Origin of the sequence: Streptomyces sp. NPDC006193, assembly GCF_040613915.1 — a bacterium.
Classification (GTDB): Bacteria; Actinomycetota; Actinomycetes; order Streptomycetales; family Streptomycetaceae; genus Streptomyces.
In genome coordinates this window covers 113700-169836 of record NZ_JBEXTB010000008.1, presented here as the reverse complement: position 1 = coordinate 169836, position 56137 = coordinate 113700, and the positions used below count along the sequence as shown (strand labels likewise).

55 protein-coding genes (2 of these 55 only partly in view) are annotated in these 56137 nt (G+C 74.1%); 30 read left to right on the top strand and 25 right to left on the bottom strand.

Annotated features, from left to right (window positions below):
• Both ABZ261_RS11625 and ABZ261_RS11620 read left to right on the top strand, forming a co-directional pair.
• A protein-coding gene (locus ABZ261_RS11625; RefSeq protein ID WP_356857864.1) for a 1,4-alpha-glucan branching protein crosses the window boundary here: on the top strand, positions 1-361 show its 3' portion. 293 nt of this gene lie to the left of the window's left edge; the window shows 361 of its 654 coding nt (coding positions 294-654); its start codon lies beyond the left edge, outside the window; its stop codon occupies positions 359-361.
• Between the two features lie 85 nt (positions 362-446).
• Positions 447-1280 carry a lysozyme gene (locus tag ABZ261_RS11620; RefSeq protein WP_356857862.1) on the top strand — a complete coding sequence of 278 codons (834 nt, stop codon included), beginning with the start codon at positions 447-449 and terminating at the stop codon, positions 1278-1280.
• 254 nt (positions 1281-1534) lie between these two features.
• Here the strand turns inward: ABZ261_RS11620 and ABZ261_RS11615 are convergent, their stop codons facing one another.
• The 4 genes from ABZ261_RS11615 to ABZ261_RS11600 form a co-directional block, all read right to left on the bottom strand.
• Positions 1535-2641: an aromatic acid exporter family protein gene (locus ABZ261_RS11615; RefSeq protein WP_356857894.1), complete on the bottom strand. Its 1107-nt coding sequence runs from the start codon at positions 2639-2641 to the stop codon at positions 1535-1537.
• Positions 2642-2851: 210 nt separating this feature from the next.
• Positions 2852-4027 carry an AI-2E family transporter gene (locus ABZ261_RS11610; RefSeq protein WP_356857860.1) on the bottom strand — a complete coding sequence of 392 codons (1176 nt, stop codon included), beginning with the start codon at positions 4025-4027 and terminating at the stop codon, positions 2852-2854.
• A gap of 182 nt (positions 4028-4209) precedes the next feature.
• Positions 4210-4668: an ANTAR domain-containing protein gene (locus tag ABZ261_RS11605; RefSeq protein ID WP_356857858.1), complete on the bottom strand. Its 459-nt coding sequence runs from the start codon at positions 4666-4668 to the stop codon at positions 4210-4212.
• A gap of 201 nt (positions 4669-4869) precedes the next feature.
• Positions 4870-5361: a DUF1360 domain-containing protein gene (locus ABZ261_RS11600; protein WP_356857856.1), complete on the bottom strand. Its 492-nt coding sequence runs from the start codon at positions 5359-5361 to the stop codon at positions 4870-4872.
• Positions 5362-5580: 219 nt separating this feature from the next.
• On the opposite strand from ABZ261_RS11600, the gene ABZ261_RS11595 reads away from it, so the two are divergent.
• From ABZ261_RS11595 to hypE, 8 genes are all read left to right on the top strand, one after another.
• Entirely contained in the window at positions 5581-6108 is a 528-nt protein-coding gene (locus ABZ261_RS11595) for a hypothetical protein (protein WP_356857854.1), read from the top strand.
• Between the two features lie 165 nt (positions 6109-6273).
• Complete coding sequence (locus ABZ261_RS11590; protein ID WP_356857852.1) at positions 6274-7983, top strand: enoyl-CoA hydratase-related protein; 1710 nt, start codon at positions 6274-6276, stop codon at positions 7981-7983.
• The gene (locus ABZ261_RS11585; protein WP_356857850.1) at positions 7980-8558 is read left to right on the top strand and encodes a hydrogenase maturation protease; all 579 of its coding nucleotides are present in this window, start codon (positions 7980-7982) and stop codon (positions 8556-8558) included. Before ABZ261_RS11590 ends, ABZ261_RS11585 begins: the two co-directional genes overlap by 4 nt.
• Before the next feature lie 58 nt (positions 8559-8616).
• Positions 8617-9315, top strand: coding sequence for a hydrogenase nickel incorporation protein HypB (hypB, locus tag ABZ261_RS11580; RefSeq protein ID WP_356857848.1), 699 nt, complete (start codon positions 8617-8619; stop codon positions 9313-9315).
• Positions 9312-11666: a carbamoyltransferase HypF gene (gene hypF / locus ABZ261_RS11575; protein WP_356857846.1), complete on the top strand. Its 2355-nt coding sequence runs from the start codon at positions 9312-9314 to the stop codon at positions 11664-11666. The genes hypB and hypF overlap by 4 nt, the downstream gene beginning before the upstream one ends.
• 3 nt (positions 11667-11669) lie before the next feature.
• On the top strand, positions 11670-11960 hold the full coding sequence (locus ABZ261_RS11570) for a HypC/HybG/HupF family hydrogenase formation chaperone (protein ID WP_356857844.1): 291 nt from the start codon (positions 11670-11672) through the stop codon (positions 11958-11960).
• Positions 11957-13108 carry a hydrogenase formation protein HypD gene (hypD, locus tag ABZ261_RS11565; RefSeq protein WP_356857842.1) on the top strand — a complete coding sequence of 384 codons (1152 nt, stop codon included), beginning with the start codon at positions 11957-11959 and terminating at the stop codon, positions 13106-13108. The genes ABZ261_RS11570 and hypD overlap by 4 nt, the downstream gene beginning before the upstream one ends.
• A 94-nt stretch (positions 13109-13202) precedes the next feature.
• Positions 13203-14192, top strand: a complete 990-nt coding sequence (gene hypE, locus ABZ261_RS11560) for a hydrogenase expression/formation protein HypE (RefSeq protein WP_356857892.1) — start codon at positions 13203-13205, stop codon at positions 14190-14192.
• A gap of 51 nt (positions 14193-14243) precedes the next feature.
• Here hypE and hypA read toward each other — a convergent pair whose 3' ends face one another.
• The 8 genes from hypA to ABZ261_RS11520 all read right to left on the bottom strand — a co-directional run bounded on the left by hypA (position 14244) and on the right by ABZ261_RS11520 (position 20752).
• The gene (gene hypA, locus ABZ261_RS11555) at positions 14244-14585 is read right to left on the bottom strand and encodes a hydrogenase maturation nickel metallochaperone HypA (protein ID WP_356857840.1); all 342 of its coding nucleotides are present in this window, start codon (positions 14583-14585) and stop codon (positions 14244-14246) included.
• Between the two features lie 7 nt (positions 14586-14592).
• Positions 14593-14742, bottom strand: a complete 150-nt coding sequence (locus ABZ261_RS11550) for a hypothetical protein (RefSeq protein WP_356857838.1) — start codon at positions 14740-14742, stop codon at positions 14593-14595.
• Between the two features lie 61 nt (positions 14743-14803).
• Entirely contained in the window at positions 14804-15010 is a 207-nt protein-coding gene (locus ABZ261_RS11545) for a hypothetical protein (protein WP_356857836.1), read from the bottom strand.
• 21 nt (positions 15011-15031) lie between these two features.
• The gene (locus ABZ261_RS11540; protein WP_356857834.1) at positions 15032-15628 is read right to left on the bottom strand and encodes a DUF5947 family protein; all 597 of its coding nucleotides are present in this window, start codon (positions 15626-15628) and stop codon (positions 15032-15034) included.
• Positions 15625-16176, bottom strand: coding sequence for a NifU family protein (locus ABZ261_RS11535; RefSeq protein WP_356857832.1), 552 nt, complete (start codon positions 16174-16176; stop codon positions 15625-15627). The genes ABZ261_RS11540 and ABZ261_RS11535 overlap by 4 nt, the downstream gene beginning before the upstream one ends.
• Positions 16169-17962: a nickel-dependent hydrogenase large subunit gene (locus ABZ261_RS11530; RefSeq protein ID WP_356857830.1), complete on the bottom strand. Its 1794-nt coding sequence runs from the start codon at positions 17960-17962 to the stop codon at positions 16169-16171. Before ABZ261_RS11530 ends, ABZ261_RS11535 begins: the two co-directional genes overlap by 8 nt.
• A 79-nt stretch (positions 17963-18041) precedes the next feature.
• On the bottom strand, positions 18042-19130 hold the full coding sequence (locus ABZ261_RS11525; protein WP_356857828.1) for a hydrogenase expression protein HypE: 1089 nt from the start codon (positions 19128-19130) through the stop codon (positions 18042-18044).
• 125 nt (positions 19131-19255) lie between these two features.
• Positions 19256-20752, bottom strand: coding sequence for a hypothetical protein (locus ABZ261_RS11520; protein WP_356857827.1), 1497 nt, complete (start codon positions 20750-20752; stop codon positions 19256-19258).
• A gap of 575 nt (positions 20753-21327) precedes the next feature.
• On the opposite strand from ABZ261_RS11520, the gene ABZ261_RS11515 reads away from it, so the two are divergent.
• Positions 21328-22911, top strand: coding sequence for a hypothetical protein (locus ABZ261_RS11515; protein WP_356857825.1), 1584 nt, complete (start codon positions 21328-21330; stop codon positions 22909-22911).
• A 91-nt stretch (positions 22912-23002) separates the two neighbouring features.
• On the opposite strand, the gene ABZ261_RS11510 is transcribed toward ABZ261_RS11515, so the two are convergent.
• The 3 genes from ABZ261_RS11510 to ABZ261_RS11500 all read right to left on the bottom strand — a co-directional run bounded on the left by ABZ261_RS11510 (position 23003) and on the right by ABZ261_RS11500 (position 24811).
• Complete coding sequence (locus ABZ261_RS11510; RefSeq protein ID WP_356857823.1) at positions 23003-23416, bottom strand: SRPBCC family protein; 414 nt, start codon at positions 23414-23416, stop codon at positions 23003-23005.
• A 188-nt stretch (positions 23417-23604) separates the two neighbouring features.
• Complete coding sequence (locus ABZ261_RS11505) at positions 23605-23835, bottom strand: helix-turn-helix transcriptional regulator (RefSeq protein WP_356857821.1); 231 nt, start codon at positions 23833-23835, stop codon at positions 23605-23607.
• Positions 23836-24007: 172 nt separating this feature from the next.
• Positions 24008-24811 carry a serine hydrolase gene (locus tag ABZ261_RS11500; RefSeq protein ID WP_356857819.1) on the bottom strand — a complete coding sequence of 268 codons (804 nt, stop codon included), beginning with the start codon at positions 24809-24811 and terminating at the stop codon, positions 24008-24010.
• Positions 24812-25116: 305 nt separating this feature from the next.
• On the opposite strand from ABZ261_RS11500, the gene ABZ261_RS11495 reads away from it, so the two are divergent.
• Both ABZ261_RS11495 and ABZ261_RS11490 read left to right on the top strand, forming a co-directional pair.
• Positions 25117-25719, top strand: coding sequence for a hypothetical protein (locus ABZ261_RS11495; protein ID WP_356857817.1), 603 nt, complete (start codon positions 25117-25119; stop codon positions 25717-25719).
• 74 nt (positions 25720-25793) lie between these two features.
• Positions 25794-26858 carry a YihY/virulence factor BrkB family protein gene (locus ABZ261_RS11490; RefSeq protein ID WP_356857815.1) on the top strand — a complete coding sequence of 355 codons (1065 nt, stop codon included), beginning with the start codon at positions 25794-25796 and terminating at the stop codon, positions 26856-26858.
• An 18-nt stretch (positions 26859-26876) separates the two neighbouring features.
• Here ABZ261_RS11490 and ABZ261_RS11485 read toward each other — a convergent pair whose 3' ends face one another.
• Positions 26877-27680: an SDR family oxidoreductase gene (locus ABZ261_RS11485; RefSeq protein WP_356857813.1), complete on the bottom strand. Its 804-nt coding sequence runs from the start codon at positions 27678-27680 to the stop codon at positions 26877-26879.
• Positions 27681-28117: 437 nt separating this feature from the next.
• Here ABZ261_RS11485 and ABZ261_RS11480 point away from each other — a divergent pair, with 437 nt between their 5' ends.
• Both ABZ261_RS11480 and ABZ261_RS11475 read left to right on the top strand, forming a co-directional pair.
• On the top strand, positions 28118-29338 hold the full coding sequence (locus tag ABZ261_RS11480) for a CPBP family glutamic-type intramembrane protease (protein WP_356857811.1): 1221 nt from the start codon (positions 28118-28120) through the stop codon (positions 29336-29338).
• 285 nt (positions 29339-29623) lie between these two features.
• Complete coding sequence (locus ABZ261_RS11475; RefSeq protein WP_356857809.1) at positions 29624-30520, top strand: NAD(P)-dependent oxidoreductase; 897 nt, start codon at positions 29624-29626, stop codon at positions 30518-30520.
• A gap of 106 nt (positions 30521-30626) precedes the next feature.
• On the opposite strand, the gene ABZ261_RS11470 is transcribed toward ABZ261_RS11475, so the two are convergent.
• On the bottom strand, positions 30627-31604 hold the full coding sequence (locus ABZ261_RS11470; protein WP_356857890.1) for a zinc-binding dehydrogenase: 978 nt from the start codon (positions 31602-31604) through the stop codon (positions 30627-30629).
• Between the two features lie 163 nt (positions 31605-31767).
• Here ABZ261_RS11470 and ABZ261_RS11465 point away from each other — a divergent pair, with 163 nt between their 5' ends.
• Complete coding sequence (locus ABZ261_RS11465; protein ID WP_356857807.1) at positions 31768-32112, top strand: transcriptional regulator; 345 nt, start codon at positions 31768-31770, stop codon at positions 32110-32112.
• Between the two features lie 16 nt (positions 32113-32128).
• Here ABZ261_RS11465 and ABZ261_RS11460 read toward each other — a convergent pair whose 3' ends face one another.
• The 5 genes from ABZ261_RS11460 to ABZ261_RS11440 form a co-directional block, all read right to left on the bottom strand.
• Positions 32129-32785 (bottom strand): maleylpyruvate isomerase N-terminal domain-containing protein, encoded by a 657-nt coding sequence (locus ABZ261_RS11460; protein ID WP_356857805.1) that lies wholly within the window; start codon positions 32783-32785, stop codon positions 32129-32131.
• A gap of 154 nt (positions 32786-32939) precedes the next feature.
• Entirely contained in the window at positions 32940-33713 is a 774-nt protein-coding gene (locus tag ABZ261_RS11455; protein WP_356857803.1) for an alpha/beta fold hydrolase, read from the bottom strand.
• Complete coding sequence (locus tag ABZ261_RS11450) at positions 33710-34273, bottom strand: NAD(P)H-dependent oxidoreductase (protein ID WP_356857801.1); 564 nt, start codon at positions 34271-34273, stop codon at positions 33710-33712. Before ABZ261_RS11450 ends, ABZ261_RS11455 begins: the two co-directional genes overlap by 4 nt.
• A 13-nt stretch (positions 34274-34286) precedes the next feature.
• Complete coding sequence (locus tag ABZ261_RS11445; protein ID WP_356857799.1) at positions 34287-35678, bottom strand: ABC transporter permease; 1392 nt, start codon at positions 35676-35678, stop codon at positions 34287-34289.
• A 35-nt stretch (positions 35679-35713) separates the two neighbouring features.
• Positions 35714-35851 carry a hypothetical protein gene (locus ABZ261_RS11440; protein ID WP_356857797.1) on the bottom strand — a complete coding sequence of 46 codons (138 nt, stop codon included), beginning with the start codon at positions 35849-35851 and terminating at the stop codon, positions 35714-35716.
• A gap of 146 nt (positions 35852-35997) precedes the next feature.
• On the opposite strand from ABZ261_RS11440, the gene ABZ261_RS11435 reads away from it, so the two are divergent.
• Entirely contained in the window at positions 35998-36639 is a 642-nt protein-coding gene (locus ABZ261_RS11435) for a TetR/AcrR family transcriptional regulator (protein WP_356857795.1), read from the top strand.
• Here the strand turns inward: ABZ261_RS11435 and ABZ261_RS11430 are convergent.
• A complete protein-coding gene (locus ABZ261_RS11430; RefSeq protein WP_356857793.1) occupies positions 36599-37618 on the bottom strand; it encodes an acyl-CoA desaturase in 1020 nt (339 codons plus the stop codon). The genes ABZ261_RS11435 and ABZ261_RS11430 overlap by 41 nt on opposite strands.
• 38 nt (positions 37619-37656) lie before the next feature.
• Positions 37657-38133, bottom strand: coding sequence for an SRPBCC family protein (locus tag ABZ261_RS11425; RefSeq protein WP_356857791.1), 477 nt, complete (start codon positions 38131-38133; stop codon positions 37657-37659).
• 636 nt (positions 38134-38769) lie between these two features.
• Between ABZ261_RS11425 and ABZ261_RS11420 the strand changes: the two genes are divergently transcribed.
• The 13 genes from ABZ261_RS11420 to ABZ261_RS11360 all read left to right on the top strand — a co-directional run bounded on the left by ABZ261_RS11420 (position 38770) and on the right by ABZ261_RS11360 (position 55952).
• Positions 38770-39957 (top strand): pyridoxal phosphate-dependent aminotransferase family protein, encoded by a 1188-nt coding sequence (locus ABZ261_RS11420; RefSeq protein ID WP_356857789.1) that lies wholly within the window; start codon positions 38770-38772, stop codon positions 39955-39957.
• A gap of 429 nt (positions 39958-40386) precedes the next feature.
• Positions 40387-41163: an SDR family oxidoreductase gene (locus tag ABZ261_RS11415; protein WP_356857787.1), complete on the top strand. Its 777-nt coding sequence runs from the start codon at positions 40387-40389 to the stop codon at positions 41161-41163.
• Positions 41164-41207: 44 nt separating this feature from the next.
• A complete protein-coding gene (locus tag ABZ261_RS11410; protein ID WP_356857785.1) occupies positions 41208-44333 on the top strand; it encodes an amino acid adenylation domain-containing protein in 3126 nt (1041 codons plus the stop codon).
• Positions 44326-47073 (top strand): beta-ketoacyl synthase N-terminal-like domain-containing protein, encoded by a 2748-nt coding sequence (locus tag ABZ261_RS11405; RefSeq protein WP_356857783.1) that lies wholly within the window; start codon positions 44326-44328, stop codon positions 47071-47073. Before ABZ261_RS11410 ends, ABZ261_RS11405 begins: the two co-directional genes overlap by 8 nt.
• 5 nt (positions 47074-47078) lie before the next feature.
• Positions 47079-48704 carry an aldehyde dehydrogenase gene (locus ABZ261_RS11400; RefSeq protein ID WP_356857781.1) on the top strand — a complete coding sequence of 542 codons (1626 nt, stop codon included), beginning with the start codon at positions 47079-47081 and terminating at the stop codon, positions 48702-48704.
• Entirely contained in the window at positions 48701-49840 is a 1140-nt protein-coding gene (locus ABZ261_RS11395; RefSeq protein WP_356857779.1) for an acyl-CoA dehydrogenase family protein, read from the top strand. Before ABZ261_RS11400 ends, ABZ261_RS11395 begins: the two co-directional genes overlap by 4 nt.
• Positions 49840-51090, top strand: coding sequence for an aminotransferase class III-fold pyridoxal phosphate-dependent enzyme (locus tag ABZ261_RS11390; RefSeq protein WP_356857777.1), 1251 nt, complete (start codon positions 49840-49842; stop codon positions 51088-51090). The genes ABZ261_RS11395 and ABZ261_RS11390 overlap by 1 nt, the downstream gene beginning before the upstream one ends.
• A 31-nt stretch (positions 51091-51121) precedes the next feature.
• Positions 51122-51661: an SRPBCC family protein gene (locus tag ABZ261_RS11385; protein ID WP_356857775.1), complete on the top strand. Its 540-nt coding sequence runs from the start codon at positions 51122-51124 to the stop codon at positions 51659-51661.
• Positions 51661-52152, top strand: coding sequence for a hypothetical protein (locus ABZ261_RS11380; protein WP_356857773.1), 492 nt, complete (start codon positions 51661-51663; stop codon positions 52150-52152). The genes ABZ261_RS11385 and ABZ261_RS11380 overlap by 1 nt, the downstream gene beginning before the upstream one ends.
• Complete coding sequence (locus tag ABZ261_RS11375) at positions 52149-53141, top strand: DUF2156 domain-containing protein (protein WP_356857771.1); 993 nt, start codon at positions 52149-52151, stop codon at positions 53139-53141. Before ABZ261_RS11380 ends, ABZ261_RS11375 begins: the two co-directional genes overlap by 4 nt.
• Before the next feature lie 50 nt (positions 53142-53191).
• Positions 53192-54154, top strand: a complete 963-nt coding sequence (locus tag ABZ261_RS11370) for a VlmB-like protein (RefSeq protein WP_356857769.1) — start codon at positions 53192-53194, stop codon at positions 54152-54154.
• Positions 54154-55116, top strand: a complete 963-nt coding sequence (locus ABZ261_RS11365) for an alpha/beta fold hydrolase (RefSeq protein ID WP_356857767.1) — start codon at positions 54154-54156, stop codon at positions 55114-55116. The genes ABZ261_RS11370 and ABZ261_RS11365 overlap by 1 nt, the downstream gene beginning before the upstream one ends.
• A gap of 227 nt (positions 55117-55343) precedes the next feature.
• Entirely contained in the window at positions 55344-55952 is a 609-nt protein-coding gene (locus tag ABZ261_RS11360) for a TetR/AcrR family transcriptional regulator (protein WP_356857765.1), read from the top strand.
• A 127-nt stretch (positions 55953-56079) separates the two neighbouring features.
• Here ABZ261_RS11360 and helR read toward each other — a convergent pair whose 3' ends face one another.
• Positions 56080-56137: the 3' end of an RNA polymerase recycling motor ATPase HelR gene (gene helR / locus ABZ261_RS11355; protein WP_356857763.1), read on the bottom strand. It continues 2114 nt past the right edge of the window; 58 of the gene's 2172 nt are visible here — the last part of the coding sequence; its start codon lies off the right edge, out of view; it ends in the stop codon at positions 56080-56082.

Sequence of the window (56137 nt, the reverse complement as noted above, 5' to 3'; positions counted from 1 at the left end):
CTGGGCCTACGACGGCTGCCACGACCCGGTGCTGATCGCCGAGGCGCTGGCGCTGATCGAGGGCCGCACCCGGGCGCAGGCCCAGTCCGTCACCGGCGCCCCGGACCGCGAGGTCACCCGCTCCTGCACCGTCGCCCCCCTCGCCACCGGCGGCTTCACCCCGAAGCCGGCCGACGACGAGCGGGGCACGCGTCTTCCCCTGCCCGGCGGCACGACCCTCCGGGTGCACCGCGTGCTGCGCCCCGTCCCGCAGAACCCGCCGCTGCCGCCGCGGGGAGCGGCCGGGCACGTCGCGAGCGGATGGCCGGGACCGGACGGCGCCCGGCTGCGGGCCGTCCTCATGGTGCTCGACGCGGACTGACAGGCACCCGGACGGGTCAAACATCGCCCGCGGATGGCGTCGTGGGGCGGTGCCCGGGGTGCGGCGCGGCCCGACCCCGGGTCAGATGGAGTGCGTGCGAAGCCTGATACCTCTCTCCCGTGGCCGCCTGTGCCTCACCGGCACCCTGACCGGCCTCCTCCTGCTCCTGTCCAGCACCCCGGCCGTATCCGAGCCGGCCGAGGACACACCCGCGCGCGGCAGCGCCTACATGGGCATCGGCGTGCTCGCCCATGACGGCTCCGCCGGCACCCCGCCCCCCGCCGGCCGCGCCTCCCAGACCGAGGGCGTGGACGTCTCCAGCCACCAGGGCGACGTCGACTGGAAGACGCTGTGGGGCGCCGGCACCAAGTGGGCCTACACCAAGGCCTCCGAGGGGACGTCCTACACCAACCCCTACTTCACCCAGCAGTACAACGGCTCCTACGACATCGGCATGGTCCGCGGCGCCTACCACTTCGCCACCCCCGACACGGCCGGTGGCGCGGCCCAGGCCGACTACTTCGTGCAGCACGGCGGCGGCTGGTCCAAGGACGGCAAGACGCTGCCCGGCGCCCTCGACATCGAGTGGAACCCGTACGGCGACGACTGCTACGGCAAGTCCCCGAGCGCGATGGTCAGCTGGATCCGCGACTTCCTCAACCGCTACCGGACCCGCACCGGCCGCGACGCGGTCATCTACACGGCCACCAGCTGGTGGACCCAGTGCACCGGCGGCTACGCCGGCTTCGGCGGGACCAACCCGCTGTGGATCGCGCGCTACGCCACCACGGTCGGGCCGCTGCCCGCGGGCTGGTCCACCCACACCATGTGGCAGTACACCTCCACCGGCCCGACGGTCGGCGACCACGACCGCTTCAACGGCTCCCAGGACAAGCTGGTGGGCTTCGCCACCGGCTGAGCACCGCCGTCCCCGTCGATCCGAGTCCCGTCAGTCCCCGTCCACGTCGCCGCACAGCGCGTGCGTCGCGCCGAGCACGCGCGGCCGCACGACCGGCCGTCCGGTCCCCGGCGGCCGCTGCGGCGGCGTCCCGCACGCGGCGCACCACCCGAACACGGCGAACCCGGCCCGCTGCGACGCCGGGCTGTCCGCCTTCCTGGAACAGCCGTCGTGACCCGGTCGCGCACCGGGCCCGTCCGTCCGGCCGGACCCACCTACCTGCCGGGCACCGCCAGCTGGTCGGCCAGCCGGTGCGCCTGGGCGAGCAGCGCGCCGTAGGTGGCGAGCTGGTCGGGGTCGTCCGTCGTGGAACGGGCCAGGTCCCGGCGCAGGTCGGCGAGGGTGCCGCGGAGCCGCGTCACGGCCTCGGGGAGGTCGTCGTCGCGCTCGTCACCGAACCTGCTGCGGCTGTAGAGGCGCAGCGCGTGTGCGGTCTCGCACAGGAACTGCCCGTACCGGCGGGCCAGCGGGGGGTGCGGCCGGGGCGCCGAACGGTCCTCGTCGGCGGCCTCCAGCACCGTCCGGGTCACGCCCGCGGTGTGCACGGCCGCGTAGTCCAGGACCACGAGCGCGTCGTCGAGCCCCTTGCCGGGCAGCGGCACGGCGCCGGCGCGGCGGCGGCGCAGGTTGGCCCGCAGGCTCTCCCGGCTCCACTCGACCGCAGAGCGGGCCTGCTCCACCTGGCGCTGCAGTCCGAGCGCCCGCTGGTGCCAGGCGTCGGCCTCCTCGGCGTCCCAGCGGCCCTCGGCCAGCCCGTCGGCCACGTCCCGCAGGATGTCGTGAGCCTCCTCGGTCGCGTCCCGCAGCACGGCCCGGCCGTCGCGCAGGTACAGCGGCGGACGCACCAGCGCGTTCACGGTGATGCCGACCACCGCCCCGAACAGGGCCTCGCCGATCCGGGCCGCGGAGGTGGCGACGGTGACGGAGCCGTTGGTGAGGACGAACAGGGCGCCGGTGGCCGCGTAGATGCCCTGACTGCCCAGGCGCCGCCACTGGCCGAGCAGGATCGCCAGGGGTAGGACGAGCGCCATCGCGGCCATCGTGCTGTGCAGCACCAGGCCGACCGCGGTGGCCGCGACCGTGCCGGCGGCCACCGCCGCGAGCTGCTGCAGGCCGTGGGCGATCGACCGGTACACCGTCGACTCCACCAGCACCACCGCCACCCACGGCGCGACGAACGCCATCGGGGCGTGCAGCCACCAGCCCGACACCGCCCAGGCCAGCCACGCGGCCAGCGCCGCCTTCACCGCCTGAACGGCCAGGTCCCGCTCCCTTCCCGGGCCGGTGAAGGCCCGCCGTACCGTCTGCACCGCGGCCGACACGTCACGCCGCACACCCTGCCAGGTCACTCGTATCCCACGCACGGCAACTCGGGTGCCACCTGTCGCACCGCCCCATGCCTCCCGCGCGCACACGAGCGCATTCGGAGGGGTGCCGGGCGATCCCCCTTCACGCCGGCCGGTCGCCCCCGCCGGCGCCCCGGGTGCGTGACGGCGTCCGCTCCGGTGACGCCCCGACGGACGAGCCGGGTGTCAGGGCGGCGGCGCGCGCAGGGCGCGGAGCACCGACCAGGCGATCGAGACCAGCGGCACCGCCACCACCGCGCCGATCACCCCCGCGACGATGCTGCCCGCGATCACGGACACGGCGACGACCAGCGGATGCAGCTGAACCGCCCAGCCCATCACCAGCGGATGCAGCACATGCCCCTCCAGCTGGCCGATCACGACGATCAGCACGAGCACGGCCGCGGCCGTCAGCGGACCGCGCCCCGCCAGTGCGACGACCGTCGCGACCGCGAGCGCGACCGGCGACCCCACCAGCGGCACGAAGGCGGCGAAGAACTCCAGCAGGGCCAGCGGCAGCGCGAGCGGAACCCCCAGCACGAGCAGGGCGACGCCGACCAGCACGGCGTTGGTGGCGGCCACGATGATGATGCCGCGCGTGTACCCGGCGAAGGTGCGCCAGGCCGCGCGCCCCGCCCGGTCCCAGCCCGCACGGGCGCCGCTGGGCAGCAACTGGTCGCGTGCCCAGCCCCACAGGTGCTCGCCGGAATGGATGAAGAACACCGAGGCGAACAGGGCGAGCGCCCCGCCCGTGACCAGCTCCACCAGCCGGCCGAACTCGTCGACCACGCTGCTGAGCAGGGCCGACCGGTGCGCCGAGACATAGCGCGTCACCTGGTCCTGCAGATCGGAGAGCCTGCCGGGGCTCAGCCGGAACGGCGGCCGCTGCAGCCACTCCTCGATACGGTGGACACCGCCGCGGAAGTCGTCCACCAGCCGGTTCCACTCGCCTGCCACCGCGGTGCCCACCAGCCCGAGCAGGGCCAGCACCAGCAGCAGGCTGCCCACCAGCGCCACGGCCACGCTCAGCGGCCGCGGCAGGAGACGGGCGAGCAGATCGGTCGGCGGCCGCAGGACGGACGTCACGACCAGCGCGAGGAAGACGGCCACGGCGATGAGCTGGAAGCTGCCGAGGACGATGAAGACGCCGTAGACGGCGGCGCCCACCAGGATCAGCCGCCAGGCGTAGCCCGCGGCGGTCCACAGCCACGGCACCGTCCGCCCGGCCCGCGCCCGGCGCGTCCCGGGGCGGGGCGGCGCCGGCAGCCGCACGGAGTACGCCGGCCGGCTGCCCAGCGCCGTGCGCGCGACCCGCCGTCCGCCGCCCCGCGCGGTCACCCGCCGGCGCGCATCGCCCACCACCGCTGCCGCCTCCTTCGCGTCGCACCGGCTGACGGCCGGTCATCTCCACAGCACCGTAAGCACACGGCGGGGAAGGGGCGCGCCGAGCGCGGCATCCGCAGGGCCCTGCGCCGGACCTGCTCCGGCCGCGGAGGCGGGCGCACGGGACGGGCGCCCGACTCGGCGGGGGTGCGCGGCGTCCGTCAGCCCCGTGCCGTACCGGCTCGACCGGATCCGCTGCCGGAAGGCCGGGCGTCCGACGGTCCGTCAGCAGGAGTGCCGGCGCCGGACGCGGGCGCGCCCTCGCCGGCCGCCGGCTGCGGCTCGCCGCACCGGCGGTAGCGGAGGATCGCCTTTCCGAGTTCGAGGCGATGACGCTCGGGAAGCGTGCCGCCCTGGGCGTAGGCCAGGATGTGCTCGGCGACCGTCCGCAGCTTGGTGTTGGTGCGCTGGGAGACGTCCCGCAGCGCCCGCCACGCCTCTTCCGGGGCGATCCGCCCGAGGAGGACGACCGCGCCGATGGCCTGGTCGATCACGGCGTGCGAGGTCACCGCCCGCCGCAACTGCTGGTTCTCGTCGTGCAGGCGGTGGTATTCGGCCATCAGGTCGGTGGCGGACAGGAGCACCAGCGGCTGGTGCCGTGAGAGGGCGAAGAAGGCCATGGAGCACCTTTTCGGGGTGGGGGGCGTCACTGCTACGCCTGCCCCCCAGTGGGCGCTTGCACACGAATTGAACCAGCCGCGCGGAGCGCGGTCGTGCCGTGGTGGTCCGAGCGGGTGCGAGGCACCGCACCCGCTCGGCGGGCCGGCGCCTCGCCCCGCCGGGGCATGCTCACCTCGGTGTGGGCCGTGCGGTCCCCGCGCTCAGTCCTGCGTCGTCCGCTGGGTCCACGTCCAGGCGTACTGCAGCCAGTCCGCCACGGTCAGCGCGCCCAGCCCCCCGCACACCAGCCGGGTGAGCCGGGGCGACGCCGCGTACGAGCAGGCCAGGGCCCCGGCGGTCCAGCCGGCGGTGCAGAACGGGCAGGACAGCAGGTCGCCCACGGCCCGCCGCAGCCCGCTGCCCCGCGGCTCGTCCATGACCTCCGCGGCTTCGCCGTGACCGGTGCGGCGGGTGAACGGCGCCCGCAGAAAACTGGTGATCTTGTCCCGGGTCAGCAGCCTCGACGTCCGGTACGTGGCGACGCCGATCAGCGCGACGTCCCACGGCGGCACCTGCTCGGGCAGCCGGACTCCCCGGCGCCGGGCGACGGCCGCGAACGTGCCGGCACTCGCCGCGAACACGCAGGCGAGGGTGGCGTACCCCGCGAGCGGGACGTCGCCCTGGTCGTCGTAGCGCGCCGCGTCCGTCGTCATGTGACCTCCCGTGCCTTTCCAGCCGTGCCAGGCGGCCCGAGTTCCCCCCGGGGAGCGGGCGACACGTCGCCCGTCCCGCCGGACCGGCGGGCGGCCCGGCCGGGACATGACGTGGCCGAGGACACATATGACCTGGTTCGCACCCCCTCCCCGACCCGCCCGGCGCCGGGATACCTTGGCGTCGAGTTCCTGTTCCCGTGCACCTCGGACGGCCCGGCTGTGCTTGCTGATCTCTCCCCGCTGATAGCCGCGACGGCACGCTGGCTGACGGTCGCCTACCCGCCGTGCGGCGGCGCCCTGTCCGTCGCGCTGTGCGAGGCGCAGGCCCGGCAGGCCGTGACGGTCGCCGCCTGGCTGCGGTACCCCACCGAGATGGACGCCGCCCTGGTCGCCCTGGCGGGCCCCGGGGGCGCGGCCCGCCTCGACTGGCTCACCGGCGCCGAGCCGGCGGACGGCCACCCCGCCGAGGAGTGGGCGTGGCGCACCTGGGTGGACGAGGTCGTGGCCAGCTGGGCGGCCGCGCTGCTCACCGACGCCGAGCTGGCGGATCAGGCGGTCGCCGCGCTCGCCGGGAGCGAGCACACCGCCTCCCAGCCGGTGGAGTTCCGCCGCCTGCTCGCCCCCGACGCCCGCGACCGCCGTGCCGCGGCCCTCCTGCGCCACCCCGACCTGCTGGCCCCGGTCGCCGACCTGCATCTCGATCAGCTCCTCGACCGCCTTGCCCCGGGGGAGCGGCTCGCCGCCTGACGCCTGACGCCTGACGCCTGACGCCCGGCGCCGCGAGCAGCGGGGGCACGGCGACCGCCGCGGCCCGCTCCGCTCCGCCACCTGTACGAAGCGACCCCGCCGCCGCGGCGAAACGCCGCGGCGGTTCTTCCCGGCGCCCCCGGCGAGCGGCAAGCATGCCGTGTCATGAACATCCTGCTCGTCGCCAGCGCGTTCAACAGCCTCTCCCAGCGCCTGTACGCGGAACTGTCGGACCACGGGCACGGGGTGGACGTGGTGCTCGCCTCGCACGGCCCCGACCCGGTCCGGGCCGCCGTGCGCGAGCGGCGGCCGGACCTGATCGTCGCGCCGATGCTCCGGACGGCCCTGCCCGAGGACCTCTGGCGCGAGCACACCTGCCTGATCGTGCACCCCGGCCCACCGGGCGACCGCGGCCCGTCGTCCCTGGACTGGGCCATCGACGGCCGGGCGGAGCAGTGGGGCGTGACCGTGCTCCAGGCCGAGGCGGCGATGGACGCGGGCGCCGTCTGGGCGGCCGAGCCGTTCCCCGTACCGCCCGTCGGCAAGAGCGACCTGTACCGCAACGAGGCGTCCGACGCCGCCGTCACCGCCGTCCTCGCGGCCGTACGGCGCTACGCCGAAGGCTCCTACAAGCCCCTGCCGCAGACCGACGAGTCGGTCACGGTCGTCTGGCGGGACGCCTTCCGGCAGGACCGGCGGCGGATCGACTGGGAGCGGGACGACACCGGGACGGTGCTGCGCAAGCTGCGCGCCGCCGACTCCCAGCCCGGTGTCCTGGACGAACTCCTGGGCCGCGAGGTGTTCCTGCACGGCGGACACCCCGAGGACCGGCTGCGCGGCCGCCCCGGCGCGCTGCTCGCGAAGCGGGCGGGCGCGGTGTGCCGCGCCACCCGGGACGGCGCGGTCTGGATCCCGGAACTGCGGCCCCGCAAGGGCTCCGGCGACCCGGCGCCCTTCCGCCGGCCGGCCTGCCACGTGCTCGCCTCCTGGTCGCCCGGCCTCGCGCTCCCCGAGGAGCCCGCCCCGCTGGAACTCCCGCCCGGCCGGCGCACCTGGACCGACATCCGCTACCGGCAGCACGGCGACGTCGGCTTCCTCGGCTTCTCCTTCCCGGGCGGCGCGATGAGCACCGACCAGTGCCGCAGACTGCTCGCCGCCTACCGGCAGGCGCTCACCCGCCCCACGCGCGTCCTCGTCCTCGGCGGGACCCGTGACTTCTTCTCCAACGGCATCCATCTGAACGTCGTCGAGGCGGCCCCCGACCCGGCCCGCGAGTCCTGGAGCAACCTCCAGGCCATGGACGACCTCGTGGAGGCCGTGCTGCGCACCACCGACCGGCTGGTGGTGGCCGCGCTCGGCGGCAACGCCGCGGCCGGCGGCGCCATGCTGGCCCTCGCCGCCGACCAGGTGTGGTGCCGCACCGGCGTCGTCCTCAACCCGCACTACCGGCGCATGGGCCTGTACGGCTCCGAGTTCTGGACGTACACCCTGCCGCGCCGCGTCGGCTCCGACCACGCCCGCCGGCTGACCGCCGAAGCGCTGCCGGTCAGCGCCGCGTCCGCGGCCCGGACCGGCCTGGTGGACCGGCTCGTGCCGGCCGCGCCGCGGAACTTCGCGGCCGAGGTGGAGCGACTGGCCGCCGAACTCGCCACCGCCCCCGACCTGGAGCGGCGGATCGCCGCCAAGGCGGCGGCCCGCGCCGCGGACGAACGGGAACGGCCCCTCGCCCACTACCGGGAAGCGGAACTCACCCGCATGCACGCCGTCTTCTTCGATCCCCGGTCCCCCTACCACGCCCTGCGTTCGGCCTTCGTCCGCAAGACGCCGGCGGGCTCGCCCCGGCCCCTCGCCCCGGCCCCCGGTGACGTCCGTTGACGCCGCGACTGCTGGTCGCCGGCATCGGCAACATCTTCCTCGGCGACGACGCCTTCGGCCCCGAGGTGATCCGCGCCCTCGCCGGCCGCCCGCTGCCGCCCGGGGCACGGGTGCGCGACTACGGCATCCGCGGCCTGGACCTCGCCTACGACCTGCTCGGCGGCTGCGCCACCGCCGTCCTGGTCGACGCGGCCCCGCGCGGGCACCGCCCCGGAACCCTCACCCTGATCGAGGCCGAGCCCCCCGACGGCGGCGTCCCGCCCGAGGCCCACGGCATGGACCCGGCGAAGGTGCTGGCCCTCGCCGCCCACCTGGGCGACGAGCCCCTGCCCCGGGTCCTCGTCCTGGCCTGCGAACCAGGGGTGCTGCCGAGCGACGACGACCTGCTGCCGGGACTCAGCGCACCGGTGCGGGACGCCGTCGACCGGGCCGTGGACGCGCTGCACTCGCTCGTCCCCGTCCTGCTCGCCGACCCCGCCGCACCCCCGCCCCCGTTGGGCCGCCCGGTGGAACCCGGCGCCCCGCACGCGGCTGCGCTGCCCGGCTCGGCCTCCGGCGGAGCCCAGAATCGGTGAGACCCCGGCCGCACGCACCGCGGCCGGGATCCGTCACCGCAGCAGAGGAGCACCGCCCATGTGCCGGTCCGACGTCAAACAGACCGTCCTGGCGAAGAACGACGACCTGGCCGCCACCCTGCGCGACGACCTCGCCCGGCAGGGGGTGACCCTGGTCAACCTGCTGTCCAGCCCGGGCAGCGGGAAGACCGAACTGCTCGGAAGGGTCCTGTCCCGCGCCGTGGAGCGCGGCATCCGGGTCGCCGCGCTCACCGCGGACCTGGCCACCGAGAACGACGCCGTGCGGCTGGCCCGCTCGGGCGCACCGGTCAGGCAGCTGCTCACCGACGGACTGTGCCACCTCGAGGCCCGCCAGGTCCGGGCCCATCTGGAGGGCTGGCTGCCGCCGGACACCTCCGTGCTCTTCGTGGAGAACGTCGGCAACCTCGTCTGCCCGGCCTCCTACGACCTCGGCGAGACCCTCCGGATCGTGCTGATGGCCGTCACCGAGGGCGAGGACAAACCACTGAAGTACCCCACCGCGTTCGGCTCCGCCCACCTGGTCGTCGTCACCAAGACCGACCTGGCCGGACCGGCCGGCTTCGACGAGGCCGCCTTCCGGGCGAACGTGCACCGGGTCAACCCCGGCGTCGAGATCGTGCGGTCCTGCGCCCGGACCGGCTCCGGGGCCGGCACCCTGCTGGAACGCGCCCTCGCCGCCCGCGACGGCGCCCACCGGCCGCCCCTCGCCCCGCACCCCCACGTCCCTGTCGCATGACCGCCCCCGCCACCGGTGCGGTCCGCCGCCGGCTCACCGTGCGCGGCACCGTCCAGGGCGTCGGCTTCCGTCCGCACGTGCACCGCCTGGCCGACGCGCTCCGTCTGACCGGATTCGTCGCCAACACCGGCGACGGGGTGCTCATCGAGGTCGAGGGCCCGGCGCCGGAGGTGGACCGCTTCTGCGCGCTGCTGGCCGAACGTCCGCCGCCGCTGGCCACCGTGACCGGCGTCACCGGCGAGGACCTGCCCGCCACCGGCCGGACCGGTCCCTTCACCATCCGCTCCACCGAGCGGGCCCCCGGCCGCACCCAGCTCCCGCCCGACACCGCGACCTGCGCCGACTGCCTGCGCGAACTGTCCGATCCGGCCGACCGCCGCCACCGCCACCCGTTCCTCACCTGCACCCACTGCGGGCCCCGCTTCACCATCGCCACCGGCATGCCGTACGACCGCGCGGCCACGACCATGGCCGGCTTCCCGATGTGCCCCGCCTGCGCCCGCGAGTACCGCGATCCCGCCGACCGGCGCTTCCACGCCCAGCCCGTCGCCTGCCCCGACTGCGGGCCGCGGCTCAGCCTCACCCCGGCCGGCGGCGGCGCACGCAGACCCGCACGGGACGCGCAGGCCCTGGCGGCGGCCCGTGCGCTGCTCGCCGCCGGGCGGATCGTCGCCGTCAAGGGCGTCGGCGGCTACCACCTGGCCTGCGACGCCACCGACGCCCGGGCCGTCACCGCCCTGCGCGAGCGCAAGGAACGCGGCGGCAAACCGTTCGCGGTGATGTGCGCGGACCTCGCCACGGCCGAGCGGATCGCGCACATGACCGATGCGGCCCGCGACGCCCTCACCGGCGCGGCCCGCCCCATCGTCCTGCTGCGCCGCCGCACGCCCCCGGACGGGCTGCGCCTCGCCGACCAGGTCTGCCCGGGCAGCCCGCACCTCGGCGTGATGCTGCCCTACACCCCCGTCCACACCCTGCTGTTCGGGCTGCCCGGCGATCCCCCCGGCCCCCGGGTACTGGTCATGACCAGCGGCAACCGCTCCGGCGAGCCCATCGCCACCGACGACGGCGAGGCGCTGACCCGGCTGGCCGGGATCGCCGACGCCTGGCTCGCCCACGACCGGCCCATCGCCGTACCCTGCGACGACTCCCTGCTCCGGGTCCGTGCCGACGGCACCGCGCAGGTGCTGCGCCGCTCCCGCGGCTACGTCCCCCGCCCCCTGCGCCTCCCGGTCCCGGTCCGGCCCGCCCTTGCGGTCGGCGGCGACCTCAAGAACGCCTGCTGCCTGGGCGAGGGCGAGCACGCCTGGCTCGGCCCGCACGTCGGCGACATGGGCGAACTGGCCACCCTGGAGGCCGCCGGGCGGGCCGAGCGCCACCTCGCCCTCCTCACCGGTGTCACCCCCGGCCTCGTGGCCGCCGACCGGCACCCCGGCTACCACTCGGCACGCCGGGCGCGCGGCCGGGCCGCCGCCCTCGGCCTGCCCGCGCCGGTGCTGGTCCAGCACCACCACGCCCACATCGCCTCCGCCATGGCCCAGCACGGCCTCGACGGCGCCGCGCCCGTGATCGGCGTCGCCTTCGACGGCACGGGGTACGGCGACGACGGCACGGTGTGGGGCGGCGAGGTCCTGCTCGCCGACTACACCGGCCACAGGCGCTTCGCGCACCTGACCCCGGCCCCGCTGCCCGGCGGGGACGCCGGCGTGGCCAACCCCTGCCGTACGGCCCTGGCCCGGCTGTGGGCGGCGGGGCTGCCGTGGGACCCGGACCTGCCGAGCGTCGCCGCCTGCTCGGACACCGAACGCGCCGTCCTGCGGCGGCAGCTGGAACGGCAGGTGGCCTGCGTGCCCACCTCCAGCATGGGGCGGCTCTTCGACGCGGTGTCGTCGCTCGCCGGCGTGTGCCACCGGGCGGCGTACGAGGCGCAGGCCGCGACCGAACTGGAGGCTGCGGCGCTGGAGGCGAGCGGCGACGACACCGCGGCGTACCCCTTCGGGCTCAGCGGTGCGGGCAGCCTCGCCTGCAGCCCCGCGCCGATGCTGCGGGCGCTCCTGGACGACCGGGCCCGCGGCACCCCCGCCCCCGTGCTCGCGGCCCGCTTCCACCGCGGCGTCGCGCGGGCCGTCGCCGAGATCTGCCGCCGGGCCCGCACGGCGACCGGTCTGGCCACCGTCGCCCTCACCGGCGGCGTCTTCGCCAACGCCCTGCTGGAGGAGGAGTGCACCGCCCTGCTCACGCGGGACGGCTTCACGGTGCTGCGGCACGGCGAGGTCCCGCCGAACGACGGCGGGCTGGCGCTCGGCCAGCTGATGGTCGCGGGAACAGCAACCCACCACGAGACGGAGTGACCCATGTGTCTGGCAGTGCCCGGCAAGGTCGTGTCCATCGACCATGGCGCCGACCCGCTCACCGGACTGATCGACTTCGGCGGGGTACGCAAACAGGCGTGCCTGGAGTACCTGCCCGACCTGCGGGTGGGGGAGTACGTCATCGTCCACGTCGGCTTCGCGCTGCAGCGCCTGGACGAGGAGTCGGCCCGCGCGTCCCTGGAGCTCTTCGAGCAACTGGGGCTGCTGGAGGAGGAGTTCGGCGACGCCTGGGAACAGGCCGCCCGGCAGGAGGACGGGAGCGAGGCCCGGTGAAGTACATCGACGAGTTCAACGACCCCGCCCTGGCACGCCGGCTGCTGGAGGAGATCCGCGCCACCGTCACCCGGCCCTGGGCGCTCATGGAGGTCTGCGGCGGCCAGACCCACTCCATCATCCGCCACGGCATCGACCAGCTCCTGCCCCGGGAGGTGGAGCTGATCCACGGTCCCGGCTGCCCGGTGTGCGTCACCCCCCTCGACGTCATCGACAAGGCCCTGGAGATCGCCGCCCGCCCCGGCGTGATCTTCTGCTCCTTCGGGGACATGCTCCGCGTGCCGGGCACGGACCGGGACCTGTTCCGGGTCAAGGGCGAGGGCGGTGACGTCCGCGTGGTGTACTCGCCGCTCGACGCCCTCGACCTGGCCCGCCGCAATCCGGACCGCCAGGTCGTGTTCTTCGCGATCGGCTTCGAGACGACGGCCCCCGCCAACGCCATGGCCGTGCACCAGGCCCGCCGGCTCGGCCTGGACAACTTCAGCCTGCTGGTCTCCCACGTCCGGGTCCCCCCGGCGATCGAGGCCATCATGACGGCCCCCGCCTGCCGAGTGCAGGGCTTCCTCGCCGCCGGGCACGTGTGCAGCGTGATGGGCACCGCCGAGTACCCGGACCTGGCCGCGAGACACCGGGTGCCGGTCGTCGTCACCGGCTTCGAACCGCTCGACATCCTCGAAGGCATCCGCCGCGCCGTCCACCAGCTCGAACGCGGCGAGCACCGGGTGGAGAACGCCTACCCGCGCGCCGTGCGCGACCAGGGCAACCCGGCCGCCGTCCGCATGATCGAGGAGGTCTTCGAGGTCACCGACCGCAACTGGCGGGGCATCGGCCCCATCCCGGCCAGCGGCTGGCGCCTGACCGAGGCCTTCCGCGCGTACGACGCCGAGCACCGCTTCGACGTCACCGGCATCCGCACCGAGGAACCCGCCGTGTGCCGGGCCGGCGAGGTGCTGCAGGGCCTGATCAAACCGACCGCGTGCGAGGCGTTCGGCACCGCCTGCACCCCCCGCACCCCGCTCGGCGCCACCATGGTCTCCAGCGAGGGCGCCTGCGCCGCCTACTACCTGTACCGCCGGATGAACGCCCCGGAGCCCCAGGGCGCCCAGGGGTCCCGCATCCCGCAGGAGGAGATGAACCCCGTTGGCTGACCTCGTCGCACCAGCGTCCCCGTCGGCAGGAACGGCCGTCGACCCCGCGAACTGGACCTGCCCCGCCCCGCTGCGCGATCAGCCGGTCGTCGTCATGGGCCACGGCGGCGGCGGCGCCCTCTCCGCCGAACTGGTCGAGCAGATCTTCGCGCCCGCCTACGGCAACCCCACCCTCGCCGCCCTCACCGACTCGGCCGTCCTCGGCCTGGGCGGCGCCCGGCTGGCCTTCTCCACCGACTCCTACGTCGTGCGGCCGCTGTTCTTCCCCGGCGGCAGCCTCGGCGACCTGGCCGTCAACGGCACCGTCAACGACCTGGCGATGAGCGGCGCCCGGCCCGCCTACCTGTCCACCGCGTTCATCCTGGAGGAGGGCGTGGAACTGGCCGTGGTGGAGCGCGTCGCGCGGGCCGTCGGCGCGGCGGCCGAGGCGGCGGGCGTCACCGTCGCCACCGGCGACACCAAGGTCGTGGAGTCCGGGCACGGCGACGGCGTCTACGTCACCACCGCCGGCATCGGCCTCGTCCCCGAGGGAGTGGACATCCGCCCGCAGCGCGCCCGGCCGGGCGACGCCGTCATCGTCAGCGGCCCGATCGGCCTGCACGGCGTGGCGATCATGAGCGTCCGGGAGGGTCTGGAGTTCGGGGTGGAGATCACCTCCGACACCGCGCCGCTCGCGGACCTCGTCGCCGCCGTGCTGGCGGTCACCCGCGACGTCCACGTCCTGCGCGACCCCACCCGCGGCGGCCTCGGCGCCGCCCTCAACGAGATCGCCCGCGCCTCCGGCACGGGCGTCCGGCTGCACGAGCGTGCCGTGCCGGTCCCGGACGAGGTCGCCAACGCCTGCGGCTTCCTCGGCCTGGACCCGCTGTACGTCGCCAACGAGGGCCGGCTCGTCGCCTTCGTCCCCCGCCGGCACGCCGACGCCGTGCTGGCGGCGATGCGCGCCCACCCGCAGGGGAGCGGCGCGGCCCTCATCGGCGAGTGCGTGGCCGAGCACCCCGGCACGGTCGTCGTCGCCACCGGCCTCGGCGGCACCCGCGTGGTGGACCTGCCGCTGGGCGAGCAGCTGCCGCGCATCTGCTGAACGGACGACCGGAACGGACCGTGACCGGCCCCGCCGCGACGGCGGGGCCGGTCACGTCTCGACGGCGGTGATCTCCAGTTCGCGTCCGCTGCGCAGTTCCCGCGAGGGCCGGTCGCACCGCGGGCACCAGAAGAACGGCGGCATGCCGACCGCGAACTCCTCGGCGCACTCCCCGCACCAGGCCTGCGCGGGCACCTGCTCCACCACGAGCCGGGCCGCCGCGAGGGCGGTGCCGTCGCGGGCCACCTCGAAAGCGAAGTGCAGCGCGTCCGGCACCACCCCCGCGAGCTCTCCGACCCGGACGGTCACCGACGCGACACCGCCGGCGCCGTCCGCCCGGGCGATCTCCCCGGCCTGCTCCACGATCGCGGTCGCGATCGACAGCTCGTGCACCCCGGCCTCACGGGTACCGGCGGTGGGCGCGCAGCCCCCCGGTCATCCGGTAGATCCGCACCTCCCGCACGATCCCCGGGTACTCCTTGACGAGCAGGGCCACGAGGAGGCCGCCGATCAGCGTGGCCTCGGCCACGAGCAGCTGCCGCCCCGTCATCCCCGGTCGCCCGGTCCTTCTCCGCACGCGCATCTTCATGGCGGTCACTTCCTGCTCTCTGTCATCCCGGCGAGATGTTCGGCATGTCCTCGGTCAGGGCGTCATGCCGTTTCCAGTGGACACCGGTGGAACGGCGCGCGTCGGAGGTGCCGTCCGCGTGGTGTCCGGTCTGCCGCTCGTACGGCCCCCAGTTGCCCTGGTGCAGTCCGCGCACGTGGGTGGGGGTGTCGGGCTGCGCCTGGGGGCGGCCCACTCGGATGCTGCCCATGTCCGCTCTCCTTCCGGGTCCTCAGGACCGCTCGGTCAGTTCCCCGAAGAACTGTTCTACGGCCGGCCAGACCCGGCCGCCACCGGACAGACCCCGCCACTCGCGGCGCACCAGCGCGGTCATCCGGTAGCAGTCGTCGACCGGCACGATCCAGTGTTCGTCGAGGCCGCGCACGGTGTTCACCAGCAGCGCCTCCACGTCGGGCGCCATGGCGGCGAGCTGCGGCACCTCGGCGGCCAGCCGCTGCCAGGCCGCCGCGTCCACCTCCCACCGCATGGCGCCGGCCGGGCTCGGCCCCTGTGCGGTGACCGTGCCGTCGGAGCGCGGCACGAAGAACACCAGCCCCACCGGGACGCCCAGCACCGCCGTGTCGACCGGCGGCAGCCGCAGCCGTCGCCGCGGCACGAGCCGGTAACGGCCCCCGCCCGCCGCGTCGTCGGCGAACAGCACCGAGCAGGGGCCGCACACGCACCGCACCTCGGCGGCGCCGGTGTCGTACAGGTGGGCGTGCCCGTCGTCCACGCGGGCGGCGCACAGCTCGCAGACCTCCGCCTCCGCCCTCGCCGCACGGTCGGCGGCGGAGCGGATCACCCGGGCGAGCGCCCCGGTCCCGCTCACCGCGTCCCCTGGGGCGCCCGGCGTGTGATCGTGCTCAGCGGTACGAAGGCCGGGGCCGCGCCGCGTTCGCCCCGCACCGTCTCCACCGAGTCCAGCTCCGGAGCGACGCCCAGCACCGCAGCCCGGACCGCCTCGGCGATGTCCGCGGTCCCGCCGCCGCAGCCCGATCCGCAGCCCCCGCCGGTGCTCAGCCGCACCCGCGCCACCTGTCCGTCGACGCCGGCCCACTCCAGGTCGCCGCCGCGCTCGCGCACCGCCGGCCGCAGCCTCTCGACCGCGCGGGCGGCCCGGCGCTCGACGGGCTCCGGGTGGACCCCGTGCAGCACCAGCAGGTGCCCGAGCAGTTCGTCCTCCGCCAGCTGCGCGCGCAGCGCCTCGTCCGCGCGGTCCAGCACCCGGGCGAGGGCCTCGCCGTACACCTCGGTCAGCAGCCGGACCGCCTCGAGCACCGGAGAGGGGGAGGCCTCCAGCGCGGCCAGCACCTCGTCGAGACGGGCGAGCCGCGCCTCCACCGCCGCGTCCGGCAGCCGCACGGCGGCGTCAGCCATGGTCGGCTCCGTACGTCGGCGAGTGCACGGTGGTCAGGGTCCTGCCCTTGCCCATGTACATGTGGACGCCGCACGGCAGACAGGGGTCGAAGCTGCGGACGGTGCGCATGATGTCGACGCCCTTGAAGTCGTCCGGCCCGTTCTCCTCGAAGATCGGCTGCCCCTGCACGGCGTCCTCGTACGGCCCCGGGGTGCCGTAGATGTCGCGGGGGCTGGCGTTCCACGGGGTCGGCGGGTACGGGTGGTAGTTGGCGATCTTCTTGTCCCGGATCACCAGGTGGTGGGAGAGGACACCGCGCACCGCCTCGTGGAAGCCGCAGCCGATCGAGTCGTCCGGCACCTCGAAGTTCTCGTACACCTTGGTGTCGCCGCTGCGCATCATCTGCATCGCCTCCTCCAGGAACTGCAGGGCCATCGCGGCCGCGTAGGCGATGAAGTACGGCCGGGCGCGGTCCCGTTCGAGGGTGTTGCTCCACTTCGGGATGCGCCATTCCAGCGTCGTCTCCGGCAGCTTCTCGCCCCGGGGCAGGGTGATGCGGACGCCGCCGCCGGTCGCCTTCACGTACGGGGTGTCGACGAGGCCGCTCAGCGCGGTCGACCAGAGCCGGGCGAGCGGCCCGCCGCCCGTGTCCAGGGCCAGGTGCTCGCCGGTCTCCGGGTGGTACCAGCGCGGGCTCATCACCCAGCTGTAGTTGCCGTCGAAGTTCCGCTTCTGCGGCACCGGGACCGTGGTCTGGTTCCACGGGTGGCGCATGTCGACGGCGTTGCCGAGCGGGTCGTGCGTGACGAACGGCTCCTCGTTGACCCAGTCCTCGTAGAACGAGCTGCCCAGCATGATGCGCAGGCCGAGGTTGATGTCGACGAGATCGTTGGTGACGAGCTGCCCGTCGACGATGATGCCGGGCGTGACGTACATCGCCTTGCCCCACTCGTTCATCGTCGCGTAGCGGTAGTCGACGACGTCCGGGTTCTGGAAGGCGCCCCAGCAGCCCAGCATGATGCGGCGCCTGCCGACCTCCTCGTAGCCGGGCAGCGCCTCGTAGAAGAAGTCGAAGACGTCGTCGTTCATCGCCACCGCCTTCTTGATGAAGTCGACGACGCGCATCAGGCGGCTGAGGTAGTCGGTGAAGGTGTTCGGCTGCGGCATCGTGCCGACCCCGCCCGGGTACAGCGTGGAGGGGTGCACATGGCGTCCCTCCATCAGGCAGAACATCTCCCGGGTGATCCGGCTGACCTTCAGCGCCTCCTTGTAGACCTCGCCCTCGAAGGGGTTGAAGGCCTTCATGATGTCCGCGATGGTCCGGTAGCCGTGGATGTCCCCGCGGGGCGCGTCGGTGCGCTCGGCGCGGGCGAGGACACCGGGGTTCGTCGCCTTGACCATCGCCTCGCAGAAGTCCACGAAGACCAGGTTGTCCTGGAAGATCGTGTGGTCGAAGATGTACTCGGCGGCCTCGCCCAGGTTGGTGATGTGCTCGGCCAGTTTGGGCGGCTTGACGCCGTAGGCCATCTGCTGGGCGTAGTTGGAGCAGGTGGTGTGGTTGTCGCCGCAGATCCCGCAGATCCGGGAGGTGATGAACCCGGCGTCCCGCGGGTCCTTGCCCTTCATGAACACCGAATAGCCGCGGAACAGCGACGAGGTGCTGTGGCACTCCACGACTTCCCGGTTGGCGAAGTCGATCTTCGTGTAGATCCCCAGGTTGCCGATGATCCGGGTGATCGGATCCCAGGACATGTCGACGATCTGGGCGGGTTTGCGCCCTGTGGGACGGGACTCGGTGGTGGTCATCTGCGGTACTGCCCCTCGCTGTCGTTCGGGTTCGGCGGATCGGTGGCGGGATGCGGGACGGGCCCGGCCGCCGGCGGCGTCACGGGCGCCAGCGCGGGTCGTAGCCGCTGGTCAGCTTGTCCTTGTTGTGACGCCACCTGGGCTCGTGGTTCACCATGTCGTTGGTCATGCCGCGCAGTCTGCGGACGACCGCCCCGTACGGCTTGATCACCATCGACGACAGCGTGCCGCCCGGGGGCTCGTCCATGAACGGCATGAAGGCGTCCGGGAAGCTGGGCATCGTGCAGCCGATGCAGATGCCGCCGACGTTCGGGCAGCCGCCCAGGCCGCCCATCCAGCCGCGCTTGGGCACGTTGCAGTTCACGACCGGACCCCAGCAGCCGACCTTCACCTGGCACTTGGGGGAGTTGTAGTCCCTGGCGAAGTCGGCCTGCTCGTAGTACGCGGCCCGGTCGCAGCCCTCGTGGACGGTCTTCCCGAACAGCCACTGCGGACGCAGCATGTGGTCCAGCGGAGGCGGGGGAGCGGCGCCGGCCGCGTGCTGGAGCGTCCAGACGAGGGTCTCCATGAAGTTCTCCGGCTGGATCGGGCAGCCCGGCACGTTGACGATCGGCAGCCCCGACTGCGCGGTGAAGTCCCAGCCCAGGTAGTCCGCGAGGCCCATGCAGCCGGTCGGGTTGCCGGCCATCGCGTGGATGCCGCCGAAGGTGGCGCAGGTGCCGGCGGCGACCACCGCCCAGGCCCTGGGCGCCAGCCGGTCGATCCACCAGTTCAGCGTCTGCGGCTCGCCGGTCTCCGGGTCGTTGCCGAACGACGTCCAGTAACCGTCGCCCTCGATGATGTTCTGGTTCGGCACGGAACCCTCGATCACCAGGATGAACGGGGCCAGTTCACCGCGCACCGCCGCCCGGTAGGGGGCCAGGAAGTCCTCCCCGCCGAGGCTCGGCGAGAGCACCTTGTTGACCAGGTTCACCTTCGGCAGGCCCGGGATGAGACCGAGCACCACGTCCTCGATGGCCGGCTGGCCGGCGGCGGTCATCGCCACGGTGTCGCCGTCGCAGCTCATGCCCTCCGAGATCCAGAGGATGGTGATCTCGTCGAAGCCCTTCCGCGCCTCGGCCCTGCTGGGCTCGCCGCGGACTTCGGTGGTTCCGCTCTGTGTGGTCATCTCTGCGGCCTCCGATGCAGCCGGTGTCGAAACGGGTTCTGGGTCGCGGCCGGCGAGGCCGCGGGGAGGGTGCGGGGGCGGGGGGCGTCCGGGCGGGCCGACCGGTGGCCGGGCGGTCCGGCGGCCTAGGGGCGTGTGCCGGACCGCCCCCGCTCGCGCCGGTCGGCCGGGAGCGCGGGCCGCGGCGACCGCGGCGGGGCCGGCCGGACCGGGCCCGGGGCGTCCGCGACGCCCAGCGGCTCGACCTCGTCGGGCCGGAAGTAGTGGAACCGGCCGTACCAGCCGTGCAGTTCGGCGGCGGGATCGTCCTCCAGGGTGACCGCCAGGTGGACGCTGCCGTCCACGTCGTGGAAGACCGCGGCGACCTGCGCGGCCCGCCCGTGAAGGAACATGTCCTGGGCGTCGGCGCCCCGGCCGCGCGGGCGGAGCCGCACCCTGCTGCCGCCGCCCACGGGCACCGAGCCCACCAGCACGGTGTCCGTGGCCGGGGACAGTCCGTCGTCGCCGCCCTCCTGCCACCAGGCGGGCCGCCCGGCGCCGGGGGCCGCAGCCGGGGCGAGGGAACGGATGGCGCCGTGCAGCCGGGCGAAGACCTCCTGCGGCATCGTCTCCACCCGGTCGATGATCTGGGCGGCCCGCGGGTCGGTGGCGCGGGCCTCGGCCTTCTCGTCGTCGGTCAGCAGCATCGTGCGCAGCGTGAGGATCTCGTCGATCTCCGCCGCGTCGTGCAGGTCGCCCGGGCTCTCCGGCGCCACCTGGGGACGGTCGGGAAGGATGATCGGCGCGGAGAGCAGGGACGGGCCCGTCGCCCCGTCCCCGTCGTCGGACTCCGGCGGCGTTCCGCCCAGCACGGGGAACGTGAACGCGTTGCGGCAGCCGCGCGCGTGCTCCGCGCAGGCCGCGGGCGGATCGATCAGCGACACGAACTCCACCGCGTCCCCGGTGACAAGGGTGTGCGTGGCGAGCAGCGCCTGCCCCAGCACCGCACCCCGCGGAGCCCGTGGGTCCGCCGCCTCGCCGGTGTTCTCGGTGCGCACCCGCAGCCGGTACAGCTCGTCCGTGAGCGGCTCGGCCGCGACCGTGGTCTCGGCCCGCACCTGACGGCGCCGCCGGACCGTCCGCCCCGCCCCCGACGGCAGCGGCTCGTACTCGGCCCCGGCGGGCGCCCCCACCGAGGCGGTCCGGCCGCCGCGCAGCAACTCCGCCAGCGGCAGCACCAGTTCCGTCTCGCGGGGCACCGCCTCCTCGAACGACAGGTGGGCGACCCCGTCGGCCGTCCGCAGCGACTCCACCGGGCGATGCCCCCCGGCTCCGTCCGCCGCCTCCACCTGCTTGTGCTGCAGCTGCAGATACCGCACCCGCACCCGGACGACCGCGTCGGCGTCCCGGACCCGCAGCAGGCACTCGGTCCGCTGGTACCAGGAGTCGGCCGAGCCGGAGACGCCGGGGGCGACCGGTCCGTCCCGCTCCACCCAGTTCCGGGGCAGCAGCACCCCGAACTGCCAGCGGACCCGGTTCTTGGCCGAGGAGCGGCGGTAGGGGTACAGCAGGTACCCCTCGTACAGCACGGCGTCCGCCACGGCAGTCAGCTGCGTACAGCCCTCGCCGGCTCTGTTCGCCATGTCCTCTCCTCGCCACCGGTCGGTCCGCGGATCCTCACCTCACGGTCACACCGATCACGGCCGGCCGCCCCTCAGGCGCACCGTCATTGCGCCGGACAGGGGAGGGCACGGGGTTCGTCCGGCACAGCCGAGGCCGGCGGGCGGGGCCGCAGCGGGTCCGGCGGCGGGACCGGTGCGGCGGGGAACGGGGGTCCGGCGCGGCAGCGGTGCGACGGGGGGGCCGGCGCGGCAGTGGACGGCGGCGGCGAGAGCGGGCGGTGTGGTGGCGCCGGGCGGGCGCAGCGGGGGAGCAGCAGGTACCGGGTGACGGGGGACCGGGCGCGTTCCCCGCCGATGCCGAGGGCCCCGCCGAGGGCCTCCCACGGCCGGCCGGCGTCCTCCTGTGCGCCGCCGGACCGGCGACCGGAAGGACGGCGCGGACACGGGCCGTTCGGGAACCGGGGCCTCCGGCATGAGCCGGACGACCGCGACGAGCGGAAGGAGGGGCAGTTCTCCCGAACCCTGCCGGGGCCGCGCCGCCGCCCCTACACTGCCAATCCGCAGGCATGCGGGCGCAGTCACCGGGGGGAGCCGCCATGTCCGGAGGTCCGTACGGTCCGAACCAGGGGTACACGGTGCCGCCCGTGCCGCCGATTCCGCCGCCGATGCCCTCCGGCCCGCCGCCCGCACCGCCGGACGCCTGGCGGGCCGCCGCGGTCGCCCTGCTCAACCTCAGCGGACTCGGCCTCGGTTACGCGCTTCTGCGGCGCCGGCTCCTGACGGCAGCCTGCTGGGTGGCGACCGGCCTGTTCCTGCTCTTCGCGCTGCCCGCGGACGCCGACGGCGTCCCCGTGGCCGCGGTCGCCGGATACGCCGTGCTCCTGCTGGCGGCGGCCGTCCACGGCGGGTTCGCCGGACTGCGCGCCCGCCTGGTCCGGCCGGCCCGCACGCCTCTCGCGCTGCTGCTCGGCGTGCTGCTGCTCGCCGTGCCCGCCGGCGGGGCCCTGTGGTACCGGGACGCGCACGGCGAAGCGGTGGAGCGGCAGCTCCTCGGGCGCCTGGAGCGGGCCGACGACCTGGTGGCGAGCGGCGGGCGGCGGCCCTTCGGCGCCGCCGGGGCGGACTACCGGGCGGCACTGGACGTCTACCGCGACCTCGCCGTGCACCACCCCGGCTCCCGCGCGGCCCGGAAGGTCCCCGACAGCCTGCGCACCTACTACACGACGGTCGGCGCTCCCTACGGCCACCGGCGGTACTGCGACGCCGTAGAGCCGTTGAAGTTCCTGCGCACCGTGCCCGGCACGATGCCCCGGGACCGGCTCGGGTCGCTGGCCCGCTGGCCCGAGGACCGGCTCGCGACCGCCCTGTACGAGTGCGGCGCCCAGCATCTGGCGACCGGCGAGGCGGACTGGGTGACGCGCTTCGGCGACCTGCTGGACACCTTCCCGCGCTCGGGGCCGGCGGCCAGGGTGGCGCCCGCCGTCGACTCGGCGGTGAAGAAGGCGGAGAAGGCCGTCCGCGGTGACGAACCCTGCGCCGCCGTCGAGCAGTTGCGCAGTCTCAGCACCCGTATCGACGACCTGTCCAGGTCGGCCGGCGACGCGGACGGCAGCCTGGCGAAGACCTCGAGCCGGGCGGGCCGCAGCGGCGACGCGGGCCGGTACGCCTGCGGCGTCGACCAGTACCAGGACGGCGACTTCGACGCGGCCCGCAGAACCATGGAGGAGTTCGTCGCCGGCCACCGGCACGACCGGAACCGGGCCCGCGCCGAGAAGATCGCCATAGCCGCCGAGATCGCCCAGACGCTCCCCGCGGCCGGCAAGAAGCTGCCCACCACGGCGTCCGGCGGCAGCATCTCCGTGACGGTCAAGAACGACAGCCCGGACGACATCACCGTGCTCTACACCGGACCCGTCACCGGCAGCTTCACCCTGAAGGGCTGCGGCAGCTGCACGGCGTACCCGCTCTCCAGCACCCTGTACCGCGGGTTCAAGCCGTGCAGCAGCGGCAAGCACTATCCGCAGCGCACCATCAGACTGCCCGTCGGCACCACGTACTTCGTGCACAGGGCGCACGGCACCGGCAGCGCGAACCCGGCCTCCGACACCGCCAGGCTCAGGTCCGGGTACATCTACACGGAGTGCGCCTACACCACCCGCAGCCTCGGGTCCGGGTACTGACGGCTCGTGCCCCGCCCCCTCCCGGCGCGCTGCGCCCGCCGGGAGGGGATGCGCGGCGCACCGGGCGTGCCGCCGTCGTCCGGCCGCGTCGTCAGCCGGCCGGGTTCTCGGTCCGCATCCGCACCTGCTCCTCCAGCCGCCGCAGGCTGCCGTCCAGGGCGTCGGCCACCGCCCGCTCCCCCGGGTCGTGGGCGTCGTCGAAGAAGGACAGGTGCACGGTCACCTCGCTGGCGCCGCTGCCGATGCCCGCCACCTGGAGCCGGCCGGCGTAGCCGCCCTGCTCGCGGGTGCCCCACTCCAGGCGCAGCTGGTCCGGCTCGGACCGCAGCAGCGCGGGCGTGTCCTGGCCGGAGCGGTCGTCGTGCACGGTGACGGCTGGGGGGTCCCCGGCGTCCACGTGCAGGGCGTCCGGGAGCCAGGCGTCGAGCTGTGAGGCGTTGGCGGCCTGGTCGAAGACGTGCTCGGGCTGTGCGGGCATCGTGCGTGATCGTTCGTACTCGGCCATCGTGCGCCGCTCCTTCCGGTCGGAAGCCGTACCCCGGTCGCGTGCCCCTTCCGGCGCGGGCGAAAAGCCCCCGCCGCGCCTTGCGGCCCGGCCGTTTCCGTCCCGCGCCGGCAGCGGGGCGGCCTCGGGGCAGGGCGTCGCCCGGTCCGGACGCCGGCCCGTCGTCGCCCTCGGGACGGCCCGGTCCGTCACAGGCCCAGGGAGACGGCGACGCGGGTCATCTCGGCGGTGTTGGTGATGTTGAGCTTGGCGCGGATACGGCGCAGATAGGCGTCCACGGTGTGGGTGGAGAGTCCCATGTGGCGGGCCGTCTGCAGGTAGGTGCGGCCGGCGGCGATGTGCCGGAGCGTCTCCCGCTCGCGCGGAGCCAGGGCGGGAACGGGGGCTGCGGCGGGCGACGGGGCGAGGGCGGCGCTCATGGTGTCTCTCCGGCGGAACGAGTGGGGAGTGTCCGATTGGGGCGTTTTGCCCTTGTTTCACCAGGTTGCTCGCCGGACTTCATGGGACTGTCCGCCGCCCGTCACAGGCGCGTCACAGCGGCCGAAGCGGTGCCCACCGTCCGCCCGTCCGCCGTCCAGGGGCGGGCGGCCGTCAGGCCACGGCCGCGCGCGCCGTCCGCTCCACCAGGGACACCCCGTCGCTCATGGACGCACTGCCGTCCGACAGGACCGCGACGAGACACCGGTGGCCCCTGACCGTGACCCTGCCGATGCTGTTGACGTCCCAGCGCCCCGTCGTGTCCCGCCGCAGCCAGCCGTTCTTCAGCGCCCGCCCGGAGGGCTCGGTCCCGGCCGCGGAGACCCCCCAGGCCTGCTCGGGCACGACCTGGCCCATCAGGGTGCGGATGTAGGCGCGCGAGCGAGCGTTCAGCGCCGCGGGACCCGCGTGCACCCCGTCCTCCGGGGCGAACACCTGGCGCAGCAGCCGTATCTGGTCGCTCGCGGTCGTCCGCGTCAGCCCCCACATCGCGCCGGGGCCGCCCTTCGTCGAGGTCAGCCCCAGGCGCTCGTTGGCGGCCGCCAGTCCCTCGGCCCGGCCGATCTGCCGCCACAGGGCATTGGCCGCCGCGTTGTCGCTGCGCCGGATCATCGGCTCGGCGCGTTCCCGTTCCTCCGGGGTGAGGCCACGCCCCGCGTCCTGCGCCCGGAGCAGCAGCGCCGCGAGGATGTCGACCTTGACGATGCTGGCGGTGTCGTACGCCCTGTCCTCGCCGTGGATCACGGGCGCGCGTGCGGGGCCGTCCAGGTCGAGGACGGCCGCCGTGGACCGGGCCGGCGCCGGGTCCGGTGCGGCTGCCGCCGGACGCGGCAGGGCGGTGACGCAGGCCAGGGCTGCCGCCGAGGCCAGGAGGGCGACGGCCCGGGCGGGGGCGGCGGGGGAGGGAAGGGACGGCATGGGTCACGAACGTAGGCACAAAGAGCGCCCGGCGGCGTGGCGCCCATCACTTACCCGCCGGTTTCCGGCGAAGTGTGACGAGAGCCACCGGTGGAGCGTGTGACACGAGCCACCGGTGGAGCCGGGTCCGGTGCGCGGCGGGCGTGGGCCGGCGATCCGGCCCGCCCGGCCCCGGCGCCCGGACCCCGCGGGTGGATCCCGACCGCCCGGACTTCCGCCCCGCAGCGGTCCGCGTTCAGGTGCACGATGGTGGGGTGACGTGCGGTGGCCGGGCCCGCGGGACCGCACGAGAGGAGGCGGTGACGATGACACGGACACCTCCCACGACGGTCACCCGGGTACGGCTGTGGCGGTGGCGGCGCAACCCGCTCCGGCGGCACAGCGACATCGTCGAAGCCTGGGTCGTGCTCGCCACCTGGGTGCTCGCCCTGGTGGGCGGCGTACTCGCGGGCCTGGCCGCGGCGGACACCTCCGCGTCGGCGTTCGCGGCACGGCTGGCCCGGGTGCACGCCGTGTCCGCCGTCCTCACCGACGACGGGGCGAGGACGCCGGCCGCGGGCAGCGGCTACGACTCCGGACGGGTGTGGGCCGCCGTGCGCTGGACGGAGGCGGACGGCTCGGTGCACACCGGCCGGGCGAAGGTCCCGCCCGGGGCCCCCGCCGGGACGCGGGTGACGGTGTGGGCCGACGCGGCGGACCGGGTCGTGCCCCCGCCGGTCACCGGAGCCGCGGCCGACCTGCAGGCGGCCCTCGCCGGAGTCCTCGTCGCACCGTCGGCCGGCGCGGCGGTCTGGGCGGCGGGCCGCGTGGTCCGCGGCCGGCTCATCCGGCGGCGCATGGCCGAGTGGGACGAGGAGTGGAAGCAGATAGGGCCCAGTTGGGGCAACCTCAGCGGAGGCCGCGGCTGACCGCACCCCGCCGCCCGCACCCGCTGCTCGGGCGGCGGGGGCTTGAGGCCGGGGCGAGCGGATACCCGGAGGCCATGGCGAAGCTGCACCCCTCCCGGCGACACCACGGGCAGTCCGGCGACGGCACCCCGGCGCAGCGGATACCGGCGCCGGACGAGGCCGGGCCCGGGGAGGACGTCGAGCGCCGGGCGCCGGACAGCCCCACGAAGCTGCCCCGGCGGGCCTGGGCCGCGGCGTTCAAGGGCTCGCTGCGCGAGTTCCGCGACGACGAGCTGACCGACCGGGCCGCGGCGCTGACCTACTACGGCGTGCTGTCGCTGTTCCCCGCCCTGCTGGTGCTGATCTCGCTGCTGGCCGTCGCCGGCCGCTCGGTCACGGACGAGGTGCTGGCCCAGCTGAGGGACCTCGCCCCCGGCCCCGCCCGGGACATCGTCACCCGGGCCGTGCGGGAGCTGCAGAACGGCGCCGGCACCGGTTCCGTCGTGGCGGTCGCCGGCATCGTGCTGGCCCTGTGGTCCGCGTCCGGGTACGTGGCCGCTTTCATCCGCGCCGCCAACGCCGTCTACGACATGCCCGAGGGCCGCCCCGTGTGGAAGATCCTCCCGGTGCGGATCGGGGTCACCGTCGTCCTGATGGTGCTCGCCGTGGCCAGCGCGCTCATCGTGGTCTTCACCGGCGGTATCGCCCGCCGCGCCGGACAGGCCGTCGGGCTCGGCGACACCGCGCTGACCGTGTGGGCGGTCGCGAAGTGGCCGGTGCTGGTCCTCCTCGTCACCGTCATGATCGCCATCCTGTACTGGGCGACCCCGAACGCCGAGGTCAAGGGCTTCGCCTGGCTCACCCCCGGCAGTGTCCTCGCCCTGCTGATCTGGCTGGCCGCCTCCGCCGGTTTCGCCTTCTACGTCGCCCACTTCGCCTCGTACAACAAGACCTACGGCACCATGGCCGGCGTCATCGTCTTCCTGGTCTGGCTGTGGATCACCAACCTGGCCGTCCTGCTGGGCCTGGAGTTCGACGCGGAGGCCGTACGGCAGCGTGCCATCGCCGGCGGCTACCCGCCCGGCGCCGAGCCGTACACCCGGCCGCGCGACACCCGGAAGTGGAACGCGGAGGACGTCCGCCGCATGGAGGAGAGCTGACGGACGTCCCCCCGCCCGTCACGCCGCGTAGCCGCCGTCCACCGAGAACTCCGCGCCCGTCACGTACGCCGCCTCCGGCCCCGCGAGGAACGCCACCACGGACGCCACCTCCTCGGCCGTGCCGAAGCGGCCCAGCGCCGTCATGGCCGCCTGCCCGGAGGCGTACGGGCCGTCCGCGGGGTTCATCCCGGTGTCGGTCGGGCCCGGGTGCACGACGTTCGCCGTGATCCCGCGCCCGGCCAGCTCCCGGGCCAGCGCCCTCGTCAGCCCGACGAGGGCCGACTTGCCCATCGCGTACAACGTGGCTCCGGGACCCGGCACGCGCGCGGTGACGCAGCTGCCGACGGTGATGATCCGCCCGCCGGCCCCCATGAGCGCGGCGGCGGCCTGGGCGGCCAGGAACACCCCGCGCACGTTCACGGCGAGCAGCCGGTCGACGTCGGCGAGGGACAGGTCCTCCAGCGGCCCCATCAGCCCGACGGCCGCATTGCCCACCAGGACGTCCAGTCCGCCCAGTTCCTCCGCGGCGCGGCGCACCGCACCCGCCGGCTCCGCGGCGTCCGCGGAGTCGGCGCGCAGGGCCACCGCCCGCCGCCCGAGCGCCTCGACGTCCCGCACGACGGCCTCGGCCGCCTCCTTGCCGCGCACATAGGTCACCGCCACGTCCGCGCCGGACCGGGCCAGCCGCCGCGCCGTCGCCGCACCGATGCCCCGGCTGCCGCCGGTGACCAGCGCCGCCCTGCCGCGCAGGTCGCCTTCGCGCGGGTCGTCTCCGCCCGCTCCGCGGGGGTTCGCTTCGTTCAGCTGCTCTCGTGAGGTCATGCCCCCATCCCACCGGGCCGCCGCGCGGAGCACCGGCGGCGGACGGACACCGAGTTCCGCGGCGGGATGGCCCGCGGTCGGCTGCGCCGGACGCCGCCGGGGCCGACGCGTGCGCTGTCGTGGGCGCCCGGACCCGGTCGCGCAGCCGGAGTTCGTGCGGCAGGGCGTTGACGCGACTGTCGACGGCGTCGTTGGTCACGCCCGGTCCGGCGGCGCGGGCACCTGCGGACGCCCTCGCGCGCGGTGATCAGCCGGGTGGCGGTGAGCCCGTCCGTCCCCGGCATCCGGATGTCCGTCAGGACGGCGTCGGGCGACTCGGCGGCGGCCGGCGACACCGCCGTCGCCCCGTCACCGGCCTCCGCCACCACCTGGGACGACGACACGAGTCCTGCCGGAGGCGGATGACGCGCACCGGGGACGGCGGGCAGGCTGACGGCATGACGCAGACCCCGCTCGCCGAGCAGCTCCCGTACCACCGCCTGGCCCGCCTCACCCCGCGCCACCGGTGGTGGCGGCCCCTGGTCGGCACCCTGGTCGTGGCCGTGGCGTACACGATCGCCGTGATCGTCCTCGGAATCCTCTCCGCCGCCCTGGGCTCCGGCCTCGGATATCCCGAAGACGCCGACGGCTGGCCGGAGTTCGGGCCCGTCTCCGGCACCGCCGTCGACCTGCTCTCGATCGCGGTCGGGATACCGGTCCTGCTGCTGACGGTGCGCTGGACCGCAGGCCGCCCGGCCGGCTCGGTCTCCTCCGTCACCGGGCGGCTGAGATGGCGCTGGCTGCTGCTGTGCGTGCTGACGGCCGTGCCGATCGTCGCCCTGTCGATGGGGGCCATGCTGCTGCTGCCAGGCGACGGCGGACCGGAGGAACGGTGGGCGGGGTGGCCGTTCTTCGCGCGGGCCCTCGCCGTGCTGGCGGTGCTCGTCCCGTTGCAGGCGGCCGCCGAGGAGTACCTCTTCCGCGGCTGGCTGACCCAGGCCGCCGGCGCGTTCCTGCGCTCGCCCTGGGCCGCGTTCCTGCCCCAGGCCGTCCTGTTCGCCGCCGCCCACGGCTGGGGCACCCCGTGGGGGTTCGCCGACCTGGTGGTGTTCGGGGTGGCCGCGGGCTGGCTGACCTGGCGGACGGGCGGCCTGGAGGCGTCCATCGCCCTGCACACCGTCAACAACCTGTTCGCGTTCGGGGTCTCGGCCGCCGTCGTCGACGGGCTCAGCAGCGACGAGACCGCGGCGGACGCGCCCTGGCAGGTGGTCGCGCTCGACGTCGCGAGCATCGTCCTGTACACGGCCGCCGTGGCCTGGTGGCTGCGCCGCCGCCGGCTGGAACGCACGGCGCCGGCCCCGCTTCCTCCGGCGTTCGGCCCCGCCTACCCGTACCACCCGGGCGCCCCTGTGCCGCCGCAGTGGCATCCGGTGCCGGGTGCGCCGGTGCCGTCGCCGTGGCAGGCGCCGGTTCCGCCGTCGTGGGCGGGGCAGGGGGCGCCGTCGTGGGCGGGGCATCCGGTGCCGGGTGCGCCGGTGGCGTCGCCGTGGCAGGCGCCGGGCGCGCCGGTTCCGCCGTACACGGCCGGTCGGCCGGCTCCGGGTGCGGCCGTTCCGCCCGGGAGCCCGGGGGCTGAGGGTGCCGAACGCCCCCCGGGAGGCGGCCCGGACGGTGACTGAAGCCCTGCCCGCCGGTCCGGACCGCCGGCTGCGGGAACGCGCCGGGCCGCCGCGCCCGACGTACGGCTCGGCGCGCGGGCCCCGGCCCGGGACCCCGCCGGCGGTCCGTATCCTCGACCCGAGACGCGGACCGGGCCGCCGCGCCGCCCCGGGACCCCGTCCGGAACGGCGACCGGGCGCGGCCGGCCGGCCCGGTCCGTGCCTCCTCCGGCCGGACAGGTCCCCGGCCGGGGCGAGGGCGCCCCGCGCGCCCGACTCCCCCGCCACCGTCAGGAAGTCGACGTCATGACCGACAAACTCACCGTGAGTGTCCTGGGCACCGGCATCATGGGCGCCGCGATGGCCCGCAACCTCGTGCGGGCCGGACACGCCGTCCGCGTCTGGAACCGCACCCGCGCCAAGGCGGAACCGCTGGCCTCCCAGGGCGCGCGCGTCGCCGGCACGCCCGCCGAGGCCGTCGAGGGCGCCGACGTCGTCCTGACCATGCTCCACGACGGGCCCGCGGCCCTGGACGTCATGCGCCGGGCGGCGCCCGCGCTGCGCTCCGGCGCCGCCTGGGTGCAGTCCACCACCGCCGGTGCCGAGGCCGTGGGTGAACTGGCCGCCTTCGCCCACGAGCACGGCCTGGTCTTCTTCGACGCCCCGGTGCTCGGCACCCGCGACCCCGCCGAGGCGGGCCGGCTCCTCGTGCTCGCCGCGGGACCCGGCGAGCACCGCCACACGGTGGCGCCGGTGTTCGACGCGGTCGGCGCCCGTACCGTGTGGACCGGTGAGGACGGCGCGGCCGGGACCGCGACCCGCCTGAAACTCGTCGCCAACAGCTGGGTCATCGCCGCGACCGCCGCGGCCGGCGAGACACTGGCCCTGGCACGGGCGCTCGGCGTGGACCCGCAGAGCTTCTTCGACGCCATCGGCGGCGGCCCCCTCGACATGGGCTACCTGCGGGTCAAGTCGGGGCTTATCCTGGAGGACCGGCTGACGCCGCCCCAGTTCGCGGTGGGCACGGCCGCCAAGGACGCCCGGCTGATCGTCGAGGCCGGCGAACGGCACGGCGTGCGGCTGGACGTGGCCGCCGCGAGCGCGGAGCGCCTGGAGCGCGCCGCCGCCCAGGGGCACGCCGACGAGGACATGGCCGCCGCCTACTTCGCCAGCTTCGGTCCCGCCGGCCGGCCGTCCGCCTGAGGGCGTCGCCGCAGGTCCGTGCCGAGAGGCCGCCCGGAAGCGAACGGCGGACCGTCCGCCGCCGGCCGGTCCGCCGGACGCGACGGGCACCGTCCCCGTACGGAGGTCAGCCGTCCGTCCGCAGCAGCAGCTTGCCCGTGGAGGTGCGCCCGCCCAGCAGCCGGTGCGCCTCGGCGGCCCGGGCCAGCGGGAACTCCGCGGTCACCGGAAGGCGCACGCCGCCGTCGGTGACCGTGCGGAAGGCGCGCTCGGCGACCCGGCGCAGTGCCTCGGGCGCCGACTGCGCCAGCCCCAGGACGGAGAATCCCGCCACGCTCCGGCCCCGCGCGTACAGTTCCGGCTGCCCGACCTGCCACGGCTCCGCCCCGCTCGCGTTGCCGAAGGACACCAGGCGCCCGAACACGGCCAGCGCGTCGAGGCCGCGGCGCAGGGTGTCGCCGCCTACCGGGTCGAGGATCAGGTCGACGCCCCTGCCGCCGGTGGCGCGGAGGACGTCGGCGGGGAAGCCGGCGGTGGTGAACACCTCGTCGTAGCCGTGCCTGCGCGCGTGATCGGCCTTGGCCGGCGAGGACACCACGCCGTACACGGCGCCCGCGCCCGCCGCCCGGGCGAGCTGCCCGGCCACCGTGCCGACGCCGCCTGCCGCGCCGTGCACCAGGACGGTCTCGCCCGCCCGCAGCCGTCCCACCTCGTGGATCAGGGCGTGGGCCGTCGGCAGGACGGTGGGCAGCGCGGCGGCGGTGCGCAGGTCGAGACCCCGGGGGAGCGGGAACACCGTCGCCGCGTCGGCGGCCACCACCTCCGCGTAGGCGCCGCCGTCGACGAGCGCGACCACGTCCTGTCCCGGACGCAGCCCGGTGACGCCCTCGCCGACGGCCCGGATCCGTCCGGAGACCTCGAGGCCGGGCCGGAACGGCAGCGCGGTCACCCGGTACCCCTCCGCGCGCGCCTTGAGATCGGCGAAGTTCACACCCGTGTAGGCCGCGTCGACGGTCACCTGCCCCGGCCCCGGTTCGGGCGGTTCGGCCTCGACGGGCTTCAGCACCTCGGGACCGCCGTACTCGTGGAACTCGACCGCACGCATGAGCAGCACACGCCCTTCCGCCAAAGTGTTCAACGAAAAGCGAACACTCGGACTGTATGATGTCCGTCGAACACTCGGCAAGCGCCGGAGCACCTCGGAGTGTCCCGGCGGGGACGGTCACAACAGGTACGACGGGTACGACGGGCAGGGCGGGGAGCGGGGCATGACGAAGCGGGCCGGGAGCGGCAGTCACCGTGCGGCGCCGGTCCACGCCGATCCCGCGCAGGTGTCCGTGCTGACCGCGCTGTCCGCGCTCGCCGACCCCGTGCGCATCCAGCTGATCCGCGAGCTGGCGTCCTGCGCCGACTGGACGCGCAGCTGCGGCAGCTTCGACGTGCCGGTCGGCAAGGCGGCGCTCAGCCACCACTTCTCGGTGCTGCGCGGCGCCGGACTGGTCGAGCAGCGGGACGAGGGGCCGAGACGGGTCAACCGGCTGCGCCGGGCGGAGTTCGACGCACGCTTCCCCGGGCTGCTCGACCTGATCCTGCGCGACGACGACGCCGGCTGACCCCCCGCCTCCGCACTCAGCCCAGGACGAGCGGGAGCTTCGCCGCCAGCGGGCCCAGTTCGGCCCGCTCGGCGGCGGTGGGGGCACGCCGCCCCGTGCCGACCCGCAGCGCGTCCTGGTCGGACCACGAGGCGGGGAACGGAGCCCCGGCGATCTCCTCCAGCATCGCCCGCGCCCGGGCGAGGCTCTCGGCGGGCGGCTCCGCGGCGCCCGGGAGGTGCGCGATCAGGTCCAGGTGGTGCAGGGTCCACTCCAGGACGTACGCCGAGAGGTAGTCGCCCGCGGTGAGGACCATGTCCTGCGTGCTCACCCGGAGGCCGGGGTCGGCCAGTTCCGCCGCGCGCCCGGCGGCCGAACCGACGTCGTCCAGGTGGAACGCGAGCAGCCGCGGATCCCCGTAGGCGGCGGCCAGCCGGACGGTCAGCGCGTCGAGCGGGTCCTCGCCGGTCGGCGGCGTGCCGGTGACGCGCCAGTACGTGACCGCGGTGTGCGTCGGCTCCGAGGCGGCGGGCGTGACCAGCGTGATCAGCACGTCCTGCGCGTCGATGACCAGATGGCACACCAGATCCCGGACGAGCCAGCCGGCGCAGCCGGACGGCCGCGCGAAGTCCTCGTCCGCGAGGTCCGCGACCGCCGCGCGCAACGCCGCCCACGAGCGCGAGAAGAGATCCACGGCCGCAAACTAGCAGCGCACGGCCGGCGGTTCGACCGAATTCCCGACGGTGTGCGAGCCGAAGCTCCCTCGGACGAGAGCGATGGGGGCGCTTCAGGGAAGTGCTCGCGTGCATACCGCCGGTACGACGTCCAGGGCCTTGAGACGAGATCCGTCAGACGGCGAGCAGCCGCACATGGGCGTCGCGGACCAAGTCGGAGAAGGCGTCCGGGTCCTGGAGCGGGAAGAGGTGGCCGCCGGGGGCGTGCGCGAGGTGGGCGGTCGTACCGCCGCCGCGCACGGCCTTGAGGAACGCCTGCTCTTCCAGGCGGAAGAGGAGGTCACGGCGCCCGTTGACGAACCGGGTCGGGGTCCGCAGCCCGGCGGCCAGGCCGAGGAAGTCCACGCGGCGCAGCTCCTGGACGGCCTCACCGAAGGCGTGCCGGGCGAAGCCGCCGGCGATGACGGCCTCGGCGCACTCAGGGCTGGTGTGGCGGCGGAAGAAGCGCGCGTTCACCGCGGCGCTGCGCTCCGCGCTGCGACGCTCGTCGACGCGTGCGGCGGCGGTGTAGGCGAGCGCCTTCCAGCCGCGCGCCCGCGCGGTCGAGCCGCACACCAGCAGTCCGCGCACCCGGTCGGGGTGGGCCGCCGCGTGGGCCATGGCCACGAAGCCGCCCAGGGACATGCCGACGACCAGGGGCCGTCGGCCGGTCGCCGTGTGTGCCTCGGTGACCACGGCGTCGAGCGCCTCGACGGCCGCGGCGAGCGTGAACGCCCGGCCGTGCAGGGCGCCGTGGCCGGGCAGGTCCGGGGCACTCACCCGGAAGTCGGGCGTGAGCCGCCGGGCGTGCGGGACCCACATGGAGGAGGACACGCGGATGCCGTGCACCAGCACCACAGCGGAGGCCGAATCGTGGCCGTCGAACACGTGCAGTCCCGGCAGGCTCATGCCACGCTCCGCACGCCGGCCGCCTGCTGCGAAGGAAGCCGTGCCGTGGTGCGCCGGAGCAGCGCTGTCACCCGGTCGAGTTGCTCACGGGCGCCGACGTACTGGGGAGCGCCCAGTGAGCGGGCGGCCCGCTCGGTCAGGAAGCAGCCGGGCGCGATGGCGGTCGCGCCCAGGGAACGGAGCGCCGTGCGCAGGGCTTCGTGGAGCAGCGTGCCGTGGCTGGCCATGTGTCCGGTCGCCAGCGGAAGGACGGCCTTGCCCACGAGGCAGCGTCGGGGCAGCACGTCGAGGAATGCCTTGAGCAGGCCGGCGTACGAGGCTTTGTACACGGGGGTGGCGACGACGACGCCGTTGGCCGCGGCGAGCAGTTCCGCCGCCGCGGCCAGCCGGGGACGGCCGGCGCCGCCGTGCAGCAGGGCATCGGCGGGCAGGTCCCGCACGGCGAGGTGACGGGTCTCGTGGCCGTCGCCCGCCAGGCGGGGCACCACCTGGGTGAACAGGACCTGTTCGGCGCAGGAGTCCGGCGAGGTGCTGCCGGAAACGGTCAGGAACATGGCCATGGCGGGTCTCACCTCACGACGACGGACGGGAAAGCGGCTCCGGTGCGGGGTGTGCCGCGGGACGGGGCGTCAGTTCGTGCTCGTGCGCACGCCGGTAGCCGCGCCGGTCGTAGAGGTGCGAGCCCAGCAGCCCCAGCAGGACGGAGCCGAGCGCGTACGCTCCCAGGACCAGCCAGGCGGTGGTCACCTGCGCGGTGTCACCGCCGTAGAACAGCAGGGACCGGATGCCTTCGACGACGTGGCGGGCCGGCAGGAGCTGTCCGAGGGCGTCCAGGCGCGCCGGCAGGGCCTCGGGCGGGATGGCGCCGCCCGACAGAGGGATGCCGATCAGCGTGACCAGGAGGAGGGCGAGGATCTGGCCGGGGGCGCCGAACACGGCGAACAGGGCGAGGGTCAGCAGGGTGACGGCGGCGCAGGCAAGGCCGCAGAAGACCACCAGCCGGCCGGGGGCCTGGGCGCCGAGATCGACGCTGGCGAGGCCCACCTCGGCGACGACGGCGCCGGCGGCGAACCCCATGACGGCGCCGACGACCGCCTTGGCGAGGAACGTCGAGGAGCGGGCGATCTCGACGACCGGCTTCAGCAGACGGCGTGGACCGACCTCCAAGGGAAGGTAGCCGAGCCGGGCATCGACGAGCATCGTCAGCAGGCTGGCCGGCAGGAGCCCGGAGATCAGCAGCGCCACGGTCAGATAGAGCGGGACGATGCCACCGGAGGACGCCGAGCCGGCGTCCGCGGGCTGCTGCTGCGCCGTGACCCGGACAGGATCGTCCAGGAGGGCGAGGAAGCCGGGGGTGGCGGCCGCGTTCTCGGGCCGGGCGTCGGCGCGCGCGGGGCCGGCGGCGCGGCGTGCGGTGGCCGCGGGGCCGGTGGCGGTCTTCTTCACCGTCTCGGCGCGGGCGACGAGTTGGGCGCCCAGCCGGGTGGAGGCCTTCGCCGCGGTCCCGCGCACGGCCTTGTCCGCCATCGAGGCCGCCATGCCGCCCACCCCTCGGTGGGTGAGCACGGTCAGCGCGGGCCGTTCCGCGGAGCTGCCCGCGGTCAGCAGGGAGAGCGACTTCTCGGTGAAGTCGCGGGGGACGTCCAGTGCGGCGTAGGCGTCCTGGTCGGCCAACGCCCGCTCCGCGTCCACCCGGTCGCCCACGACGGTCCACTCCACCCGGTTGTCCCGCGCGGCGGCGCGGGTGATGCCGCGGACCAGCTGTGCCCCGAGGTCGACCTTGGTGCCGTCCGCAGCCGTGACGCCCTCGTCCTCGGAGACGAGGATCAGCGGCAGCCGGTGCAGACGGCCCTCCGGGTCGGTGGCCGGGGCCAGATAGCTGACGGTGCTGAGGGCGGCCAGCACACAGCCCACGACCACGACCAGCCAGGCGCGTGGCTGCTTCCAGACAGTGCTGGCTCGCACGGCGGTCTCCTCTTTCGTGTTCGGGTTCGTCGTCATCACCGCGTCACCGCACCGCCGTCGCGCGGTCGGCCGCCCGGGTCGCCGTCCTCGGGCGGGGCGGACGCCCAGGGCCGGTGGACGTCGGCGCCGCCACCGGTGCAGGGCGGGAAGACGAGTCGGGCGGTCGGAGTCATGCGGTTCCCCCTGGGCGCTGAGCCGGACGCACGCGCACCGCCGCCGCGGCGAACGCAACGCAACGGTGCGTTGCAATCCTAGGGTCCGGATATGATCGACGCAACACAACGTTGCGTTGGCCTGTCGGGCCGGTGTGGAGGCGGCAGTGGTGGACAGCGGTGCGGCGCAGGCGCAGGCGCAGGCGCAGGCGCGGGCCGGTGGGCGGAGCGGCCCCCGCCGCAAGAAGGAGATCTTCGCGGTCAGTCTGGAGCTGCTGGCCGGGCAGGGTTACGACGCCTTCACCGTCGAAGGGGTGGCCCAGCGGTCCGGCGTCAACAAGACCACCATCTACCGCTGGTGGCCGTCCAAGTCCGAGCTCCTGCGCGACGCCCTGCTGCACTCCGGGACGCTCGCCTTCGACCTGCCCGACACCGGGAGCCTGACCGGTGACCTGACCGAACTGGCCGCCCGGGTCGAGGGGCTGCTCGCCGAGCCGCAGACGCGGGCGGTGGTGGAGGCCGCGCTGGTGGGCGCCGTACGCCATCCGGCCATGCGCGAGCTGGTGACCCAGTTCCTGGAGGACCGGCTCGGGCGCCACCAGCCGCTGTTCACCCGGGCCGTGGAGCGGGGCGAGCTGCCCGCCGACCTCGATTCGGCCCTGTTGGTCGACGCGGTGGCCGGTGCCCTGTGGATCCGGTTGCTGGTGCGGCGCCGGCCGGTGTCGGAGGACTTCACCGGGCAGTTGATAGCGCTGCTCGCCGACGGGATCAGCGCGGCGCGGGAGCGGGCCGGGCGACGGCGCGGGTGACCTCGTCGAGGTGGGCGAGGACCTCGCGGTAGGAGCGGGCGGCGCCGACCTCGTAGTAGGGCAGGCCGATCTCGGCGCAGTACTCCCTGACCAGCGGTCGGCAGCGACGCAGGTGCGGCCGGGGCATGGTGGGGAACAGATGGTGTTCGATCTGGTGGTTGAGGCCGCCGTAGAAGAAGTCGTGCAGGCGGGAGCTCAGGATGTTGCGGGAGGTCAGCACCTGGCGGGCGAGCCAGTCGGGTTCCGCGCCGTCGTGCACCGGCATGCCCTTGTGGTTGGGGGCGAAGACACAGCCCAGGTAGACGCCGAACAGGCCCTGGTGCACCACCACGAACAGCACGGCCGGCAGCGGGGAGAGGGTGGTGAACACCACGACGCCGTAGGCGATCGCGTGCGCTGCGAGCAGGGCGAGTTCCCATCGCGGGCGGCGCACCACCCCGCGCCGGATGGCGATGACCGAGCCGATGCGCAGGCCGAGCGACTCCAGGCACAGCAGCGGGAAGAACAGGCCTGCCTGGTGGCGGATGACGAAGGCGCGCAGGCGGGAGACGCCCTCGGCCTGGCGCGGGGAGAAGGCGACCACCCGGCGCAGGATGTCCGGGTCGAGGTCGAGGTGGTTGGGGTGGTTGTGGTGGCGGGTGTGGTGGCTCATCCACCAGCCGTAGCTGAAGCCGAGGGCGAGATTGCCGTGCAGCAGTCCGAGGACCTCCATGGCCCGCCTGTTGCGGGTGACCTGGGCGTGGCCCACGTCATGGCCGAGCAGCCCGGTCTGGCCGTAGGCGAAGGCGAGCAGGGCGGCGCAGGCGAGCTGCCACCAGGAGTCGCCGACCAGGGCGAACACGGTCCAGGAGCCGGCCAGCAGGGCCGTGTTCGTGGCGAACTTGGCCGCGTAGTAGCCCCGGCAGGGGGTGAGCAGGCCGGCGGTGCGTATCCGTTCCTTGAGCGGTGCGAAGGACCGTGCGTCCGTCGTGAGGTTCATGAGCCGCGCTGCCTCTCGGTCGTTCGTCTGTCTGTCGGTCAGCCCGCGAGTGCCTGCTGCAGCCGTCGCAGCGTGGTACGCATGCCGGCCCGGTTGGCCGCCGCGCGCGCCTCGGGGCGGGTGCCGGTGAACACCAGGCCGAGCACTTCCGTGACGCGGGCGCCGGGACCGCTCCGCAGGTCCTGCCAGTACTCGGTGACGCGGGTCCTCTCGCCGTCCGGCTCCAGCCGGTAGCCCCACAGGGCCACGGGCAGGCCGAAGGTGCTGACCCGGAAGGCGAACTCGCGGGGCGCTTCGGCCACGGTGACCCGGCAGGTCGTGAACCACACCAGAGGGCCCTTGCGGTTGAACCCCACGAATCCGGTCCCCTCGCGCGCCGTCGTGCCGCGATGCCATACGTAGAAGCATTCCGGGCTCCATTTCCCCATGTTCCGAAGGCGGGACAGGGCGGCGTAGACCTCCGTGGGGGGCGCGTCGACGACGATGCTCTCCTGCACTTTCCACTGGCGTTCCACAGGGTTCTCCCAGGTGGTTTCTGAATTCGATGGAAGGAAAAGAGAGGCGGGGCCGGACCCGGCGGACTGTAATGGCATACCGGCCGACGGTGCAATGGTTGAAACGGAGCCCACGACTCCCTTTCTTCAGACTAATTGAACGACGAACCATTCATCAGGACGTCACTTGACTCGATCGGATCGCAACCGTAGCTTGAAACGAGTCGGATCGTTCTGAAGTTCGGTGCAGGTGGTCGCCACCTTGCCGTTCTCGCACGTCAAAGACGTACCCACGGGGGTGGTGCGTCCAGGTCGGCACGTGTCGACCTGTGACGTTTTCCCTCGTGGTCGAACCGGGGGGATACATGAACAAGATCGCGAACGCGGTCGGCAATGCACTCTGTGACATCGCGTCCGTCCTTCAGCTGCTCTGGAACAGCTGGGACCGCGCCGGCCGATGAGCGGATTCCGCCCCAAGTCAGCGGAACACGATCCAGGACCTCTCTCTCATGCCTCCGAAGGGTCGGCAACGGCGCCGCCGCGGGAACTCACGACCGTGTCCAGCATCCTTCACATGGTCGTCCGAGAGATGGAATTGCATATTCCGCGACCGAGTTCGTCCACACCTTCCCACGACCTTCGAAAAGGTGGATGAGAGTGACTCTCCTCATACAGAAATGCGCCTCCTACACACGGGCGCGCGACGCCAGGAACGCCGGCCTCTACCCCTACTTCCTCAACTTCGACGGGCGGGACGCGGGCGTCGCCCGCATGGCCGGCGGGCGCGAGGTCGTCATGTGCGGCTCCAACGACTACCTGGGGCTCAGCACCGACCCGCGGGTCGTCGCGGCCGCCGCCGAGGCCTCGGCCCGGTACGGCGCCGGGTGCACCGGCTCCCGCTTCCTCAACGGCAACCTCGACCTGCACGACCGCCTGGAGCGGGAGCTCGCCGACTTCTTCGGCAAGCCCGCGGCGCTGGTGCTGACCACCGGTTACCAGGCCAACCTCGGGGCCGTCGCCGGGCTGTGCGGCCCGGGCGACCTGATCCTCATCGACAAGGAGGCCCACGCCTCCCTGATCGACGCCGCCCGGCTCAGCCGCGCCAAGATCCAGTGGTTCGCGCACAACGACACCACCGACCTCGCCGAAAAGCTGCGACGCACCGATCACCGCGGCGGTGTGCTCGTCGTGGTCGACGGTGTCTACAGCATGGAGGGCGATCTCTGCCCGCTGCCCGAACTCGTGGACGTCTGCGAGGAGTTCGGCGCCACCCTGCTCGTCGACGACGCCCATGGCGCCGGTGTGCTCGACAAGGGGCGCGGCACCTGCTCCCACTTCGGTCTCACCGACCGGGTCCCTCTGATCACGCTCACCTTCTCCAAGGCCTTCGGCTCCATCGGCGGCGCGGTCCTGGGCGATGAGGAGGTCATCGACTACCTCCGCCACAACGCACGCTCGCTGATGTTCTCCGCGAGCGCCAGCCCCGCCAACACCGCCGCCGCGCTGGAGTCCCTGCGCATCCTGCGCGACGAGCCCTGGCGGTGCACGGCGGTGGCCGACAACGCCGCGTACATGCGCCGCGAGCTGACCGCGCTGGGTTACCGGGTCGGGTCGAGCGCCACCCCCATCGTGCCCGTGGACACCGGCGACGACCTGGCCACGCTGCACGCCTGGAACCTGCTGATCGAACAGGGGGTGTACGTCAATGCCGTGCTCCCCCCGGCCGCCTCACCCCGGCTGCGCACCAGCTACACGGCCGTGCAGACGCGCGAACACCTCGACCGTGCGGTGGCCGGTTTCGCGGCGGTGCGGGAGCGGGTGCTGGGACTGTCCGTGGCGGCCTGAGACCGCCGACCGGGGCGGGGGTGCGCGTCAGGACGAGGCCGCCGGGCCGGGCCGAACGCGTCAGGCAGCGCTGATCCGACTGCCGCGGACGGGTCGGCTCGCCGCAGCCGGGTTCGCCGGCCTGGAGGGGTCCGCCGGCCAGGAGGGGTCCCCCCGCCGCGACCGGGTCCGGGTCACCGGAGCCGGTGCCCGCCCGACCGAGGCCGGGTGCGCCCGGGACGGTGGAACCGCCCCGCACGACCCCAGCCCACGCACCCGAGTGCCCGCACGGCTGAACCGCAGCCACGACCGTTCCTCGCCGCGCGACTCGTCCGTCCATGACGATCCGGGCGCCACCACCGATCCGCCCGGCACCCCGGTCCGCGCCCCACGAGCGTCCTGGACCGGCCCACCACACCCGTCCCACCCGCCAGACTGGGAGTCACCGCCATGCCCACCGCCCTCGTCACCGGAGCCACCGCCGGACTGGGCAGCGCCTTCGCCCGTCATCTCGCGGCACGGGGCTACGACCTCGTCCTCGTGGCACGTTCCGAGACCGACCTCAAGGAACGTGCCGAGGACCTGCGCGAGCAGGGAGTCGACGTCGAGACCATCCCGGCCGACCTGACCAGTGACGAGGGCTGCGCCGCGGTCACCGAGCGCCTCGGGGCCGCACCTGCCGTCGATCTGCTCGTCAACAACGCCGGCATCGGCTACGAACGGCCCTTCCTCGCCACCGGCATCGCCGCCGAGGAGCGCCTGCTCGACCTCAACGTCCGCGCCGTCCTGCGGCTGACCGACGCCGCCCTGACCGCGATGACCGAGCGCCGCGCCGGATCCGTCCTCAACGTGGCCAGTGTCGCCGGACTCGGCCCGGCCTGGCTCAGCTCCACCTACCCGGCCAGCAAGGCGTGGATCATCGCCTTCACCGAGTCCCTCGCCTCCTCGCACCAGGTCACGTCGGCCGGGGTGCGCATGACGGCCCTGCTGCCCGGCTACACCCGGACGGAGTTCCACCAGCGCGCGGGAATCCCCACCGGTTTCCCGCCGCCCTGGCTGTGGCTGAGCGCCGACGACGTGGTCCGTACCGCCCTGGAGGACCTCGAGAAGGGCAAGGTCGTCAGCATCCCCAGCCTCCGCTACAAGATCGCCGCGTGGGGCCTGCGCCATCTGCCGCGCAGGCTCGCGCTCACCGTCGCCTGGGACATCAGCAAGCCGGCCCACTGACCAGCCCGTGAACAACGAAGAGACGGACGAAGAGAGACAAGTGCATGACTGAGTGCCGTTCAGCAAGGCCGGCCACTCCGGCGCAGCTCAAGCTCCACACCCACACCCAGCTCTTCACCAACAACGCGGCCTTCAACCTCGCCGGCGCCTACCGGATCACCGGCGAGGTGGACATCGACCGGCTGCGCACCGCGCTCGCCCGGCTCGGCCGTGGCATCCGCGCCCTCAACACCGTCTTCGAACACCACGGAGGACAGGTCCTCGCCGTGCACCGGCCCGGACCCGAGCCCCGGGCCGAGGACATCCCGCTGATCAGGCTCAGCGGCGACCAGCGTGCGGAGGTCGCCCGGCGACTGGCCGAGCGCGCCGACACCCCGCTGCCGCCCGACGCCCCGCGGCAGTACATCTTCACGCTCTACCAGGACGACCACGCCGTCTACGCGGCCCTGCTGTTCTCGCACATCGTCCTGGACGGCTACTCCTACTTCAACTTCATCGCCGAGCTGGAGCGGCTGTACGCCGACCCGGACGCCGAACTCTCCCCCTCCACCCAGGACGACCCCTCCGGCCTGGTCGCCCCGCTCACGCCGCGCCCCGACGCGGTGGCCTTCTTCCGCAAGCAGCTGGAGCACCTCACCACCTTCGGCGACGACCGTCTCCAGGGCCGCCGCGCCCCCGACGGAGGCATGCTCGGCGAGGAGCGGCGCCTGCGCCTGGACGCCGCCACCAGCGACCGCATCCGGCAGCAGGCCAAGGAGCTCGGCTGCACGCCCTTCTCCTACTTCCTCGCCGCCTATCTGGTGACCTACGCCCGCTGCACCGGCGGCCGCCGACTGGTCACCGGGCTGCCCCTGGCGGGCCGTCGCGGACTGCGCCAGAAGAAGGCGTACGGCTACTACGTGAACACCCTCCCGCTGGCCGTCGACCTCACCGAGCACGACACCTTCGCCGACCTGTGCCGCTCCGTCCAGGCCACGACGACCGGCATGCTGCGCCACCAGAACTTCGACCTCGCCGCCGCGGCCCGCGAGGTCTGCCCCCGGGCCGTCGGCGGCATCCTCAGCACCGACAGCACCTTCACCTACTACAAGGAGCCCCTCCAGTTGCGTCTGGCGGGCTGCGAGGTGGAGTGGCTCATCCAGCCGCGGCGACTGGTCAAGTACCCGCTGTCCATGAACGTGGAGGACTTCGGCCGCTCCTTCACCGTCAACGTCGAGTGCTCGCACGAGCAGTGGGCCACCGACCCGCTGTCCGTGATGCGCACCGTCCTCGACACCGTCCGGGACGATCCGGCCATCGCCGTCACCGGCATCCCGGCGCTCTCCCCGCAGGGCGAGGCCGCGCTCGACCACTTGGTCAACCCGCACAGGGCGCGCCCGGCGTACGCGGTCGACCGGTCGCTGGACGCCTGGTTCGGCAAGATCGCGCACCGGTTTCCCGGCCGCACGGCCGTCACCGCGGGCGAGAACCGGCTCACCTACGCCGAACTCGACGAGCTGTCCGACCGGATCGCCGCCCGGCTGGTGCGCGAGGTGCCCGGGCAGCACGTGGGCATCGCCATGCGCCGGGGCACCGCGCTGGTCGCCGTGATCCTCGGTGTCCTCAAGGCCCGCAAGACCTACGTACCGCTGGACCCCGGCTCGCCCGCCGCGCGCATCGAACAGATCCTGCGCAGCTTCCCCGACGGCCTGCCCGTCATCGAGGACGAGGCGCGCCGGCAGAACCTCGGCGCCGCGGCCCTGAACGCCGGCGACCTCCTCGCCCCCGGCCCCGCCGGACCCGTGCCGCGGCAGCCGGCGGACCCGGACGCCGACGCGTACGTCATCTTCACCTCCGGATCCACCGGCCGCCCCAAGGGCGTCCAGGTGACCCACCGCAACGTGATGCGGCTGATGCGCTCGACCGAGGAGCACTTCGGCTTCGGGCCGTGTGACGTGTGGAGCCTGTTCCACTCGTACGCCTTCGACTTCTCCGTCTGGGAGATCTTCGGCGCGCTGCTGTACGGCGGACGCCTGGCCGTCGTCCCCGAGACCGTCGCCAAGTCACCCGACTCCTTCCGCGACTTCCTCACGCGTGAGCAGGTCACCGTCCTCAACCAGACGCCGTCCGCCTTCGGCCAGCTCATGAAGGTGCTGCGCCCCGAGGACCGCGACGCCCTCGCCCTGCGGTACGTCGTCTTCGGCGGCGAGGCGCTGCGGTACGCGGCCCTGCAGCCCTGGTTCGAGCTCATGGGGCGCCGCACCCGGCTGATCAACATGTTCGGCATCACCGAGACGACCGTGCACGTCACCCACCACCCGGTCACCGAGCAGGACGCGCAGTACGAAACGGCCTCCGCCATCGGACGGCCGCTGTCCGACCTGACGGTGCGTGTCGTCGACGAGGACGGACACCTCTGCCCGCCGGGCGTGCCGGGCGAGATGATCGTCGGCGGCGCCGGTGTCACCCGCGGCTACCTGGCCCGCCCCGAGCTGACAGCCGAGCGCTTCCCGGTGCACGACGGCGCGGTCGTCTACCGCTCCGGGGATCTCGGCCTGGTCCGCTCCGACGGCACCCTGGTGCATCTCGGACGCATCGACAAGCAGGTCCAACTGCGCGGCTTCCGCATCGAACTGGGCGAGGTCGAATCGGCGCTGCTGTCGCTGCCCGGCGCCCAGGAGTGCGCGGTGCGTCTCGACGCACGGGACGCGGACCATCCCGCGCTCGTCGCCTTCCTCGCAGGCCGTGGACTGCCCGGCGACGCCGCGGTGCGCTCCGTGCTGCGCCGGCTGCTGCCGCCGTACATGATGCCGTCACACCTCGTCCGGGTGGACGCGCTGCCGCTGACCGTCAACGGCAAGGTCGACGAACGGGCCCTGCCCTGGCCGCCGTCGGCCACCGACACCGTGCCGCGGCCGGCCGCGGCGGACTCCGCCGCCACCGCCGAGTCCGCCTCCACCGTCGACGCCGTCGGGGACGTCTGGCGCAGCGTGCTGCCGGCAGCGAGGTTCGGGCCCGACGACAACTTCTTCGACATCGGCGGCTCGTCCATGCACGTCGTCGAGGTGCACCGGCGGCTGCAGCAGCGGCTCGGTGTCGACGGCCTGGAAATGATCGAACTCTTCACGCACACCACCACGCGGCAGCTCGCCGCCCACATAGACGCCATACGGGGGACCACGCATGACTGACCAGCCCGATCCGCTCACCGGCCCGATCGCCGTCGTCGGCATGGCCGGCCGGTTCCCGGGCGCCGCGAGCGTGCCCGAACTCTGGGAGCTGCTCCTGGCCGGACGCGAGGCCGTGCGGCGCTTCTCCGCCGAGGAGATGACGGCCGCCGGAGCGAGCTCCGCGGACCTGGACGCACCCACCCGCGTGCCCTACGGCGCCGACCTCGCCGACGCCGACCTGTTCGACGCGGACTTCTTCGGCGTCACCCCGCGTGACGCCGGCCTGATGGATCCGCAGCACCGGGTGTTCCTCACCTGCGCCTGGCAGGCCGCCGAGGACGCGGGCCTGGTCACCGGGGGCGGGGCGAACGTGGCCGTGTACGCGGCCGGGAGCCTTTCCACCTACCTCCTCTTCAACGTCCTGCGCTCGGCCGAGCACGCGGACGGCGCGCTGACGTACCCGGTCCTGCTCGGCAACGACAAGGACTTCCTCGCCACCCGCGTCGCCTACAAGCTCGGCCTGAGCGGCCCCGCGTTGACGGTGCAGACGGCCTGCTCCAGCTCCCTGACCGCGGTGCACCTGGCCTGCCGGGCCCTGAACGACGGCGAGGCGGATGCGGCGCTGGCGGGAGGCGTGAGCATCACCTTCCCGCAGACCGCCGGCTACGACTACCAGGAGGGCGGCATCCTTTCCCGCGACGGGCACTGCCGGGTCTTCGACTCGGAGTCGTCCGGCACGGTCAAGGGCAACGGCTGCGGGGTCGTCGTCCTCAAGCGGCTGGCCGACGCGCGCCGTGACGGCGACCGGATCTACGCCGTCATCCGCGGCAGCGCCCTCAACAACGACGGCTCGGCCAAGATCGGCTTCACCGCACCGGGCACGGCGGGGCAGCAGGCCGTCATCCGCAGGGCGATCGAGGTCTCCGGGGTCCCGGTCGCCGACATCGGCTACATCGAGTCCCACGGCACCGGCACGGCGGTCGGTGACCCACTGGAGCTGAGCTCGCTCGCCGCCGCTCACCGTGCCGCCGGCACGCCCGCCGAGGGCGCCCTCATCGGCAGCCTCAAGGCCAACCTCGGGCACCTGGACGCCGCCGCGGGGGTCACCGGACTGATCAAGGCCGCGCTCGTGCTGCACCACCAGACGGTGCCGCCGCAGATCAACATCGGCGAGCCCAATCCGTTCCTGCAGCTGGACCGGCTGCCGTACGAGGTGCCGCGCGCCGCGGTCCACTTCGACGCCGAGCCGCTGCGGGCCGCCGCAGTGAGCTCGTTCGGGATCGGGGGGACGAACGCCCACTGTGTCCTGGCCCAGGCGCCGGCCGCCCCGCCCGCCGGCGAGGAGCACACGGCGACGCCGTACCCGATCGTCCTCTCCGCACGCGACGCCGACGCCCTCACCGACCTCGCCCGCCGACTGCGCGCCCACCTCGGCGAGCACCCCGGGATCCGACTCGTGGACCTCGCGCACACCTTGTCCGCAGGCCGTACCCGGCACGCGGTGGTGCACACCTTCACCGCCGGGGACCTCGCCGAAGCGCGGGCGGGACTCGACGCGCTGATCGCCGACGGCGCCAACGGGGAACTGCCCGCCGACGACGCCCCGTTCCCCCTCGCCCGCAAGATCTCCCTGCCGGGCCACCCCCTGCGCCCCCGGCGCCACTGGATCGAGCCGGACACCCCCCGGCCGGTCCCGCAGCAGCCGTCCACCGAGCGGCTGCCGGGCGCACCGGCGCCGGGCTCCGTCACCACCGCGGCGGAGTCCGGCGCCGACGACGGCGTGCTGGAGCAGGTCACCGCCGTACTCGAGGAGCACCTGGGCGTGCGCGGGATCGCCCCGGACGACGACTACCACGACCTCGGCGGGGACTCGCTGCTCGCCGTCGAGATCGTCAGTGCCCTCCGGAACCGTGTCGGCGTCACCCTGGACCTCGACGCCTTCGGCACCCTGCGCACCCCGAGCCGGATGGCCGAAGCCGTGCGCGCCGCCCGGGCCGGGGCGCCCGCCGGAAGCGGCCTGGTCACCGTTCGCGAGGGCGACGGCGCACCCCTGTTCCTGGTGCACCCCGCGGGCGGCACCAACCTGCTGTACGTCAGGCTCGCCGAGGCCTCGCACTCCACCGTCCCGCTGACCGCCCTGTCCTTCCCCGCCGCCGAGGCCGGCCGGCGGCCCGCCACCCTGCGCGACCTCGCCGCCCTGTACGTCGAGCGGGTCCGGTCGGTGCAGCCCCACGGCCCCTACCGGCTCGGCGGCTACTCCTTCGGCGGCAACGTCGCCTTCGAGATGGCCGTTCAGCTCCAGGCCGCCGGCGAACGGGTCGAACCGGTTCTGATGCTCGACACCCATGTGCCCGAGAGCTACGTCGGCGGGCGCCTGAGCCCCGGGGAGTTCGACGCGGCGTTCGACGTGCTGTCCGAACAGACCTCCCTGATGCGCGGAGTCGACGTCGACGTCCTGCGCGAGGAGGGGTTCCTGACGATCTGGCAGGCCAACCACGACATGCTGAAGACCTACTACCCCGACCGCCCCTTCGACGGCGACATCCTGCTGCTGCAGGCGGAGGAGTCCGAGCCGGAGGAACTGCTCGACGCCCTGCGCATCAATGTGCGCGACAAGTCGCTGTGGCAGGAGCACATCACCGGCAGGCTGCGCATGCAGAAGGTGCCCGGCCACCACTTCACGATGTTCGAGGACGGCGAGCGGATCACCACGCTGGCCGCCGCCTTCGACGACGCCGTCGCCCGGTACGGGAAGCGGTGAGGCCCGTGCTCAGCTACGGCTCCTACCTCGGCGGCACCGAACAGCCCGGGCAGCAGTGGATCTACACCCTGCGCGCCTCGGCCATGCTGGACGACTTCTTCGGCGCGATCCGCCTCAAGCGCGGCCTGGAGCGGGGCCGCGTCTCGCTCGACGAGGCCGGCACCGACGTCGTCGGCCGGTGCGCCACCGCCGACGCCGACGACATGAACGCCGCCCTGGAACTCGCGGCCGGCGCCGCGCGGACCTGGTCGGCGGCGCCCCTGGAACGCCGCATGCGGGTGGTGGAGGAGTTCCACGACCTGGTGCGCACCCACCACGACACGCTCGTCGACCTGATGATCGCGGAGGGGCACCCGAGGGCCCTGGCCCGCTGGGAGGCGGCCGGGATGCTGGCCAACACCGGCGCCGCCACCCGGTCCTTCCTCGCCGGACAGATGCGACACACCGCCCAGGACGGCCCCCGCACCCTCCAGGTCCGCCGGGTCGCCGACGGAGTCGTCTGCCTCAACCCGCCGCAGAACGCCACCGTCGCCAACGCCCTGCTCGGCATCTGGGCGCTCGCGGCCGGCAACGCCCTCGTCGTCCGCGCCCCCCGCAGCGCGCCCCTCGGCGTGATGTACGCGCTGCGCGAGCTGATCGCCCCCGCCCTCGAACGGGCGGGGGCCCCCGCGGCCGCCCTGTCGGTGCTGTGCTCCGACGCCCGCGGCACCCTCGACCAGTGGCTCGCCAGCCCCCTGGTCGACGACATCATGTACTTCGGCGGCAGCGAGCAGGGCATCGCCTTCGGCGCCGAGTGCGTCGCCCGCGGCAAGAAGCCCGTCCTCGAACTCGCGGGCAACGACATCTGCGTCGTCTGGCACGACGCCGACCTCGACCTGGCCGCCGAGGCCCTCGCCGAGGCCTTCTACGGCTCCGGGCAGATCTGCATGGTGCCCAACTGCGCCGTCGTCCACCCGCGCATCGCCGGCGAACTCCTCGCCAAGCTGCGGGAGCGGGCCGCCGCGATCAGGCCCGGCCCTCCGGAGGCCCCCGACGCGCTGCTGTCGCCCGTCCTGCGCCCCGACAGGTTCTACGACGTCCTCGGCCAGGCCACCGAGGCGGGCGCCGAGCTGGTCTGCGGCGGCCGCCGCCTGGACGTGCACGGGCGGCCCGACGACACCCGGGGGCTCTTCCTGGAGCCCACGGTGCTGCGCGTGAACGGTCTGAAGTCGGCTCGCGACCTGGACGCCGTCCGCCATGAGACGTTCTTCCCGCTGCTGCCCGTGGTCGTGCCCGAGGAAGCCGACGAGGCCGAACTCCTCGTGTCCGTCGCCGACTTCGTCAACACCAACGAGTACGGGTTGCGCAACTCGCTGTGGTCCGGCAGCGAGCGGACCGTCGACGCCTTCCTGCGCATGATCCGCAACGGTGGGCTGCTCAAGGTCAACGACTCCCACATCGGCTTCCTGCCCCTGCTGCCCACCCACGGCGGCACCGGACTGACCGGCGGCCCGACCGGCGAGGCCAACTACCCGATCCTGCGCACCTCCCACCTGCAGGGAGTCAGCGTGGCCCGGGGAGTGCGGCCCGGCGCGGCGGTCTTCGCCCAGGCCGGGCCGGACGACGTCGACGTACAGGAGGTGTCCGCGTGACGCGCGGCATGGACAGCGCACGCGCGACGTGCGAGAAGTTCCTGCCGGGGCTCGCCGAAGCCCTGGCCGAAGTGCCCCTGATGGAACTGGAGTCGTCCGGCAGCCCCGGCACGGAGCTCTTCCGCCGGCACGGCGGTCCGGGCCTGCTCGTGCCCACGCCGTACGGCGGAGCGGGGGCGAGCGCGCTTCAGGCGGCGCGGGTGTCCCGGGCGCTGGGCGCCCTGTCGCCCTCCCTCGGCGTGGCCACCGCGATGCACAACTTCTCCGTGGCGAGCCTCGTCGCACTGGTCGCCTCCGCCGATGCGAGCGGCCTGGAGTGGCTGGTCATCGAGGGCATCGCCCGCGACCGGCTGCTGGTCGGCTCCGCGTTCGCCGAGGGCCGTACCGGCGCGGGCGTCCTCGACTCGGGCGTTGCCGCGGTGCCCGTCGACGGCGGCTACCTGGTCAGCGGCAGCAAGAAGCCGTGCAGCCTGTCGGCGTCGATGAACCTCATCACCGCGAGCGTCGCCCTGCCCGCCGAGGACGGCGGCACCGAACTCGGCGTGGCCCTGGTGCCCGCCGACTCCCCGGGCGTCTCCCGCCGCCCCTTCTGGCAGGCACCCTTCCTGGCCGGCGCCGAGAGCGACGAGGTCGTCCTGGAGGAGGTGCACATCCCCGAGGAGCTGATGCTGCGGCCCCAGGTCGAGCTGGGCACGGGCCTCGACACCTTGCAGACCGTCGGGTTCGTGTGGTTCGAGCTGCTGGTCACCAGCGTCTACACCGGTGCCGTGGCCCGGCTCGCCGAGAGCGCCCTGCGCGCCGGCAAGGGCAGCGCCACCGACCGGGCGGCGCTGCTGACCGGGGTGGAGGCGGCGATCGGCCTGGCGGAGAACGTGGCCCGGATCGTCGACGAGCACACGGTCGGCAACGACGAGCTCGCCACCGTCCTCACCGCCCGCTACGCCGTGCAGGAACTCCTCGTCTCCGCGGCCGACCGGGCCGCCGAACTGCTGGGCGGCCTGGCCTTCGCCACCACCCCCGATGTCGGCCACCTGCTGGCCGTCAGCCGTGCCCTGGCCTTCCACCCGCCCTCGCGGGGGGCCACCGCCCAGGCGCTGCTCGACCACCACGACGGCGCACCCCTGCGGGTGCGGTGATGGCGGGCACCGAAGGCCGGGAGATCGCCCGCCTCTACAAGCGGCACCTCAGCCAGGGGCGCGGAAAGCTCGGCGAGATGTTCGGCGGACAGGTCGAGGTCGCCTCCGCCGGTTCCTGGGTGCGCACCGAGGACGGGCGTGCCTACCTCAACTGCGGTGGTTACGGCGTCTTCCTCGCCGGCGCCTGCCACCCCCGGATCGTCGCCGCCGTGGAACGGCAGCTGCGCACCCACCCGTTGGCGACCCGGCTGCTGCTGGAGCCGCGGGCCGCGCACGCTGCGGCCGCCCTGACCAGGGTGGCGCCGACGGGCCTTGCGCGGGTGCACTTCACCAACTCCGGGGCCGAGGCCGTGGAGACAGCCCTGAAGCTGGCCCGCACCCGGGGCCACCGGCGCATCGTGTCGACCTCGGGCGGCTTCCACGGCAAGACCCTCGGCGCCCTTTCCGCCACCGGCAAGCCGTTCTACCGCGATCCCTTCACCCCCCTGCTGCCGGACACCACGCATGTGCCCTACGGCGACGCGGACGCGCTGCGCGAGGCGCTGGGCGCCGACGCCTCCGACACCGTCGTGGTGGTGGAGCCCGTGCAGAGCGAGGCGGGCGTCCTGGTGCCTGCCGAGGGCTACCTCAAGGAGGTGGCGGCGGCCTGCGCCGCCTCCGGCGCCTTCTTCGTCCTGGACGAGGTGATGACGGGCCTCGGCCGCCTCGGCGAGTGGTGGGGAGCCGACCGCGAGGGCGTCACCCCCGACGTGCTGCTCGTCGGCAAGGCGCTCAGCGGCGGCGTGGTCCCGGTGGCCGCGGCCGTCGCCACCGCCGAGGCCTTCGCGGCCTTCGACCGTGACCCGTTCCTGCACACCTCCACCTTCTCCGCCGCCCCCCTGGCCATGGCGGCCGCCGAGGCTGCGATCGGCGTCATCGAGGACGAGGGGCTCGTCCAACGCGCTTCCGTGCTCGGCGGGCGCATCCTGACAGCTCTCCGGTCCACCGTGGCCCGCCACTGCCCGCACCTGGTGCGCGACGTCCGCGGCCTCGGCCTGCTCATCGGTGTCGAGTTCGAGGAGGCGGGCCTGGCGGGGGAGTTCCTGCTGGAACTGCTCGCCCGTGACGTGATCGCCAACCACTCCCTCAACGCGCACACCGTCGTACGCCTCACCCCGCCGGCCGTGCTCGACGAGCCCGAACTGGACCACCTGGACGACGCGCTCGACGGGGCCTTCCGCTCGCTGGCCCAGCGCTTCCCGGCCGCGTAGTCCGGTACCCACATCGGAAAGGACCCACCCCATGCGTTCGGTGGAACTGCTGTACGGCGACACCCGCCTGTCCCCTCACGAAGCCTACGAGCGGGTGCGCGACTTCGCCCGTTACCCGGACCTCGTCGACACGGTCCGCTCCGTCACCGTCCACCCGGCCGGATCCGGCTCACCCGTCCTCAGCGACTGGGAGGTCGACTTCCGCAACGGCGTCCTCGCGTGGAGCGAGGAGGACGTCTTCGACGACCGGGACCTGTCCATAGTCTTCCGCCAGACCGAGGGGGACTTCGAGTCCTTCGACGGCCGGTGGGACATCGCGGCCGGGCCGCACGGCACCGCGCAGGTCCGCTTCGCCGCGACGTTCGACTTCGGCCTGCCGAGTCTGGCGGGGATCGTGGATCCGGTGGCGGAGCGGGTGTTGCTGGAGACGATCGAGCACATACTGCGCACGCTGCTGGCGGAACAGGGGCGGCAGGACACCGCAGACGCCGAGGAGCTCCCGGGAGCGGAGGCCCTGCGGGCGGCGGGCAGCGAGCCGTCGGCCGAGGGCGCCGGCGGAAGGGCGGCGTGATGGATGCCGTGAACCGCTTCGAGACGCCCGCCACCTTCGGGCTGCTGCGCGCCGAGTACTGCGTCGGCCTGGCCCTGAGCACGGGCCTGTTCCTGTGGCACCTCGACCAGGTGCGCTGGTCGGTCGCCCTGGCCCTGTTCGCGTACATCGACGTCATCGGCTACCTGCCCGGCGCCCTGGCCCACCGCCGCGCGGCCGGAGGCCGAATCCCGCGCGTGTACTACGTCCTGTACAACACCATGCACAGCTGGCTCACCGCCGGAGCGGTCGTCGCCCTGTGGGCCTGGCTGGTGCGTCCGGAATGGGCCCTGCTCGCGGTCCCCATCCACCTGTGCGGCGACCGCGGGCTGCTCGGCAACTTCCTCAAGCCCTTCGCCGTGGCCTTCGAGCCGAAGCCGCATCCCGCGTTCGCACGGCTGGAGAGCGACCTCGAGTCCGACCCCGGCGTGGGGCGTTCACGCGGGGCCCGGGCCGCCCGGTCGGCGACATGAGCGCCCCGGCCCGGGCGCCGGGCGCGCTCGACGTCCTCAGGGAGCACGCCGACCACCCGAGCGCCTTCCTCGCGGTCAACGCAGGCACCTGCCACTACCGCAGCGACACAGTGCCCGGAATCGTCGCCCACCTGCCCGGTCGGCGCCACCACATCCAGTTCGCCGCCCCCTTCGCCCCGAAGTCCGCGCGCGGCGACCTCCTCGACGACTATCTGCGGCATCTCGGCCCAGGCGCCGTGCTGACGGCCGTCCAACTCCGCCGGGCGGACCTGCCGCTGTACATCCGGCGTGGCTTCGCGGTGAACCAGATCGGCAGTTCGTACGCCATCGACCTGGGCCGTTTCACGCTCCGCGGCAGACGACCGGCCAAGATCCGCCAGAACGTCTCCCGCGCCCGTCGAGAGGGAGTGACGGTCGTGGAAGCGGGCCCCGACGACCTCGCCGACCAGCGATCCCTGGACGACATCGACCGGGCCTGGCTGCGGGCCAAGGGCCGGCACGTCAAGGAGCTGTCGTTCCTGGTCGGCGAACGCGGCGGCCCGGGAAGGGCCTTGCGCCGCACCTTCCTCGCCCGTCGGCACGGGACCACCGTCGCCTACATCACCTACTCGCCCGTCTATGGCAGCCGCCCGGGATGGCTGTACGACCTCACCCGCCGCTCACCGCAGGCCCCGGTCGGCACGATCGAACTGATCAACCTGACGGCGCTGACCGCGTTCGCCGACGAGGGCGCGCGCTGGCTGCACCTGGGCCTGACCCCGTTCGCCGGACTTGACCAGGACCTCGAACCGCGAGCCGCCTCACCGCTGCTGACGCGGGCGCTGCGGCAGGTGGCCCGACACGGCGCGGCACTGTATCCCGCCCGCACCCAGGAGGCCTTCAAGCTCAAGTGGGCTCCGCATGTGATCGAGCCCGAGTACGCGGCTTTCCAGGACCGGGTCCGGGCAGGGGCCGTATGGCATCTGCTGCGGGCGATCAGCGCTGTATGAACCCCCACGACCACCGAGACGGACTCCCGGCACGAAATGAGGACCACACCATGACCCAGCCCCCCGCAGTGCCCGTCGAGGCCGACTGGGATGCCGCTCCGGGCGTCCTGGAGGGTGCCCGCAGCCTGGAACTCACCCCCGCCACCTGCAATCTGCCGTACTGGATCGAGCACGTGGCCGGTTCCATGCTGCGCAGGCTGGCGGACGGCACGGTGCGCGCGGACGCCCCGACCGAGGCGGTCACCCGCCCCGGCCCGCTGCACGACGCGCTCGTCGACGAGTTCACCTTCCGTACCCTTGCCGAGGAGAAGGCCGCCCGCGCGCTGTCCTTCCTCGTCTTCCACGCGCCGGACAACGACTGCCTGGAGTTCTTCTCCACGCAACTCGTCGACGAGGCCCGGCACGCGCGCGTCTTCAGGCAACACCTGATCACGGCGGGAGTCCCGGCCGACGAGGTCCCGGGGGCGATCGCCCGGACCGCGGCCTCCTCGGGGGCGGCCGTCCTGGATCCGCTGGAGGAGTTCGGCCTGCACGTCCTGCGCGACCAGGGCGACTTCTACGGCGGTGTGCTCGTGCTGACCGTCCTGGTGGAGGGCGTGCTCGCACCCGCGGCCGAACTGAGCGAGCGCAAGTGGAAGGTGCTGGATCCGTCCGCGGCCCTCGTCGAACGGGGCGCCAGCATGGACGAGATCCGCCATCTCGCCGTGGGCAGCGCCGTCATCCGCGACCACCTCACCCGCCGTCCCGACCAGCGATCCCGCCTGCTGGACCTCATCCGGCAGGGCCGCGACCTGTGGGAGAAACTGCCCATGGCCGAGGTGCTCTTCCGCCGTGAGTCCCTGTTCCAGGAAGGCCTCGCCGAACACGGCCACCTGCTCGCCGACTACGAGATCTGGCCGGGCCGCCGCCTGGTCGACACCGGTGTCCAGGAGCGGATGGAGGCCGCGGAGCGGTGGTCCCGCGAGACGCAGGAGGCACGCTTGGCGTACATGCTGCTCGACGGGGCGCTGTGATGCGCGGTCCGGGGGAGGGAGAGGCCTTGTCGGAGGTCTGGCGGATTCCGTTGGCGGGGGCCGCGGGCGGGCCGGTTCGGGACGCCGCCCCGACTCCTTCGCCGGCGGGCGCGCGGGAAGCGTCCCCGTCCACACTCGCGGCGCGCGTCACCACCCCCGTCGGCCCGCCGCGCGCGGTGATCGTGATCTGGCCGGCGCTCGGGGTGGAGGCTTCCTACTACGACCCGTTCCGCGAACGTCTGGCGGACCTGGGCATCGCCGCGGTCGCCGTCGACCTGCGGGGCCAGGGAGCGAGCGGCCCGCGGCCCGGACGGGGCACGCGCTACGGCTACCATGAACTCGCCTCTCGTGACTGGCCGGCGGTCCTCGACGCCGTACGCGAGCGCTTCGGCCCCGCCGTGCCGCTCTACCCGCTCGGGCACAGCATCGGCGGTCAGATCAGCGTTCTGCACCTGGCCCGCGAGCCCGAGTCGGTGGACGGCCTGCTCCTCGTCGCGGCCGGCTCGGTGGACTTCCGGGGCTTCCGCGGCGCGGCGCGGTACCGGGTGCTGGCGTCCACCCAACTCGTCGCCCTCATCTCCGCCCTCTGGGGATTCTGGCCGGGCCACCGGCTCGGCTTCGGCGGCCGCCAGCCGGCCCGGCTGATGCGCGACTGGGCCCGTGTCTGCCGCACCGGCCGCCTCGCGCCCGCCGGAGCCGGCTTCGACTACGAGGCCCACCTCGGCGAGGTCACCCTGCCGGTGCTGGCTGTGTCGGTGGCCGGCGACCACCTCGCGCCGGCGGGTGCGGTCGACCGGTTGTGCGCGAAGCTTCCGGCGGCCGACGTGGACCGCTGGCACTATCGGCCCGACGGCGGGAACCGGGTCGACCATGTCCGGTGGGCCCGCCGCGGCGCGGCGATCGCCGAACGGATCTCCCATTGGCTCGCGGAGAGGGAAGCAACGGCTCGTCGACCCGCGTGACCGGAACGCGACCGCCCGCGACAGGCGCCCCCTGCGAGGCCTCCACGAAGACCTGAGGGCTCCGTGAAGGCCTCGGGGCGGTTCGGTCCTCAGGCTTGAGTAATGGCTCGCGACCTTTCATTATAAAGGAACGAGACGGCTCGTTCTGGGGCCCTGCCGCGGTGGTGCGCGCCGCCATGCACGATCGGAGAACTCAACACATGGGACAGAAGAGAACCCTCTCTCCGATGTCGGACGAGCGAGGTCGGCGCAGGCGGGACCTGGAGGCACGCGAGCGCATCCTCTCGACGACGCTGCGGATGCTCGGAGCCCTCGGATACTCCCGGCTGTCGGTCGGAGGCATTGCGCAGGAGGCCGCTGTCGGCAAGGCGACCATCTACCGTTCCTGGGCCAACAAGGCGGCTCTGGTGCTCGACGCCGTACGCGTCCAGTTGCCGGAGGTGCCCGTGGCCGACATCGGCGACAGCAAGGAGGAGATCGTCGCTGTGGCCGAGACGCTTGCGGAGATCTACGGCTCGCCCAAGGTCAGGCTGGTCCTGCCGGCCCTCGTCTCGGACGCGGCGGCCGATCCCGAACTCGGCCAGCGTCTGCGCGAGGAACTCATCGAGCAGCGCAAGAAGCAGTCGGTCGTGGTGCTCGACCGCGCGGTCGACCGCGGCGTCCTCCCGCAGGACGCAGACATCTCCACGGTGTTGGACATGTGGGCCGGACTGATGTTGTTCCGCAGCCTGTTCTACGGCGTCAGCCTCGACAGACAGTCCGTACGCAACCTGGTGAGCGCGACGCTGGCCTCGCCGCCGCGCACCACCTCCGGGGACGGACCGCCTGCGGGCTGAGGCGCTTCCCCACCCACTCCTGCTCCGTGCTCGTCCACGGGCCTGGGCGCGGATCGTGCGGATGCCGGATCCCTCGCGGTCGGCTGCGGCACGGTGATCCAGGAGTGCGCCCTTTTCGGCGGTCAGGTCAGGGACGGGTCAGGACGACCAGCTGGCGGGTCGCCCGGGTCATCGCGACATAGCGG

Coding starts and splice junctions, on each gene's coding strand:
- ABZ261_RS11620 (WP_356857862.1), top strand. CDS start 447: ATGGAGTGCGTGCGAAGCCTGATACCTCTCTCCCGTGGCCGCCTGTGC.
- ABZ261_RS11605 (WP_356857858.1), bottom strand. CDS start 4,668: ATGGCCTTCTTCGCCCTCTCACGGCACCAGCCGCTGGTGCTCCTGTCC.
- ABZ261_RS11600 (WP_356857856.1), bottom strand. CDS start 5,361: ATGACGACGGACGCGGCGCGCTACGACGACCAGGGCGACGTCCCGCTC.
- ABZ261_RS11590 (WP_356857852.1), top strand. CDS start 6,274: ATGAACATCCTGCTCGTCGCCAGCGCGTTCAACAGCCTCTCCCAGCGC.
- hypB (WP_356857848.1), top strand. CDS start 8,617: ATGTGCCGGTCCGACGTCAAACAGACCGTCCTGGCGAAGAACGACGAC.
- hypF (WP_356857846.1), top strand. CDS start 9,312: ATGACCGCCCCCGCCACCGGTGCGGTCCGCCGCCGGCTCACCGTGCGC.
- ABZ261_RS11570 (WP_356857844.1), top strand. CDS start 11,670: ATGTGTCTGGCAGTGCCCGGCAAGGTCGTGTCCATCGACCATGGCGCC.
- hypE (WP_356857892.1), top strand. CDS start 13,203: ATGGGCCACGGCGGCGGCGGCGCCCTCTCCGCCGAACTGGTCGAGCAG.
- ABZ261_RS11550 (WP_356857838.1), bottom strand. CDS start 14,742: ATGACGGGGCGGCAGCTGCTCGTGGCCGAGGCCACGCTGATCGGCGGC.
- ABZ261_RS11545 (WP_356857836.1), bottom strand. CDS start 15,010: ATGGGCAGCATCCGAGTGGGCCGCCCCCAGGCGCAGCCCGACACCCCC.
- ABZ261_RS11535 (WP_356857832.1), bottom strand. CDS start 16,176: ATGGCTGACGCCGCCGTGCGGCTGCCGGACGCGGCGGTGGAGGCGCGG.
- ABZ261_RS11530 (WP_356857830.1), bottom strand. CDS start 17,962: ATGACCACCACCGAGTCCCGTCCCACAGGGCGCAAACCCGCCCAGATC.
- ABZ261_RS11525 (WP_356857828.1), bottom strand. CDS start 19,130: ATGACCACACAGAGCGGAACCACCGAAGTCCGCGGCGAGCCCAGCAGG.
- ABZ261_RS11520 (WP_356857827.1), bottom strand. CDS start 20,752: ATGGCGAACAGAGCCGGCGAGGGCTGTACGCAGCTGACTGCCGTGGCG.
- ABZ261_RS11515 (WP_356857825.1), top strand. CDS start 21,328: ATGTCCGGAGGTCCGTACGGTCCGAACCAGGGGTACACGGTGCCGCCC.
- ABZ261_RS11510 (WP_356857823.1), bottom strand. CDS start 23,416: ATGGCCGAGTACGAACGATCACGCACGATGCCCGCACAGCCCGAGCAC.
- ABZ261_RS11505 (WP_356857821.1), bottom strand. CDS start 23,835: ATGAGCGCCGCCCTCGCCCCGTCGCCCGCCGCAGCCCCCGTTCCCGCC.
- ABZ261_RS11500 (WP_356857819.1), bottom strand. CDS start 24,811: ATGCCGTCCCTTCCCTCCCCCGCCGCCCCCGCCCGGGCCGTCGCCCTC.
- ABZ261_RS11495 (WP_356857817.1), top strand. CDS start 25,117: ATGACACGGACACCTCCCACGACGGTCACCCGGGTACGGCTGTGGCGG.
- ABZ261_RS11490 (WP_356857815.1), top strand. CDS start 25,794: ATGGCGAAGCTGCACCCCTCCCGGCGACACCACGGGCAGTCCGGCGAC.
- ABZ261_RS11485 (WP_356857813.1), bottom strand. CDS start 27,680: ATGACCTCACGAGAGCAGCTGAACGAAGCGAACCCCCGCGGAGCGGGC.
- ABZ261_RS11480 (WP_356857811.1), top strand. CDS start 28,118: ATGACGCAGACCCCGCTCGCCGAGCAGCTCCCGTACCACCGCCTGGCC.
- ABZ261_RS11475 (WP_356857809.1), top strand. CDS start 29,624: ATGACCGACAAACTCACCGTGAGTGTCCTGGGCACCGGCATCATGGGC.
- ABZ261_RS11470 (WP_356857890.1), bottom strand. CDS start 31,604: ATGCGTGCGGTCGAGTTCCACGAGTACGGCGGTCCCGAGGTGCTGAAG.
- ABZ261_RS11465 (WP_356857807.1), top strand. CDS start 31,768: ATGACGAAGCGGGCCGGGAGCGGCAGTCACCGTGCGGCGCCGGTCCAC.
- ABZ261_RS11455 (WP_356857803.1), bottom strand. CDS start 33,713: ATGAGCCTGCCGGGACTGCACGTGTTCGACGGCCACGATTCGGCCTCC.
- ABZ261_RS11450 (WP_356857801.1), bottom strand. CDS start 34,273: ATGGCCATGTTCCTGACCGTTTCCGGCAGCACCTCGCCGGACTCCTGC.
- ABZ261_RS11440 (WP_356857797.1), bottom strand. CDS start 35,851: ATGACTCCGACCGCCCGACTCGTCTTCCCGCCCTGCACCGGTGGCGGC.
- ABZ261_RS11430 (WP_356857793.1), bottom strand. CDS start 37,618: ATGAACCTCACGACGGACGCACGGTCCTTCGCACCGCTCAAGGAACGG.
- ABZ261_RS11415 (WP_356857787.1), top strand. CDS start 40,387: ATGCCCACCGCCCTCGTCACCGGAGCCACCGCCGGACTGGGCAGCGCC.
- ABZ261_RS11410 (WP_356857785.1), top strand. CDS start 41,208: ATGACTGAGTGCCGTTCAGCAAGGCCGGCCACTCCGGCGCAGCTCAAG.
- ABZ261_RS11405 (WP_356857783.1), top strand. CDS start 44,326: ATGACTGACCAGCCCGATCCGCTCACCGGCCCGATCGCCGTCGTCGGC.
- ABZ261_RS11390 (WP_356857777.1), top strand. CDS start 49,840: ATGGCGGGCACCGAAGGCCGGGAGATCGCCCGCCTCTACAAGCGGCAC.
- ABZ261_RS11385 (WP_356857775.1), top strand. CDS start 51,122: ATGCGTTCGGTGGAACTGCTGTACGGCGACACCCGCCTGTCCCCTCAC.
- ABZ261_RS11380 (WP_356857773.1), top strand. CDS start 51,661: ATGGATGCCGTGAACCGCTTCGAGACGCCCGCCACCTTCGGGCTGCTG.
- ABZ261_RS11375 (WP_356857771.1), top strand. CDS start 52,149: ATGAGCGCCCCGGCCCGGGCGCCGGGCGCGCTCGACGTCCTCAGGGAG.
- ABZ261_RS11370 (WP_356857769.1), top strand. CDS start 53,192: ATGACCCAGCCCCCCGCAGTGCCCGTCGAGGCCGACTGGGATGCCGCT.
- ABZ261_RS11365 (WP_356857767.1), top strand. CDS start 54,154: ATGCGCGGTCCGGGGGAGGGAGAGGCCTTGTCGGAGGTCTGGCGGATT.
- ABZ261_RS11360 (WP_356857765.1), top strand. CDS start 55,344: ATGTCGGACGAGCGAGGTCGGCGCAGGCGGGACCTGGAGGCACGCGAG.